We start from the raw sequence: 43,163 nt of genomic DNA, 5'->3' as shown, positions 1-43,163 counted from the left end.
TTGTAGGCCGACTGCTGGGGCAGGTAGCGGAAGAGGTGGCCGAGCCGGGCGTGGGCGAAGCGGATCCAGTGCCGGGCGGAGGGAAAGCCGAGCAGGACCTGGGCGACCGCCAGGCACAGCAGTTCGGCGTCCGTGAGTTTCGGGGGTCGCCCGATCCGGCGACAAGGCGCCACGTGGTCGTCGATGAACACGTACAGTGCCGCCAGGAGGGCGTCCAGGTTTGTCTTCACACACTGACCAACGGGCGCCCTTCGCCATGGTCGCGACCAGCACACACATCGGACTCATTCATCTAGGGCCCTGCCCACCACGTCCTGCTCACGCGTTCGACTGCGGGACGGTGGTGCCCATGGTCCGGTCGATGCCAGGTGTTGTTGCTTATCGCGCTACGGATTTCCCCCTGCACAACATCACCCGGAAGGTCTGCCCGGCGGATTTCTGTCAGGACACACCCTTGACCGGATCTCCTCCCCCTTGGACTATGTTGCGTATTGCTCGCCTTGTTGCTCATTACGCACCGCTGGAGGATGCTGTGCCCCCTCGCCCCCGCCCCGGCCGCGAGTTCGTCCTCACCCTCTCCTGTCCCGACCGGGCCGGACTGGTCCACGCCGTCACTGGCTTCCTCGTCGAGCACTCCGGGAACATCCTGGAGAGCCAGCAGTTCGACGACCGGCTGCAGGACCGCTTCTTCATGCGTGTGCACTTCGACGTCTCCGACCCGGAGACGTCATTGGAACGCATGCGCGCAGGTTTCTCCTCGCTGGCAGAGACCTACCGGATCGACTGGCGGCTGTTCGACGCGGCCGCCCCGACCCGCACGCTGATCATGGTCTCCAAGTACGGCCACTGCCTGAACGACCTGCTGTTCCGCAAGAGCACCGGCGCCCTCAACATCGAGATACCGGCGATCGTCTCCAACCACCGGGACTTCGAGCCGCTCGCACAGAGCCAGGGCATCCCCTTCCACCACATCCCCGTCACACCGCAGACCAAGGCGGAGGCGGAGACCCGACTGCTGGAGCTGGTGGAGCGTTTGGAGATCGACCTCGTGGTCCTCGCCCGCTACATGCAGATCCTGTCGGACGACCTCTGCAAGCAGTTCGAAGGCCGGGCCATCAATATCCACCACTCCTTCCTCCCCAGCTTCAAGGGGGCCCGGCCCTACCTCCAGGCCCACCAGCGAGGGGTCAAGCTGGTGGGGGCCACAGCCCACTACGTCACCCCCGACCTGGACGAAGGGCCCATCATCGAGCAGGACGTCGTCCGCGTGGACCACTCCCACGACCCCGACCAGCTGGTCACCACGGGCCGGGACGTCGAGGCGCGTGTGCTGGCACGGGCCGTGCAATGGCACAGCGAGAGCCGCATCCTGCTCAACGGCCACCACACCGTGGTCTTCCGCTGAGGCCACCCCTACGTCTCCCCGCCGTCGCAGCCGCCGCCCGACAGCTCTCCCGAGGCGTACGGCCCACCCTCCACGCCAACATCCAGCAGTCCAGGAGATGATCGCCTCCGCCGAGGGCTACCCGGGACAGCGCTACTACGGCCGCTGCGAGCATCGACGTGGTCGAGCGGATCGCCGTCGACCGCCTCAAGGAGCTGTTCGGCGCCGAGTACGCCAACGTCCAGCCCCAGTCCGGCGCCTCCGCCGACCAGGCCGCCCTGTTTGCGTCCAGCCCGACACTCTGGTCCGCCGGGGAGTCACTGGAGATCCCTCTCGGCGGCGGACGCCGGCCATCACCATGCGGACACCCGCTGACGACTTCGCACCGGCGGCCGGTTTCCTGGTGAGTGAGGGCGTCCTCGGCCGGGCCGAGTAACTCAGAGCCGCGGCCCGTGTGTTCCGTATAGTCCTGGCACACCGAAGCTGTGCGAGCCGCTCGGCGGCTCACACAGCCGGGTCAGGTCGATCAGACGTATTCCGTCGCCGCGTCGAGCAGCCAGTCCGCCAGGTAACCGGCGAAGGACGAGCGGACCAGTACCCAGAATCCTGCCCTGGGTTCGTCGCGGGAGACCAGGACGACCTGGGTGCGGCCCAGTGTCGTCTGGGCGCAGCGCCCGGCCTCGAAGGCCCGTGGATGCAGGTCCAGCGGGCACCCGTGGGCCAGCAGGTCGCGTGCGCGCGAACCCGTCACGAGGAGTGTGGTGCGCTGGGCGGAGACGTCGGTGACCGAGACCGGCTCGTCCCCCGCGGCCTCCCGGATCCGGCTTTCCAGGCCCCGCTCGTTCCCCGGCGGCCCCACCAGCAGCCACTCGTCGGGACCGAGCCACAGCGCGGTCGATTCCCCCGCGCGCACGACGGTGTCGGGTTCGAGGGGCAGTTGGAGGCCCAGTGCCAGCCCGACGGCGTCCGCCGCCGCTCCCTTGGCGTCCAGGCGCACGTTCACCTGCGTCAGGAAGGGGAGTTCGGCCAGCCGGATCGCGCCCCGGGAGGCGCGAGTGGCGGCGGCCAGGCGGTCGGCGGCGTGCGCCAGGGGGCTGCGGGGCGGGGCGGCAAGGGCGGTGTCAGCCATCGCGACGGGCTCCCTCGGGGTCGTAGAGGACGGGGCTTGCGACAGTCACCGGAACCAGCCGGTCGCCGACGGGGGCGTACAGCCGCTCGCCGATGCGTTCCCGGCCGCCCTTGATCATGGCGAGCGCGAACGTCCGGCCGAGGGCCGCGCTGCGGTAACTGGAGGTGACGTGGCCGAGCATCGGGACGGGCGGCGCCGGCAGCACACTGTCGGCGACAAGCTGAGTGCCCTCCGGCAGGAAGGTGCCCGGGTCCTCGGGGAGCAGGCCGACCAGGTGCTTGCGGTCGGGGCGGGCGGTGTCCGCACGGGCGAAGGACCGCTTGCCGATGAAGTCCGGCTTCTTCTTCGACACCACCCAGTTCATGCCGAGATCGTGTGGGGTGACGGTGCCGTCGGTGTCCTGGCCGATGATCGGGTAGCCCTTCTCGGCCCGCAGGACGTGCATGGTCTCGGTGCCGTACGGGATGATGCCGTACGGGGCACCGGCCTCGTACAGCGCCTGCCACAGGGCGAGAGCCTGCCACGGTGACACGTTGATCTCGTAGGCCAGTTCGCCCGAGAAGCTGATCCGGCACACCCTGGCCTCGATGCCCGCGACGGCCGTCTCGCGCCACGCCATGAACGGGAAGTCCTCGCTTGCGACGGCCAGTCGGGGCGCGAGCGAGCCGAGGACCTCACGGGACTTGGGGCCGACCAGGGCGACGGTGGCCCACTGCTCGGTCACGGACGTGCAGTGGACCTTCAGCTCGGGCCACTCGGTCTGCAGCCACTCCTCCATCCAGTCCAGTACGGCCGCCGCGTTGCCGGTCGTGGTGGTGACCAGGAAGCGGTCGGGGGCGAGGCGGATGACGGTGCCGTCGTCGAAGACCATGCCGTCGGGGCGGCACATGACGCCGTAGCGGATCATGCCGACCTTCAGGGTGCTGATCATGTTGGTGTAGAGCAGATCGAGGAAGACGCCGGCGTCCGGGCCCTGGACATCGATCTTGCCGAGCGTGGAGGCGTCCATGAAGGCGACGCCCTCACGGGCGGCCGCGCACTCGCGCAGCACGGCGGCCTCCATGTCCTCACCGTCGCGCGGGTAGTACCAGGGGCGCTTCCACTGGCCGACGTTCTCGAACAGGGCGCCGTGCTCGACATGCCACTGGTGCAGGGCCGTCACCCGGATCGGGTCGTGCAGGGCGCCTCGGTCGCGGCCCGCGAGAGCGGCGAAGGAGACAGGGGTGTAGGGGGGACGGAACGTGGTCGTGCCGAGCGCCGAGATGTCCACGCCGAGCAGTTCGGCGACGACCCCGCCGGCCAGGACGCCGGAGGTCTTGCCCTGGTCGTTGGCGGTGCCGGCCGTGGTGTAGCGCTTGGTGTGCTCGACCGAGCGCATGCCGGCGCCGGTCGCGCGGGCCAGGTCGTCGACCGTGACGTCGCGTTGGAGGTCGACGAAACGGGGGGCGGCTTCGCGGCCGGGGACGGTGAAGACGTGCATGGCGGGCGTGTACGGCTGTGCGGCCGGCTTCGGCAGGGCGGGCGTCTCGGGGGTGTAGCCCTCGGCCTCGATCGCACGGGCGCCGGCGGCGGCGCCCTGCGCGAGGACGCCGCCCAGGTCGAGGACACCGCTCGCGCTGCCCGCCACCTCGACGGCCTGACGGCAGGTATCGGGGACGAAGGTGCCGAGCTCCTCGTCGTGGCGCAGCTTGCCGCCCGCCTGGCTGAACAGGTGCGCCACCGGATTCCAGCCGCCGGAGACCAGCAGCAGGTCGGCGGCGAACTCCCGCTGCCCGGCGGACTCCCCGTACGGGGCGACCGTCACGGCCGTGATCCGCGCGTCGCCCTCCGTGCCGGTGACGGCATGACCGGTCAGCACCTCGATGCCGGCCGCGCGCGCACGCTCGGCCCATTCCCCCGGCTCGGGGCGCGTGTCGACGACGGCCTGGACGGACACGCCTGCCGCGGCGAGTTCCAAGGCCGTTGGATAGGCGCTGTCGTTGGTGGTGAAGACGACCGCGTGGCGGCCGGGCAGGACGCCGTAACGGTTGACGTAGGTGTGGGCGGAGGCCGCCAGCATCACTCCGGGGCGGTCGTTGTCCGCGAAGGCCAGGGAGCGTTCGTGGGCGCCGGTGGCGAGGATGACGCGACGGGCACGGATGCGCCAGACGCGTTCGCGGGAGACGTTCTCGGGGGCTTGGGCGCCGAGGTGGTTGGTGCGGCGTTCGACGGCGAGCAGGTGGTTGTCGTCGTAGTGACCGAAGACGGTGGTGCGGCGGAGAACGCGTACCGCGGGGGCGGCGTCGAGCCGGGCGGCGGTCTCCTCGACCCAGTCGGGGAGTTCGGCCGTGCCGAGGAGGGTGCCGCCGAGTTCCGGCTGGTCGTCGGCGACGATGACACGGGCGCCGCTTGTCGCTGCCGCGGCCGCTGCGGCGAGGCCGGCCGGGCCGGCGCCGACGATCAGCAGATCGCAGTGGGCGTGTACGGCGTCGTAGCGGGCCGGGTCCGGTTCGGTGGCGAGGCGGCCCTGGCCGGGGAGGCTGGTCGCGACGAGGCCGTCGTAGAGCTCGACCGTGGTGGCCGGGAGCATGGGCTCGGGGAACGGGGCCTCGATCTGGATGACGGCGTTGGGTTCCTCGACGCCGGCCGAGAAGATGCCGCGTGGGCGGCCGAGCTTGATGCTGGTGCCGGCCTGGAGGACGCCGTTGGCGAGGAGGGCGGAGGCGAGGGTGTCGCCCCGGTATCCCTGGTATGCGGTGCCGTCGAAAGTGAAGGTGATCGGGGTGTCGCGGTGGATTCGGCCGCGGGTGGGGTGGCGGAACGGCTGGGTTGTTTCGCCCCCGCCGCCCCTACCCGTCCCATCCTCAAGGGGCTCCGCCCCTTCGACCCCGCTGGGGGCTGTGCCCCCAGACCCCCCTTCGGCCTGGACGGCCTCGTCCTCAAGCGCCGGACGGGCTGGATTCGCCGGACTCGGCTGAGAAGTCGCCGGACGCGACTCAACCGTTTCGGGGCGTTCCTCCCCCGCCCGGTACACCGTCAGGATCTCGTTCGTCGACGTGTCCCGCACCGCGTTGAACCAGCGGCGGCAGCCCGCCGCGTGGCTCCAGCGCTCGGCGAAGGGGCCTTTGGTGTTGTCACGGAAGAAGAGGTAGCGGGCCCACTCTTCGTCGCTGAGGGACGCCGGGTCCTCCGGATACGGCACGTGGGCCTGGCCACCGTAGTGGAACTCGGCCTCGTCGCGGGGCCCGCACCACGGGCATGGGATGAGCAGCATGGTTCGGCTCCCAGAGAGTCCGGTGATCCTAGTGGGCCACCGCGGCCGCGCCGTGCTCGTCGACGAGCGCGCCGGTGGTGAAACGGTCGAGCGAGAAGGGGGCGTTGAGCGGGTGAGGGGTGTCGTGGGCGATGGTGTGGGCGTAGACCCAGCCCACGCCCGGGGTGGCCTTGAAACCGCCCGTGCCCCAGCCGCAGTTGAGGTAGAGGTTGTCCACCGGGCTGAGGCCGACGATCGGTGAGGCGTCGGGGCTGACATCGACGATGCCGCCCCAGGTGCGCAGCACATGGGCGCGGGCGAAGACCGGGAACAGCTCCAGGGCCGCCGACATCTGCTCCTCGATGATGTGGAAGGCGCCCCGCTGGGTGTACGAGTTGTAGGCGTCGATGCCCGCGCCCATCACCAGCTCGCCCTTGTGCGCCTGGCTGACGTACACGTGAACCGCGTTGGACATCACAACCGTCGGGTGCACCGGCTCCAGCAGCTCCGACACCAGCGCCTGCAACGGGTGGCTCTGGAGGGGCAGTTCGATGCCCGCCATCGCGGCGAGGACCGAGGTGTGGCCCGCCGAGCACAGCGCCACCTTGCCCGCCGCGATCGGGCCGAGGTTCGTCCGGACTCCGACCACCCGGTTGCCGACCATCTCCAGGCCGGTGACCTCGCAGTTCTGGATGATGTCGATGCCCGCGGCGTCCGCCGAGCGGGCCAGACCCCAGGCGACGTGGTCGTGCTTGGCGATGCCGGCGCGCGGCTGGTAGGTGGCGCCCAGGACCGGGTAGCGCACGTCCGGAGACGTGTTGACGATCGGACAGACTTCCCTGACACCGTCCGCGTCGAGCCACTCGGCGTCCACGCCGTTGAGGCGGTTCGTCTCCACGCGGCGCACGCTGTCACGGACGTCCTGCAGGCTGTGCGCGAGGTTCAGCACACCACGCTGGGAGAAGAGAATCGGGTAGTCGAGCTCCTCCGCCAGCCCCTCCCACAGCTTGAGCGCGTGCTCGTAGATGCCGGCGCTCTCGTCCCACAGGTAGTTGGAGCGGATGATCGTGGTGTTGCGGGCCATGTTGCCGCCCGCGAGCCAGCCCTTCTCCAGGACGGCGACATTCGTGATGCCGTGGTTCTTCGCCAGGTAGTGGGCGGTGGCCAGACCGTGGCCGCCGCCGCCCACGATGACGACGTCGTAGGACCGCTTCGGCTCCGGGTTGCGCCACAACCAGTCGGGGTGCTCCGGGAGTTCGGCGCCGGGGGTGCGGGGGCTCATCGAACGCCTCCGGCCAGGGGGATGCTCAGCGTGTTCATGGAGTGTTCGCGTTCCTCTCGGCTGCCTCGACGACATTGGCCAGCAACATCGCCCGCGTCATGGGGCCCACTCCCCCGGGCATCGGCGCGAGCCATCCGGCGACCTGGGCGGCGTCCGGGTGGACATCGCCGACCAGCCCCTGACCGGTGCGGGTGATGCCGACATCCAGGACCGCCGCGCCAGGGCGCAGCATGTCCGGGGTGACCAGCCCGGGCGAGCCGGCGGCCGCGACGACGATGTCCGCCTCGCGCACGTGCCAGGCCAGGCCCCTGGTGGCGGTGTGGCACAGGGTGACGGTGGCGTTCTCGGACCTGCGGGTGAGCAGCAGGCCGATGGGACGTCCGACGGTGATGCCGCGGCCGATCACACACACCCGCGCTCCCGCGAGCGGCACCTCGTACCGGCGCAGCAGTTCGACGATGCCGTGCGGAGTGCAGGGCAGCGGCGCCTCGACGCCCAGGACGAGCCGGCCGAGATTGACGGGGTGCAGGCCGTCGGCGTCCTTGGCCGGGTCCATACGTTCCAGCACGGCGTTCGCGTCCAGATGGCGCGGGAGCGGGAGCTGGACGATGTAGCCGGTGCAGGCCGGGTCGGCGTTGAGCTCGTCGATCGTCTCCTCGACCTGCTGCTGGGAGGCGTCAGCGGGCAGGTCCCGGCGGATGGACGCGATGCCCACCTCGGCACAGTCGCGGTGCTTGCCGGCGACGTAGGCACGGCTGCCGGGGTCGTCTCCGACCAGGACGGTACCCAGTCCCGGCGGGCGGCCGACGGCAGCGGCCGACTTGGCCACGCGCTCGGCCAGCTCGCGGCGGATCTCGGCCGCGGTCGCCTTGCCGTCGAGCAGCTGTGCGTTCACCGACGGTGCTCCTTTCCCGTGGAGCCGACGCTGCGTGTCAGCCACGGAGGCGGGACATGGTGGGGTCGAACAGGGGCTCTTCGGCGACGACCGCCTCGACGCGCTGGTCGAAGTAGCCGATGTGCACGCTTCTGCCGGGGGCGGCCAGCTCCGTGGGAAGCCAGGCGTAGGCGATGCCCTTGCCGATCGTGTAGCCGTAGGCGGCGCTGGTGACGTAGCCGACCGCGCGGTCACCGTCGTAGACCGGCTCCTTGCCCAGGACGACCGACCGCGGGTCGTCGATCGTCAGGCAGGTCAGCTTCCGCCGTACGTCGGCCTTGCGGCGCTCCAGCGCGGCCTTGCCGATGAAGTCGTCCTTGTCAGGCTTGACGGCGAAGCCGACACCGGCCTCGTAGGGGTCGTGCTCGTAGGTCATGTCGGTGCCGAAGGAGCGGTAACCCTTCTCCAGACGGAGGCTGTTGAACGCGCCCCGTCCGGCCACGATGCCGCCCAGCGGCTCGGCCGCCCGCCACAGCGTGTCCCACAGCTTCCGGCCCAGGTCGGCGGTGGTGTACAGCTCCCAGCCGAGTTCACCGACGTAGCTCAGGCGCATGGCGGTGACGGGGACGGAGCCGATGTGGGCGCGCTTGGCGCGGAAGTACTTGAGGCCGTCGCCTGAGAAGTCCTCGTCCGTCAGCGGTTGCAGGACCGTGCGGGCCAGCGGCCCCCACAGGCCGATACAGCAGGTGCCGGGAGTGATGTCACGGACCTGGACCGTGCCGTCGGCCGGCAGGTGGCGGGTGAACCAGTCGAGATCCAGGTTGCCGTTGGCACCGACCTGGAAGACGTCGCGTGCCAGGCGGGCGACGGTGATGTCGCTGCGGATGCCGCCGTCGTGGTCGAGAAGCAGGGTGTACGTCACCGAGCCGACGGACTTGGCGACCTTGCCGGTGCACAGCCGCTCCAGGAAGGCCCCGGCACCCGGACCGCTGACCTCGAGCCGCTTGAGGGCCGTCATGTCGTACAGGGCGACGGTCTCGCGGGTCGTCTGCGCCTCGGCGCCGACGATGGGCGACCAGTACCGCGCGGCCCAGTCGTTCGGGGTCGGGATGGAACGGCCTGCCACCAGGCCCGCGTTGGCCTCGTACCACTGCGGGCGCTCCCAGCCGTTCGCCTCCAGGAAGAAGGCATCCAGCTCCTGCTGGCGGGCGTGGAAGGGGCTCGTGCGGATCGGGCGTGGGTCCCCCGACGGCTGGAGGGGGTGCAGGATGTCGTAGACCTCGACGAAGTTCTGGCAGTCGCGGGCCAGGACGTACTCCGGGGAGAGCTGGTGCGGCTCGAAGCGGTTGACGTCGCACTCGTGCAGGTCGAAGGACGAGCAGTAGCCGTCGACCAGCCACTCGGCCATCGCCCGCCCCACGCCGGCGGAGTGGGTGACCCACACGGCCTCGGCCACCCAGAAGCCCTTGACGTCCGGGGACTCGCCGAGCAGCGGGTTGCCGTCGGTGGTGAAGGAGAACAGGCCGTTGATGCCCTCCTCCACCTTCGCTTCCCTGGTCGCGGGGAGCAGGGACTGCGTCTCGGTCCAGGCGGGCTCGAAGTCCGCCTCGGTGAACTTCAGAACCGACGGCATGCCGTCGGCCTCGTCCACGGACAGGATGTCGTCGGCCGAGACCGGCATCGGGCGGTGGCCGTAGTAGCCGATGCCGATGCCGTCGAAGCGGTCGCGGTAGTAGAGGTCGGCGTCCTGGTGCCGCAGGATCGGGCGGACCGCCTCCTCGGTCTGGCCGGCGAGGGCCGGGACGGGGCCGGTCCAGGCGAGTTGGTGGGCGAGCGGGGTGAGCGGGAGGTTCATGCCGGCCATGCGGGCGATCCTGGGGCCCCAGATGCCGGCGCAGCACACGACGATGTCGGCGGGGATCTCGCCCTGGTCGGTCAGGACGCCGGTCACCTCGCCGTCGGCCCGGGTCACGTCGAGGACCTCGTGGCGGGCCAGGAAACGCACGCCACGCTCGGTGGCCCGGCGGATCTGCGCCTCGACGGCGAGGACGGCCTTGGCGAGGCCGTCGGTCGGGACGAGGAGGCCGCCGAGCACCTTGTCGCGGTCGACCAGCGGGTGCAGCTCGACGCACTCGGCGGGGGTGAGGATCCGGGACTCGATGCCCCAGGCGGTGATCCAGCCGTGGCGGCGGTGCAGTTCCGCCAGGCGCTCCGGGCCGGTCGCCACCTCCAGCCCGCCGACCTGCAGGAAGCAGGGCTCGCCGTCGACGTCGAGCGAGCAGAACTTCTCGACGGTGTAGCGGGCCAGCTCGGTCATGGTCTTGGAGGCGTTCGTCTGGAAGACCAGGCCCGGGGCGTGGGACGACGAGCCGCCGGTGGCGGGGAGCGGGCCCTGGTCGACCACGGTCACGTCGGTCCAGCCGCGCACGGAGATCTCGTCCGCGAGTGCCGCGCCGACGACCCCCGCTCCGATGATGACCACTCGGGGTCCCGCCATCGCCGCACCTCCGGTTTGATAACCAGTCGAGCCGATCCAGTTGCTGCCTACGCAACATGCTTCAGGTTGCGCAACTCAATGTGCCTGGCCGACAGGTGGGTGTCAAGAGGGTCCGTGACGTCGGAGAACAGCCCGGAGCACGGGTGGAAACGAAGGCCGGAACACGGCAGTGCCCGGTGGGCGGAGCGCACCTGCGCACTCCGCCCACCGGGCACGTCCGACCAGCTTCCGGGGTCGGCTTCCGGGTTCGGTTTCCGACCGTTTCCGGGTTCGGTTTCCGGTGCTACTTGATCCAGGCCTCCACCTTCGCGCGGTTGGCCTCGACCCACTTCTTCGCCGCCGCCTCGGGGGTCATCTTGTCCACCGCGATGTACTTAGCCACGGTGTTCTGGTCCTCGTTCGTCCAGGTGAAGTTCTTCACCAGGTCATAGGCCGGGCTGCCCGACTTGGCGAACTTCGCGCTGACGATCTTGTCCAGCTTGTACACGGGGTAGTCGCAGGCGACCTTCTCGGTGTCGGCGTCACAACCGGTCTTGTACTCCGGCAGCTTGACCTTCACCAGCGGGACCTCGGACATGAACCACTGCGGCTCGTAGAAGTAGCCGATCACCCATTGCTTGTCCTTCTCCGCCTTGCGGAAGGCCTGGATGAGCGCGGTCTCGCTGCCCGCGTACACCACCTTGAAGTCCAGCTTCAGGTTCTTCACCAGCGCCGCGTCGTTGGTCACGAACGACGGGTCACCGTCGAGGAGCTGGCCCTTGCCGCCCGACTCGGACGTCCTGAACTTGTCGGCGTACTTGTTGAGGTTCTTCCAGTCGGTGATGTCCGGGTGCGCCTTGGCCAGCCACGGCGGCACGTACCAGCCGATGAGGCCTTCGTTGCCGGTCGGGCCCGCGTCGACGGCGGTCTTCTGGTCGGTGATGTACTTCTTCTTCAGGTCGTCATGGCCCCAGTTCTCGACGACGGCGTCGACCTCGCCGGTCCCGAAACCCTGCCAGGCGATCTCCTCCTTCAGATCCTTCTGGCTGACCTTGCAGCCGAGGTCCTGCTCCGCGACGTACGCGAGGACCGCCGCGTTCGCCTCGTAGCCCACCCACGGGTTGACCGCGAGGTTGAAGGTGCCGCACTTCCCGGAACTGCCCGAGCCACCGGCGTCCGAGGAGCTGTCACCGACCTTCGCACCGCCGCAGGCGGTGAGGCCGAGGCCGAGGACCGCTATGCCGGCCGCGGCTGTTCTCCACTGTCTTGCTTGCCCTGCCATCGTCAGTTGCTCCTTTACGCGCTCACGCGCCGTGCCGCTGCCTGAGTGATCCGGTCGAACATGACTCCGAGAAGGACGATGGCCAGCCCTGCGGCGAGCCCCTTCCCGTACAACTGCCCCTGTGAGAATCCGGCCACGACGTCGTAGCCGAGGGCGCCCGCGCCGACCAGGCCGCCCACCACGACCATCGACAGCACGTAGATCAGGCCCTGGTTGGTCGCGAGCGTCAGGGCGCCGCGTGCCATCGGCAGCTGGACCTTGGTGATGAGCTGCCAGGTGTTGCATCCGGCGGACGTGGCCGCCTCCACGGTGGCCGCCGGCACGGCCCGGACACCGTCCGCGATGATCTTCACGGCGACCGGCGACGCGTAGACGATCGCGGCGACGATGGCCGTGAAGCGGGTCGCGCCGAACAGCGCGAGGAACGGAACGAGATAGACGAACGGCGGCATGACCTGCGCCGCGTCCAGGGTGGGCCGCAGGATTCGGTCCACGAGCAGGCTGCGCCCCATCCACACCCCGAAGACGACGCCGAGCGCCATCACCAGCACCGTGGCGACGACGGTCGACGCCAGCGTCGTCATGGCGTCCGACCACACGCCGGTACCGACCAGCAGTCCTACGCACACGGCCGCCGTGACTCCGGCGCGCCGGCCGCCGAGGACCGTGCCGAGGCCGACCAGCGCCGCGCCGACGAGCCACCACGGGGAGTCGGTGAGCAGTGTCTGGAACGGGTTGAGCAGGCCGTTGGTGAGGACGTCGCGGAAGGTGTTGGTCAGGCCCGACAGATTGTCCTGCGCCCAGGTCGTGGCGGTGTCGGCACCCCTCGCGATGGAGCTGCCGACGCCGGCCTCGCCGGGAAACTCCGCCGCCCATACATAGGTGTGCGACATGTACACCAGCACTGCCGTGACCACCGCTCCCGCCCCCAGCAGCGGCCGCCGCCACTTGAGGAAGCGGCTGCCGGAGCGCCGGGCGGTCTCCTCGCGTGCGCTGGCGGCGGTGGTGACCCGGTCCAGCACGATGGCCATGACGACGATGGCCAGCCCCGCGTTGAACGCCGTGCCGACGTCGAGGGACTGGAGGGCCTGGATGACGGTCTTGCCGAGTCCGGGCGCGTCGATCAGGGCGGCGATGGTCACCATGGCCAGGGCGGCCATGATGGTCTGGTTGACGCCCATCACCACGGTCCGCTTGGACATCGGCAGCAGAACCTTGACCAGGGACTGCCGCCGTGTGGCGCCCAGCGAGTCGGCCGCCTCCACCGTCGTCTCCGGTACGGAACGGATGGCGTGTGCGGTGATGCGGATCGCCGGCGGCGCCGCGTAGATCATGGTCGCGATGGTGGCGGAGGCCGGGCCGATGAGGAAGAACAGGGTCAGTGGGGCCAGATAGACGAAGGTCGGCATCGTCTGCATGAAGTCCAGGAACGGCGTCACGATCCGGTTGAACCGGTCGGACAGCCCCGCCCACACGCCCAGCGGGATGGCGAACAGCAGCGCCACGAACACCGCGGAGAGCGTGAGCGCCAGGGTGTCCATGCTCTCCTGCCACAGCCCCTGCAACCCCATGAAGGTGAAGCCCGCGACGGCCAGGAGGGCGACCCGCCAGTTGCCCACCGCCCAGGAGACGAAGCCCGCGATGCCGACGACGCCGAGCCAGCCGATCTGCGGGAGGGGGCGGCCCGCGAAGGGCTGTGAGATCAGTTCCTGGACGAAGGTCACCAGGGTGTCGATGACGAGACGGATCTCGTTGAAAAAGTAGAGGAAGAGCGGGTTGGAGTTGCGGTTGGCGCCGATGGAGTCGTTGGCGTCGTTGAACCACCGGTGCAGATCCGTGAGGTCCGCCGCCGCCAGATCAAGCGTCTGTTTGCCGCGCAGCACGGCGAAGAGCAGCACCCAGACGACCAGGATCGCGGCGACGACCGTACGCCTGCTGACCCTGCGTACGGCCACGGCGGGTCCGTCGGGCCCGGTGGGCTCAGGTTTCTCCGTCTTCTCGGGCTTCTCCATCGCGACGGTCATCACATGTCGCCTTCCTGGCCGGCGACCACCGCGAGGATCTCGTCGTCGCCGACGATGCCGAGCAGCTTGCCGTTCTCGACGACCTTGACCGGCTTGTCGGCCGCCAGCACCGCCCGGGTGGCTTCCCGCACCACGACGTCGGGTCCCATCTCGGGACCGTCCAGGGCGTCGCCGTCCTTGAGCGGCCGCATGATCCACCGCAGGGTGAGCACGTCGCCGCGCGGCACGTCCTTGACGAAGTCGCGTACGTAGTCGTCGGCCGGGGCGCCGACGAGTTCGTCGCCGGTGCCGCACTGGACCATCTTGCCGTCGCGCATGATGAGGATGCGGTCGCCCAGCTTGAGAGCCTCGGAGAGGTCGTGGGTGATGAAGACCATGGTCTTGCCGACCTCGTGGTGCAGGCGGATGACCTCGTTCTGCATGTCACGGCGGATCAGCGGGTCGAGCGCGGAGAACGGCTCGTCGAAGAAGAGCACGTCGGGATTGCCGGCCAGCGCACGGGCGAGGCCGACGCGCTGCTGCATACCACCGGACAGCTGGTCGGGGAAGGAGTTCTCATAGCCCGAGAGGCCGACCAGTTCGACGACCTCCAGGGCTCGCTCGGTGCGCTCCGCCCGGCCCATGCCGCGGATCTCCAGACCGAACGACACGTTGTCGACGACGCGGCGGTGCGGCAGCAGCCCGAAGTGCTGGAACACCATGGAGAACTTGCTGCGCCGCAGCTCGCGCAGCCGCTTGTCGTCCGCTTCACGGATGTCCTCGCCCTCGAAGACGATCTCACCCGCGGTGGGTTCGATGAGCCGGGTCAGACATCGCACCAGCGTGGACTTGCCGGAGCCCGACAGGCCCATGACGACGAACACCTCGCCGGGCGAGACGTCGAAATGGACGTCGCGTACGGCCGCGGTGCATCCTGTGCGGTCCATGAGCTCACGGCGGGAGAGGCCGCGCAGTTCCTCGGAGTCCGGGACCTGGTCGGCCTTCGGTCCGAACACCTTCCACAGCCGGCGCACGGATATGACCGGGGTGGACTCCGAGTCCCGGGGCGTGCCGCGCCGCTGCGACACCTCGGTCTGTGTGGTCACGTTCGGCCTTCTTTCGGCGTTCAGCCGCGGAACCAGCGCTGCGGCCGGGGTTGGATGTTCTGCCAGATGTGTTTGGGCTCTCGGTACTCGTCCAGGCCGGCCCGCCCCAGCTCCCGGCCCACACCCGAATGTCCGAAGCCGCCCCATTCCGCCTGCGGCACATAGGGGTGGTAGTCGTTGATCCACACCGTGCCGTGGCGCAGCCGCCGGGCGACCCGCTGGGCCTTGCCGGCGTCCTGTGTCCACACGGCTCCGGCGAGTCCGTACTCGGTGTCGTTGGCGATGCGCACGGCGTCGTCCTCGTCGGTGAAGCGCTCGACGGTGAGGACGGGGCCGAAGGACTCCTCGTGGACCACGCGCATGTCCTGCCGGCACTCGTCGAGCACGGTCGGCGGGTAGTAGTAGCCGGCCGCGAGGGCCGGGTCCTCGGGCCGCTCGCCGCCGCAGCGCAGCACGGCGCCCTCGGCGAGGCCGGCGGCGACGTAGGCCTCGACCTTCGCCAGGTGCTGCGCGGAGATCAGCGCCCCGGTGTCGGCCTCGGGGGCGAAGGGGCCGCCGAGCCGGATCCGCCGGGCGCGCCGGACGACCTCCTCGACGAAGCGGTCGTGCAGAGAATCCTCGACGATCAGCCGTGCGCCCGCCGAGCAGACCTGACCTGAATGCAGAAAGACGGCCGTGAGGGCGAAGTCCACGGCCGTCTCGAAATCGGCGTCGGCGAATACGACGTTGGGGTTCTTGCCGCCGAGCTCCAGCGCGACCTTCTTCACGGTCGCGGCGGCGGTGGCCATGATCCGTTTCCCGGTCTCCAGACCGCCGGTGAAGGAGACCATGTCCACAGCCGGGTCCTCGGCGAGCGGTGCGCCCACCTCGGGTCCGCTGCCCAGGACGAGATTGGCGGCGCCGGCCGGGAGCCCCGCCTCCTCAAGTGCCCTCATCAGCAGGATCGACGTGGAAGGGGTGAGCTCACTGGGCTTGAGGACGAAGGTGTTACCGGCGAGAAGGGCGGGGGCGACCTTCCAGGACGCCTGGAGCAACGGGTAGTTCCAGGGAGTGATCAGCGCGCAGACGCCGACCGGCTCGTACACGACGCGGCTGACGGCGTCGTCCCGGCCTGTGTCGATCACGTGCCCGGCGTCGGTGCCGCCGAGCCCTCCGTAGTACCGGAAGCAGGAGACGACGTCGGCGATGTCGTACTCGCTCTCCACCAGCCGCTTGCCGGTGTCCAGCGACTCCGCGCGGGCGAACTCCTTGGCATCGCGCTCGATGATGTCGGCCGTCCGCAGCAGCAGCGCCCCGCGCTCCCGCTCGGAAGTGCGCGGCCAGGGTCCCTCGTCGAAGGCGTGGCGGGCCGCGCTGATCGCCGCCTCCGCGTCGGGGCGGGTCCCCTCGGAGACGGTCGCGGTCAGCGCGCCGTCAGCCGGACAGCGGATCTCCCGGCGTCCGCCGGCCACCGGATCCCGCCATTCACCTGCCACGTACAGGTCTGCCACGGGCCAAGCCCTTCAGCCGGAGTACGTTGCGCATCGCGCATTCGATTGCTTGTGATGGAACACCCTGGCGAATGTCCAGACAGACGTCAAGAGGTTGGTTCGTGACGATTGCACATGGGCCACCAGCCTTTTTCCCGATTGGAAAAATCCGCGTTACCTGTTCAGCCGATCTTCCACCGGTACGGCCGGGCGGGACGCGAAGGCACGGACCCCGCCCGTCCGGCGCCCGCTCTCACGCCCCGAGACGATCCAGCAGCGCGCGGCGCCACCGCTCCGTTTCGGCGATCTGGTTGAAGGTGAACAGGTGCAGGCCCGCCACCTTCGCCGCCGGCGAGGTGAGTTCCGCGACCGCGGGCGTGAGCAGCCGCTCGGGTGAGTAGCCGCCGGGCGTGGCGAACCGCAGGAACCACGAGGGGTGCCTCGCCAGGAAGCGCGTCGACTCCCCCACTCCGATCCTGGTCGCCATCGCGAGCAGTTTCGCCCGCTGCACGGGCCCCGCGACGCCCACGTGCACCGGCAGGGACACATCCCGGCGTCGTATACAAACGATCCACCGCCCCAGCACGCGCGGGTCGAAGCAGAGGTTGCTCACGATGTACGTGGCGTGCTCGCGCTTGTCCCACATCGCCTGGACGGTGACGTCGTCGTGGATGAGCGGGTGACTCTCGGGATAGCCGGTGACGCCGACCCGGGTGAAGGGCCGGCCCAGCTCGGTCAGCCGGCGCAGCACCGGCAGCGCCCCGGCGTAGGCCCCGGCCGGAGGGTCGGCGTCGCCGGCCGGGACGAAGACGTCGTCCACACCGGCCGCACGGAGCCGGTCGACGACCTCCTTCAGGTGTGCGTCGTCCCGCAGCAGCCGCGCCGGCACGTGCGGGACGACCCGATAGCCGTGTCCCGCGAGCCGGCCGGTGAGATCGAGGGTCGGCTCCAGGCCCCTGACCGGCGACGCCGTCACGGTGACGACGACATCGCGCGGGACATGGGCGAGGACCTTGTCCTCGGTCGGCTTCGCGGGCAGCACCTCGTAGCGGACGCTGTCCAGCAGCGCCCTCAGCCCTGCGGCGCCCAACGTCTACCCGTCCTGCTTCTGGGCGTCACGGTGGCGGTAGTAGGCGGCCTTCGACGGCGCGAGCGGCTCGTTGCCGAGGATCAGGTCGGCGGCCTTCTCGGCGATCATCATCACCGGCGCGTAGATGTTGCCGTTGGTGACGTACGGCATCACCGACGCGTCCACCACTCGCAGGCCCTCCAGGCCGTGCACCCGCATGTCGGCCGGGTCGACGACCGACATCTCGTCGGTGCCCATCTTGCAGGTGCACGACGGGTGCAGGGCGGTCTCGCCCTCCTCGGCGACCCAGGCGAGGATCTCCTCGTCCGTCTCCACCGCGGGCCCGGGCGACACCTCCCCGCCGTTGTAGGGGGCGAGCGCGGGCTGGCCGAGGAGCGTGCGGGCCACCCGGACGGCCTCGACCCACTCGCGGCGGTCCTGCTCGGTGGACAGGTAGTTGAAGCGCAGCGCCGGGTGCTCGCGCGGGTCCCTGCTCCGGATCTTCACCGAGCCGACGGCGTCGGAGTACATGGGCCCGACGTGCACCTGGTAGCCGTGGTCCCCGGCGGGCGAGGAGCCGTCGTAGCGCACCGCGACCGGCAGGAAGTGGAACATGAGGTTGGGATACTCGACGTCCTCGTTGCTCCGGGCGAAACCACCTGCCTCGAAGTGGTTGGTCGCCGCCGGGCCCTTGCGGAAGAGCCACTGCAGCCCGATGAAGGGAGCGCGCCACTTCGCCATGTACGGCTGCATGGAGACCGGCTGCTTGCAGGCGTACTGGACGTAGACCTCCAGATGGTCCTGCATGTTCTCGCCCACGCCCGGCAGATCCTGGACGACGTCGATGCCGTGGGTCCTCAGCTCCTCGGCGTTGCCCACGCCGGACAGCTGCAGCAGTTGCGGGGAGTTGATGGCGCCGCCGCAGAGGATGACTTCCTTGGCGCGGACCTGCTCTAGGGCGCCCCGGCCACGCCGGAACTCGACGCCGACGGCGCGCTTACCCTCGAAGAGGACGCGCGTGACGAGGGCGCGGGTCGTGACGGTGAGGTTCGGCCGTTTCATCGCGGGCCTGAGGTACGCCTTCGAGGCCGACAGCCGCCGTCCGCGGTGGACGTTGCGGTCGAACTTGGCGAAGCCTTCCTGCCGGTAGCCGTTGACGTCGTCGGTGGGGGCGTAGCCCGCCTCCTGGGTGGCCTGGAGGAAGGCGGTGAACAACGGGTTGGTGGCCGGGCCGCGCTCCAGGACGAGAGGGCCGTCGTGGCCGCGGAACTCGTCGTCGGGGTCGGCCGCGAGACAGTTCTCCATCCGCCGGAAGTACGGCAGACAGTGCGCGTAGTCCCAGTTCTCCATCCCGGGGTCGGCCGCCCAGCGCTCGTAGTCCATGGGGTTGCCGCGCTGGAAGATCATGCCGTTGATGCTGCTGGAGCCGCCCAGCACCTTGCCCCGCGCGTGGTAGATGCGCCGGCCACCCATGTGGGGTTCGGGCTCGGACTCGTACTTCCAGTCATAGAACCGGCTGCCGATCGGGTAGGTCAGCGCCGCGGGCATGTGGATGAAGACATCCCACGGATAGTCCGACCGGCCGGCTTCCAGGACCAGCACCCGGTTCGCCGGGTCCGCGGAGAGTCTGTTCGCCAGTGCGCTGCCGGCCGAACCGCCACCGACGATGACGAAGTCGTACAAGGGAGCCATGGTGCCTCGTCTCGCTCGCGCCGTAGGTACGCGAGGCATGCTAACGACAGTAGCGCTATATGCACCAGGTTGCGGCTCGCGCAACTTCCGGTGAGCTTGACGTGATCACGGTTACTTGGCGTGGCGTTGTTTACTGAGGGTATAGTTGCGTCATGAGCAACTACAGTCTTGAAGCCCAGAGCTCGAGTTCAGGCGCCGGAGGAGTGCAGTCGGTCGACCGCGCCATCAGCGTCCTCGAGATCCTCGCGCAGCGCGGCGAGGCGGGCGTCAGCGAGGTGGCCGCCGAGATCGACGTTCACAAGTCGACCGCGTTCCGTCTGCTCGGAGCCCTGGAGGCGCGCGGCCTGGTGGAGCAGGCGGGCGAGCGCGGCAAGTACCGGCTCGGCTTCGGCATCGTACGCCTGGCCGGAGCGGTCACAGGGCGCATCGACATCACGCAGCAGGGCCGACCGGTCTGCGAGGACCTGGCCGAGGAGATCGGCGAGACGGTGAACATCGCCGTTCTGCAGGAGCACTACGCGGTCAACCTGTACCAGGTGCGCGGTCCGGGGGCTGTCACCGCGCAGAACTGGGTGGGCCAGCTCACCCCTCTGCACGCCACGTCGAGCGGCAAGATCCTCCTGGCCCACCTGCCCGCCAAGGACCGCGCCGCGCTGCTGGCCGAGGCCGGGTTGAAGAAGGTCACGCCGCACACCATCACCGCGAAGTCGAAGCTCGAGAAGAACCTCGCCGAGGCCCGTGAACGCGGCTACGCCGTGGCTGTGGAGGAACTGGAGGTCGGTCTCCACGGCATGGCCGCTCCGATCCGCAACCGGGACGGAAAGGTCGTCGCGGCACTGAGCGCCTCCGGACCCTCCTACCGGCTCACCGAGGAGCGCCTGCACGAGTTCGCGCCGAGGCTGATCAAGAGCGCGGAGGAGATCAGCCACCGGATGGGCTACCTGGGCTGAGCGGCCCGCCCACCGCCATACCGCCACCGCCGAGTGCTGCCGGGTCGGGCCGCGCACGCGGGATCCGCTACTGCGACTGGTGCGTGCCCAGGCGCTCGTGCACCCAGTCGTGGAAGGCACCGATGTGGTGCTCACTGGGCACGAGGACGCCCCCCTTGGCGTACATCCTCGAACTCATCCCTGGCTGTGTGCGCTCGCAGGCGTCGAAGTCCTGCCTGTTGACCCGGTCGAAGAGTTCCACGGACCGGCTGACGTCCCTGCCGCTGTCGACTACGTGCGGCATGTACAGCCAGTCGCACTCCACGATCGTGCGGTCGACGGCCACGGGGTACATGCGGTGGAAGATGACGTGGTCGGGGACGAGGTTGATGAACACCTGCGGCTTGACGGTGATCGCGTAGTAGCGGCGGTCCTGGTCCTCGGCGACGCCCGGAATGCGGTCGAGGCCCGCGCTGCCGTCCACGGTGAAACCCTGGACCTCCTCGCCGAACTCGGCACCGTGGCCGACGTAGTACTGGGCGGCGAAGCCGTCCGCGAACTCGGGGAGCACTTCGGTGAGTTCGGGGTGGATCGTGGCGCAGTGGTAGCACTCCATGAAGTTCTCGATGATGAGCTTCCAGTTCGCCTTCACGTCGTAGGTGATCCGGCTGCCGACCGAGAGGCTCTCCATGCCGTAGCGCTCGATCGCCTCGGCGTCGCCGAGGCGGGTGACGACCTCCCCGATGACGTCCTCCTCGAAGGAGGGCGGGTTCTCGGCCAGGCAGACCCAGACATAGCCGAGCCATTCACGGGTGGCCACCGGCGTCAGGCCGTACTCGGTGCGGCCGACGTCGGGCATCTTGGTGAGGTTGGGCGCGGCGACGAGCTTGCCGTCCAGGCCGTACGTCCAGGCGTGGTACGGGCACTGGAAGGCCCGCTTGACCTCGCCGGCCGCCTCCGTGCAGAGCCGCGCTCCGCGGTGCCGGCACACGTTGAAGTACGCACGGATGCTGTTGTCCCTCGCGCGGGTGACCAGGATGCTTTCGCGGCCCACGTCAACGGTCCGGAAGGCACCGGGCTTCGTCAGCTCCGACGAGCGCGCGACGCAGAACCACATGGTCTCGAAGATGCACTCCTGCTCCTGTGCGAAGATCGCGGGATCGGTGTAGGAAGTGCCGGGGAGGGTGGCGATCAGACTGTCCGGCAGGCTGGTCGAGGTCACGGTGCACTCCTCGGGAAACGTCGTGGATCGGTTCACTCACGCGCCGGGAAGAGCGACTCCGGACGGCGTTGTGTATGAAGCAACGCTGCGTGCCATGTGCAACCGCAGCATGGGATGCCTCAGCGGCGGTGTCAAGATGTCGTGCGGCCGAGCTCTTTGCGCCAGCGGGTGAACAGCCGTGGCTGGTTCATACCGAGGACCGCGACCGGCTGACCTGCGCGCCGGTAGACGGCGAGGACGTTGCGGTCGTCCGGGGAGCCTTCCTCGACCGCCACGCTGTCGGCGCCTGCCGCGTGCCCCGCGAACTGGATCTTCACGCCGTACTGGTCGGACCAGAAGTACGGCGGCCGGGGCACTCCCGGCTCCGTCGCGCCGCCCGCCAGCAGCGTGGCGACCGCGGCGTCGGGGCGCTCCCGTGCGCCGGTCCAGTGCTCGACCCGCCGATGTGCCCCCGCACGGGGGTCGTACCAGTTGGCGCAGTCGCCCACGGCGACCACGCCGGCCAGACCGGTACGGCCGTCCGCACCGCACTTGACCCCGTTGTCGAGTTCGACGCCGGATCCTGCCAGCCACTCGACGCACGGCCGTGCGCCCACACCGACCACGACGATGTCGGCCGGGATGCCGCGGCCGTCCTCCAGCAGGACGGCGTCCACCCGGCGCTCACCGCTCAGCCCTTTCACCCCCACGCCGCACAACAGCCGCACCCCGTGATCCGCGTGGAGCGCGGAGACCATGGCGCCCATGCTCTCGCCGAGTGGTCCGGCGAGCGGCGTCCGGGCCGCCTCGACCACCGCCACGTCGAGCCCGAGGACACGCGCGGTGGAGGCGACCTCGGCGCCGATGAACCCACCGCCGATCACCACCAGCCGTCCGCCCTGGGCAAGTTCGGCCCGCAGGGCACGGGCGTCGTCCAGTGTGCGCACGACGTGCACCCCGGACAGCCCTTCGGAGCCGGGCAGAGTGCGCGCGGCGGCGCCGGTCGCGATGACGAGGCCGTCGACGCGGACCTCCCGGCCGTCGGCGAGCCGGACGGCACGGTCCGTACGGTCGAGTCCGGTGGCCCGGACGCCGAGCAGCCACTCCGCCTGGAGATCCTCGCCGTCCACCTCCAGCGCGAGCTCCGCCTCGTCGACGGTGCCGGCCAGGAACTCCTTGGACAGCGGCGGCCTGTCGTAGGGACGGTGGAGCTCGTCTCCGATGACGACCAGCCGCCCGTCGTAGCCCTGCTTGCGCAGTGAGCGCGCCGCTGAAAGACCGGCCAGCGACGCGCCCACCACAGCGACCGTCCTCACGCGAGAACCCCGGCGAGCTTGGTTGCGACGCAGGGTGGCAGGTTGGGAGTGGCCGCGGACAGCCGCACGTAGATCATGCCGTCCTCGACGAGGACCTCATGGGTCCGGACCGGGCGCTTGGCCGGCGGGGCGTCGACGGCACCGGTCTTCAGGTTGAACTTCGAGGCATGCAGCGGGCATTCGACCCAGCAGCCCTCCACCCAGCCGTCGGCGAGCGAGGCGTCCTGGTGGGTGCACGTGTCGTCGATGGCGAAGAGCTCACCGTCTTCGGTGTGGAACACCGAGACCGGCGGGTCGATCTCGAGCCGGAAGGCCTCTCCTCGCGGGAGATCCGCCAGAGGGCACGCGGGAATCATCATGACCACCTCGGTGCGTATAGCGAAACGGATTGCGGTAAGCGCAACATCAGTCTGAGGTTGCCCCGAAACCCTTGTCAAGGCGTTCAGACGGCCGATTGAGCGCCCCCTCTAGGTTGCACATCACACAACTCAAAGCGCATGAGGGAACGAGGCGGGACAGGATGCGACGCACGCACGCCCGCCTCATCGGCCAGTGTGGCCGAGAGCGGGCGTGCGCTGTACGACGGACGGCGGTCAGAACCCCCGGTCGAGCCACTCCTGGACGTGCGGCGCCTCGGCCGCGATCGTGGTCGTCTCCCCGTGTCCGGTATGCACGACGGTGTCGCCCGGCAGCGTCAGCAGCCGGTCCCGGATCGAGTCGATGATCGTCGGGAAGTGGCTGTACGACCTTCCCGTCGCCCCCGGTCCGCCCGCGAAGAGCGTGTCGCCGCTGAAGAGGGCGGTGAGGGCGGGCGCGTACAGACAGACGGCACCCGGGGCGTGCCCCGGGGTGTGGAGCACGGTCAGCTCGATGCCTGCCAGAGCGAGCACCCGACCGTCGGCCAGTTCCCCGTCCGGCAGCCGGTCCGGGTGGGTCTGCTTCCACAGCGGCAGGTCGTCCGGGTGGAGGAGGATCGGGGCACCCGTGCGCGCCGCCAGTTCGGGCGCGGCGTCGATGTGGTCGTTGTGGGCGTGCGTGCACACGATGGCCCGCAGGGTGCGCCCGCCGACCGCCCGGGCGATGGCCTCGGCGTCATGTGCGGCGTCGACGACGACGGCCTCGCTGTCGTCGCCGACGATCCAGACGTTGTTGTCGACGTCCCAGGTGCCGCCGTCCAGGGAGAACGTCCCCGAGGTGACGAGGTGTTCGATGCGGGCGCCCGCCATCAGAGGACCACCACCGAGCGCAGGACATCGCCGCCGTGCATCCGCTCGAAGGCCTTCTCGACCTCGTCCAGCGCGATGGTCTCCGTGACGAAGGTGTCCAGATCCAGTCGGCCCTGGAGGTAGAGGTCGATGAGCATCGGGAAGTCGCGGGAGGGCAGGCAGTCGCCGTACCAGGAGGACTTCAGCGCGCCGCCGCGCCCGAACACGTCCAGCAGCGGCAGTTCGAGCTTCATCTCGGGGGTGGGCACGCCGACCAGGACGACCGTGCCGGCGAGGTCGCGGGCGTAGAAGGCCTGCTTGTACGTCTCCGGACGGCCGACGGCCTCGATGACGACGTCCGCACCGAAGCCGCCGGTCAGCTCGCGGATCGCCTCGACCGCGTCCGTCTCCTTGGAATTGACGGCGTGGGTGGCCCCCAGCTTCCTCGCGGTGGCCAGCTTGGCGTCGTCGATGTCCACCGCGATGATCTTCGCTGCGCCCGCCAGGTCGGCCCCGACGACCGCCGCGGCCCCGACGCCGCCGCAGCCGATGACGGCGACCGTGTCGCCCCGGCCGACGTTTCCGGTGTTGATGGCGGCGCCGATGCCCGCCATCACTCCGCAGCCGAGCAGTCCGGCGGCGGCCGCCGACGCGGCCCGGTCGACCTTGGTGCACTGGCCTGCCGCCACCAGCGTCTTCTCCGCGAACGCGCCGATACCCAGGGCCGGCGACAGTTCGGTGCCGTCGGTCAGGGTCATCTTCTGCTTGGCGTTGTGGGTGCTGAAGCAGTACCAGGGCCGTCCGCGCAGGCAGGCCCGGCACTGGCCGCACACCGCGCGCCAGTTGAGGATGACGAAGTCGCCAGGGGTGACGTCGGTGACACCCTCCCCCACCGCCTCCACGACGCCCGCGGCCTCGTGCCCCAGGAGGAAGGGGAAGTCGTCGTTGATGCCGCCCTCGCGGTAGTGCAGATCGGTGTGGCAGACCCCGCAGGCCTCGACCTTCACCAGCGCCTCACCCGGGCCGGGGTCGGGAACGACGATTGTCTCCAGATTCACGGGTGCGCCCTTGCCCCGCGCGACGACAGCACGGACCTGGTGAGCCATGGCCACTCCTCGACTGGTACGAGTCCGAATCAGACGTTGCTCATTACGGCACACATCTCATGCTTCGCAACACAGCATCCTGGAGTGCGGACCAGGGGTCAAGGCTCATCGACGTGCGCAGTCGGCGCTGGTGCTTGTCGTTCGTCCTCCGGTGACGCTGCCACCGGGCGCGCGAAGACCTCGCGGGCCACCTCGATGAACGCCTGGGCGGCGGGCGAGAGCGGCCCACGCCGGCACATCAGCCAGACCGGCCGGACCAGGCGCGGACGGGTCACCAGCGCAACCGCGCCGCGCCGAGCCGCCTCCTCGGCGAGAGAGCGCGGGAGGAGCGTCGCCCCCGCTCCGGCCAGCACCAAGGGGACGACCGCCGCCTGGTGAACCGTCTCCACCGCGATGCGTGGACTGCGTCCCTCCCCGCCCAGCGCCTGATCCATCAGCGCCCGGGGCGCGGTACCTCGCGCGGTCGCCACCAGGTCCATCCGGGCCACCTCACCGAGCGCCACCGGTCCGACCTGGGGATAGCGGTCGGACCGTGGCACCACCGCCAGAACCTCCTGCCGACACAGCTCCAGGGTCTCGACGGCCTTGCCGTGCGTCCTCACATCGGCCAGCCCCAACTCGCACTCGCCGGTCCGCACCACGTCCGCGACCGCGGCTGCGTTCGGTGGCTCGACGATGACGATGTCGATCGCGGGATGGCGCCGGCGGAACGCCCCGGCGAGGTCCGCCAGCGGATCGACCGCCAGCGTCGTCGGCGCGACGATGTCCAGCGTGCCGCCTGCCAGTCCGGCGATGGTGCGCACCACCGACCGGGCGGTCTCCAGATCGCGCACGATCTGCCGGGCAGGCTCCACCAACGCCTCCCCCGCCGAAGTCAGCATGACTCCACGGCCAAGCCGGTGGAAGAGAGGGGTGCCCAGTTCCCGCTCGAGCAGCCGGATCGCGTGCGACAGCGACGGCTGCGCCACGCGCAGGGTGTGGGCGGCGCCGGTGAAGCTCCGGTGCGCGGCTACGGCGAGGAAGTACTCGACTTGGCGACGTTCCATAGAAGCGTTCTATCGGACCCAGCGCCCTGCGGTATAGAAGCTTTCTATTGCTCTCATTCAAAACCGGTTCACCAAAATCGGGAAGCCTTGTTGACCGACCTCGGCGGCGGCTGACACTTTTACTGCATCGCAGACCGGGGGCATTTCGGGGCCGCTGAAGTACAGCCGCATTACGCCTGCAATTCGGCCGCGACAAGACGGTGTGACATTTCCTCGCCGGGCACCGAATCGGAGAAACACATGACTGAGTTCGCCGCCGGGCGGCACATACTTCCGCGGCCCGACGTCCGTCGCCCCCTGACGACCGCGATGGATGTCCACGACCAAGAGACCGCCTTCACCCCCGTCGGCCCGGTCCCTCCGCCCGCGGGCGCACCGAACGTGGTGCTCGTGCTCATCGACGACCTCGGGTTCGGCACCTCCAGCGCGTTCGGCGGACCGTGCGAGATGCCGGCCGCGGAACAACTCGCGGACCACGGGCTGCGCTACACCCGGTTTCACGTCACGGCCCTGTGCTCGCCCACCCGGCAGGCCCTGCTGACGGGGCGCAACCACCACTCCGTCGGCATGGGCGGCACCACCGAGATGACCACCGCGGCCCCCGGGTACAACGGGTTCCGGCCGCGCAGCGCGGCGACACTGGCCCAGACCCTGCAGGGCAACGGCTACAGCACGGCCGCTTTCGGCAAATGGCACCAGACCCCGCCCCGAGAGATCAGCCCGGTCGGGCCGTTCGACCGCTGGCCCACCGGGGAGGGATTCGACACCTTCTACGGGTTCATGGGCGCCGAGATGAACCACTGGTACCCGCTGCTGTACCAAGGCACCACTCCGGTCGAGCCGGATCGCCGGCCGGAGGACGGCTACCACCTGTCCGAGGACCTCGTCGACCACGCCATCGACTGGGTGCGCACCCAGCGCACACTGACGCCCGACCGGCCGTTCTTCACCTACCTCGCGCTCGGCGCCGCGCACGCGCCGCTGCATGTAAGCCCCGAATGGCAGGAGAAGTACCGCGGAAGGTTCGACCACGGTTGGGACCGGCAGCGCGAGGTGACCCTCGAACGGCAGAAGGAACTCGGCGTCGTGCGCCCGGAGACGGAACTCGCCCCGTGGGCCGCGGACGTTCCCCACTGGGACGAACTCACCGACAACCAGCGTCGGCTGTCGGCCAGGTTCATGGAGACGTTCGCGGGGTTCACCGAGCACGCCGACGTACAGGTCGGCAGGTTCGTCGACGCGCTGGAGGAACTCGGTGAGCTGGACGACACCCTGTTCCTCTACATCCTGGGTGACAACGGCGCCTCGGGCGAGGGGGGCCTCGAAGGGACGATCGTCGAGCACCGGCTGGGGCACGGCGTGGTGGACGACCCGGACGAGATGATCGACCACATCGACGAGATCGGCGGCCCGCTCAGCTACCCGATCGCCCCGGCGGGATGGGCGCTGGCGCTGAACACGCCCTACCAGTGGACCAAGCAGGTGGCCTCGCACTTCGGTGGCACCCGCGACGGCATGATCCTGCACTGGCCGCGGGGGGTCTCCGAGCGGGGCGGGCTGCGGCACCAGTTCTCGCATGTGATCGACGTCCTGCCGACGATCCTGGACTGCGTGGGAATTCCGGCGCCCTTCAGCGTGGACGGCGTCCCGCAGCAGCCCATCGAGGGCACGAGCATGCGACAGACGCTCGCTGATCCCGACGCGCCCGAGCATCGCCGTACCCAGTACTTCGAGATGTGCGGCAACCGGGGCATCTACCACGACGGCTGGATGGCGGTCACCCGGCACGGCATCCCCTGGGAGATGGTGCCGGACAACGACCGCAGGTTCACCGACGACGTGTGGGAGCTCTACGACCTGAGCAAGGACTGGAGTCAGGCGCACGACCTGGCCGCCGAACACCCCGAGAAGTTGCGCCGGTTGCAGGACCTGTTTCTGATCGAGGCGGCGAAGTACCAGGTCTTCCCCCTGGACGACCGGGTCACAGAGCGCGAGAACCCCGCCATGGCCGGCCGTATCGATCTGCTCGGCGACCGCGCCTCCGTCACCTACCGCGCGGGAATGCGGCGGTTCACCGAGGAGACCACACTCAACGTCAAGAACCGCTCGCACAGCATCACGGCCGACGTCGACCTGCCGGAGACGACGGCCGAGGGCGTGATCATCGCGCAGGGCGGCCGGTTCGGCGGCTGGACCCTGTACTTCACCGAGGGCAGGCCGGCCTACGCCTACAACTACTTCGGCATGAACCTGTACACCGTGCGCGGCGGCGAGCCCTTGGTGCCGGGACGACACGAGGTACGACTCGTGTTCGACTACGACGGCGGAGGACTCGGCAGGGGCGGCACCGCCGTGCTCCTGGTCGACGGTGAGAAGCACGCCACCGGGCGGGTCGCGCAGACCATCCCGTACTACTTCTCCTTCGACGAGACACTCGACGTCGGAGTGGATCTGAGCACACCGGTGAGCGACGACTATCCCGTCCTCGACAACGAGTTCACCGGGACCATTCACACGGTGCGCATCGACCTGGACGCCCCGAGTGCCGAGCCGTCCGAGTTCGACGGCGGACTGCACCGGCGCGTCATGGGGGCACAGTGAACTGCTGCGCACCGTCCGCCGGCCGGGGAGCGGAAGGGCCACCGGCACCCCGGCACACCACAGTCCGCCGCCCGACGGCCACCGAGGGCATGGTGGCCGTCCCCACCGGCCGGTTCCTCATGGGCAGCCAGGACGCGCTCTCCTACCCGGCCGACGGGGAAAGCCCGGTGCGCACGGTGCACGTCGACGCCTTCTGGATCGACGCCTGCACGGTGTCCAACGCCCAGTTCGCGCGCTTCGCCACTGACACCGGCCACCGCACCTCGGCCGAGCGCATCGGCTGGTCGTTCGTCTTCGCCGGGCTGCTCCCGGACGACTTCCCGCCCACCCGGGCAGTGGCGGCGGCACCCTGGTGGCGGCAGGTCGAGGGCGCCGACTGGCGCCATCCCGACGGACCGCATTCCACCTGGGAGGACCGGCCGGATCATCCCCTCGTCCACATCGACTGGGACGACGCCCGCGGGTACGCCGCCTGGGCCGGCAAGCGCCTGCCCACCGAGGCGGAATGGGAGCGCGCCGCCCGAGGAGGGCTGCACGCGAAAGTGTTCCCCTGGGGCGACGAGTTCGAGCCGGGCGGCCGTCCCCGGATGAACGTGTGGCAGGGCGACTTCCCCGACCGCCACCCGACGGCCGACGGCTGGTACGGCACCTGCCCCGTCGACGCCTATGAGCCCAACGGCTTCGGCCTGCACAACACCACCGGCAACGTCTGGGAATGGTGCGAGGACTCGTTCTCCCCCTCCCCCGGCCGACAGGAACGCGTCGCCAAGGGCGGCTCCTATCTCTGCCACGCCTCCTACTGCCGCCGGTACCGGGTCGCCGCACGACAGGGCCTCTACCCGGACTCGGCAACCGGCAACGTCGGGTTCCGGTGCGCTCTGGACATGACGTGACCTCTTTCGACTCCCTCACTCGCACAACGGCGCGAGACGCCCAGTGCACAAGGAGCACGACCATGGCACAGCAAGCAGGACAATGCCGTTCCGGTGCGGCCGGGATGGCCGTACTCGCTCTCACTCTGACCGCCTGCGGCGGGGCGAAGATCGGCGAGGACTCCGCCGGGGCCGACGCAGGCCCGGGCAAGTGCGGCACCTTCAACCTCGCGGTCAACCCGTGGGTGGGCTACGAGGCCGACGCGGCGGTCGTCAAGTACGTCGCGGAGAACGAACTCGGCTGCAAGGTCGTCACGAAGGACCTGAAGGCGGAGATCGGCTGGCAGGGCTTCGAGACGGGCGAGGTCGACGCCATCCTGGAGAACTGGGGCCACGAGGACCTGAAAAAGAAGTACGTCGACCAGCGGAAGACCGCCGTGAGCCTCGGCTCGACCGGCAACAAGGGCATCATCGGCTGGCATCCCACCGTGGATCGCGAAGAAGCACCCGGACATCACCAACTGGAGGAACCTCAACCAGTACGCCACGCACTTCAAGACCTCCGAGTCGGGCAGCAAGGGCCAGCTCCTCGACGGCGACCCGTCGTACCAGACCAACGACGAGGCTCTGGTGAAGAACCTCAAGCTGGACTTCAAGGTGGTGTACGCGGGCAGCGAGACCGCGCTGATCCAGGCGTTCCGGGACGCCGAGAAGAACAAGAAGTGGGTGATCGGCTACTTCTACGAGCCGCAGTGGTTCCTGTCCGAGGTGCCTCTGGTCAAGATCGACCTGCCCGAGCACACGGAAGGCTGCGACGCGGACAGGGCGAAGGTCGCCTGCGACTATCCCGTGTTCGACCTCGACAAGATCGTCAGCACGAAGTTCGCCAAGTCGGGCAGCCCGGCCTACGAGCTGGTGAAGAAGTTCACGTGGACCAACGACGACCAGAACACCGTCGCCAGGTACATCGCGCTCGACAAGATGACACCGGAGGCAGCGGCGAAGAAGTGGATCGAGGCGAACCCCGACAAGGTCAAGGCCTGGCTCGGCTAGAACCGACGGGCGCGCGGCAGAGCGCGGGTTCTTGGCCGGCGCCGCAGGAGGCCTCCCCTGCCGGGTGCCCGGCAGGGGAGGGCGGTCAGGCGTGATCGGCGCAGCAGGGTGTGGGGTTGGGCACCTCGAACGGGGCGAGTGCGCCACCGGGGCGGGGACCAGGGCGAGGGTGAGCTGACCGTCCCGCCACTCCGGTCGTACATGGTCCCGGGTGAGCACGGGGGTGGCGGGATCGGGTCCTTGGCCGTCCGTCGACGGCTGCCCGACCACGGTGATCCGGTCGATGGCGGTCAGGGCGAGCACGTCGGTCACGGTGACGATGCCGGTGAGGCGGTCGGCGCCGGGATAGACCACGGCCCGCCCGCCTTGCCGGTGGGCGTGTTCCTCGGCGGCCAGTGCTGCCGTGTGGGCGGCTTGGTCGGGGCCGTATCCGCGCTCTTTCAGGACAGCGCCCTCCGTCGGCCCCGCCCGTTCGGCGAGGCGTGCCCACGTCACCTCGGCCACGTCGGCGTCGGGCAGGGCGAGGGAAACGGCCGTGCCCCGGTGTGCGTCGGTGCGGATCAGGTGGGTGCAGGCGATGGTGCCCGCCGGGAGGCCGAGACTGCCCATCAGATGGTGGATCAGGTGGTCGGCGTCGCGCAGGTTCGCGATCCCGGCGTCCAGCCCGATGACGGTGTGGACGCCGGGCACATCGTGCGGTGCGGTCATGCGGGCAGGACCCACATGGGGTTGGAGTAGAACCACAGGTCCTTCCACGGGTCGGCGTCGCCGACGACGTCGAGGGCAGGCCCGGCCGGATCGACCGCGGCGCCCATCGGGCCGACGGCGGTGCGGTTGCCGTCGGTGCCGCGCAGCCGCACGTACACCGGCTTTTCCACGCGGCCCAGGGAGTAGGTCAGGCGGACGGTTCCGGTGGACTTGTTCACCTCGAATGACTTGACGACCTTCGTGTCCGGCGTGGTGAACGCGTCCTTGTCGGACACGGGCCCGGTCACATCGCCCTGGATGACGTCCACGCGGGCCAAGGTGGGCACGAACTGCGCCCAGTTGGGCCCGTTGGCGAGGCTGATCTCGACGACGAGGTCGACGTTGCTGCCGCGGCGCACGTGCAGCGCACCGCCCAGGGTCACCGCGCGGCTGCCGGAGCGCAACTGGGCGCCCAGACCGCTGATGAGGCCGCCGTGGTCCACCCAGACTCGGCCGGCGCGGATGCCTTCCATGACCGCCTTGTACGAGAAGGAGGTCGCACCGACGTGGGTACGGCTGTAGTAGCCCGGCCAGTAATCCCCCTGGGTGAGGTCGATCTTGCCGCTGTAGACCGGGTCGGTGTGCTTGCCGTTGGCGGTGTAGTCGCTGTCCGGGCCGCCGCGCACCGCGGTGTCGGCGTAGACCTGGTGGGAGTCGGAGTTGGCGGTGATCCACCACGGTTTGCCCTCGGCGAGGAGGCTGTCCCAGAGGCCGCCGACGGTGGAGGTCATCCAGTCGAAGCCGCCCCACGTGCGGTAACTCTCCAGCGGGTAGCCGGCGAAGGAGTTGGCGCTGGGGTTGTTGTCGTAGATGCCGCGGGCCCGGCCCATCCCGAGCGGCGCGGGGATGCCCGCGGCCTGGTGCCCGGGCGCGCCCTCCATGCCGACGGCGATCCGGTGCTTCGGGTCGGTGGCGTCGCGCCAGGCCCGTATCTCGTGCGGGGAGTCGACACCGCGCCGTGCCGGGTGGTTGGCGAGCATCAGCGCGTCCTTGACCTTGCGGCGCTGGATCTGCTCGGCGAGGAAGTTCAGGCCCGCGATGGCGAGCGCCTCGTTGGCGGGCGTCGAGGCGCCGGCGTCCTTGACGCTGCCGTCGTAGTCGGTCTCGAACTGCTTGAGGACGGAGACCTCGTTCTTGCCGGGGTGCACGAAGACCGTGCCGTGCTCGGCGCCGGGGATGTTCCACTCCAGGCCCTGGAAGACGAGGGTGTCCTCGTACGCGGCCCGCGCCTCGATGATGTCCGGGTTGACCTTCTCCACGCCGATCCTGGAGTGGGTGGCGTTGCCGTGGTCGGTGATCACCAGCCAGTCCATGCCGTACCGGGCACCATGGCGGACCTGGTCGACGACGCGGTACTTGCCGTCGTTGCTGTACTGGGTGTGGATGTGGTGGTCGCCGGCCAGCCACAGGTACCCGCCGGAACGTGAGCCGTGCGCTGCGGGTGTCTGGCCGGTCGACGCGGCTGCCTCCCCCGCGCCACCGAGCACGCTGCCCGCCGCAAGCCCCGCTCCGAGAAGGCCGGTGCGCCGCAGCATGGACCGCCGCGACAGCTGGCTCGGCGTCAACTCCTCGTCGGGAATGGACGTATCAAGAGCCAGAGGCAGAGACGAGGCGTCCTCGCTCCCGTGGTGATGGTGGTGGCCGTGGTCGTGTCTATGGCCGTGGCTCATGTTCAACTCCCGTGAGGGGCAGACGCATACGTGGCTTGGGACGTGCAGAGTGTGAAAAGCCCCGGTGAACAGCGGGAGTCCAGGTGATGCTGAGGCGAAGAACGCCGAATGTGCAGCCAGAGCAAGGCCTTTCCCCCAACCAGGACCCGGCCCGGTCATCAATGGCGCCGGCATGATCCAACGCATCCCGCCGACACGCTGGACACATCGGCCCCGGAGCCGTCGCCGCCCTCCTCGCCGCTGTGCTGACCGGGGGCGCTGTCCTGCACCGGCGGCGTCGCGGCACGCCCGGCCAGGCGCCTGCCGAGCCCAGCAACGCGCCTGCTCCGCAAGAGGGGACGGCGCGGTGGGAAGAGTCTTGGTGCCGCCGTTGACCACGGCGTTCGTCGTAGCCTGGGGCCACGGTCGGCGCCCCGGCGCCGCTGATCATCTCCCGGAAGGGTGAACGGATGGGTCTGCGTTTCGAGGAGATCGACTGGCAACCGACACCGATGGGCGAGATCAGTCTGCGTCGGCGCCGCCACCCTGTCTCGGGCGACGAGGTGTACGAGGTGAAGCTCGGTGACGAGTTCCTGATGTCCAGCCTCTTCACCACCGGCGAGATCGCGCTCGCGGAACTCGCGCTCGCCAGGCTGCCGGACGCTGACCTGGACGTCGCCGTCGGCGGACTCGGGCTGGGCTACACCGCCCAGGCAGCCCTGGACGATCCCCGGGTGCGCTCACTGACCGTGATCGACGCGCTCGCCGAAGTCATCGACTGGCACCAGCGGGGCCTGGTACCGCTCGGGGCCCGGCTGACGTCGGACGCCCGCTGCCGCCTGGTGCACGGCGACTTCTTCGCGCTGGTCGCCGACCCCAGCGGTCTGGACCCGCAGCAACCGGGCCGCCGCTTCCACGCCGTCCTGCTGGACGTCGACCACTCACCACGCCATGTGCTCCACCCTCGGCACGCGGCGCTCTACCAGCCCGCCGGGCTCCGCGCTCTCGCCGACCACCTCCACCCGGGCGGTGTCTTCGCCCTGTGGTCGAACGACCCGCCCGACGAGCAGTTCGCCTCCGCACTCAGCGAGGTCTTCGCACAGGCAGCGGCCCATGTCGTCGACTTCGACAACCCTCTGCAAGGCGGTACCTCGGCCAACACCGTCTATGTCGCCGTCACAGAACCGAACTAGTCCGAGAAGCCCTTTCGGCACGAACAAACCACTCCCGCTGTCCGCCGGCCGGCATTCGTCCAGCCGCCACCGAACGTCCAATGAGCCGCCAGGTGCCAAGAAGCTGCCGCACAAGCGGCTCCCCAGGGGCCGCAGGGGCCGAAGGACGCCCCGCAGCCGCCTCCGCGCGCGATCGACGGGCGGGCGACAGTGTCCCAAGGCAAGTCCCCGCCCGCCATCACCAATCAGCTATATCCGCAGGTCAGCGGACCGTTCCGTCCGGGCGATCAAGAGCGAAGCCAGGCAGCACGCGCGCCCATTCTCGCAGGGGCCGGCCCCACGCCGGCAGCCTGCCGCTGGGGTCGCTGCCGGGCACGGCGTGGCCGGCGGTCTGCACCGCCTCAGCGAGCGATGCGTAGTCTCCGGCGTGACAGAAGTACACGCCGTGTCCAAAGGAAACGGGGACGCCCATGCCCGCTTACGTCATCGTCAACGTCGATCTGCTCGACGAGGAGGCCGGCCTGGCCTACGCACACGTGGCCCAGAAGTCCATCCTCAGCCACGGCGGCCGTTACCTGATCGCGGGCCCCACTCCCGAGCCCGTCGAAGGCACCTGGGATTCCTCCCGGCTCGTGGTCATCGAGTTTCCCGATATGGACCGGATCCGGCAGTGGTACGACTCCCCCGAGTACCAGCGGGCCCGGGAGATACGAGAGGGCAAGGTCCGGGTGGGGATGCTGTTCGTCGAGGGCGCGCCGCCCGAGGGCTTCTCCCTCCCGGCTTAGGAATTGTCGGGCGATCATGTGCGGAGCCAGATGATCAGGGCTGCTGCGGTGGCGGTGCCGAGGAAAACGTAGCCGCGGCCGGCGGACACGGCGCATGTCGCGGCGTAGGCGTACGGGTGGGACGCCGCCGGCCGCACTACCACCTTCATGCCCGGCGCCGACGGAGCAGGCGGCCCACCTTGTCGGTGGGTGGACGCGCCAGGGGCCGGGCGATCGCAGGACGCGACCGTCCGGCCGGGCCCTGCCACGGGCTACCAGGAGGCCAGTGAGCCGTCCGTGTTGCGCCAGACCGGGTTGCGCCAGCGGTGGCCGCGTTCGGCGGCGGCCCGCACCGCGTCCTCGTCGATGGTGATGCCGAGGCCGGGCGCGGTCGGGCGGTCGATGTAGCCGTCGCGGAACGTGAAGGGCGTGGTGTCGGCGAGGTAGTCCAGCAGTCCGCTGCTGTCGCCGTAGCCGATGCCGAGTGCCTGTTCCTGGATGAGGAAGTTGGGGATGGCGAAGTCGAGTTGCAGGCTGGCCGCGAGGGCGATCGGGCCGAGCGGGCAGTGCGGGGCCACCAGGACGTCGTAGGTCTCGGCCATCGCGGCGATCCGGCGGGTCTCGGAGATTCCGCCGGCGTGGCTGATGTCGGGCTGTGCCACGGCGATGCCGTCGGAGAGCACCGAGCGGAAGTCCCAGCGGGAGTAGAGCCGTTCGCCGGTGGCGATGGGGATGGAGGTGGAGCGCACCACGGCGCCGAGGTCCTGGGAGAACTCCGGCAGTACGGGCTCTTCGACGAAGAGCGGCAGGAGCGGCTCCAGGAGGGGGAGGACGCGGCGGGACATCGCCCGGCTGAACCGGCCGTGGAAGTCCAGCGCCAGGTCGCGCTCCGGCCCGATGGCCTCGCGAACCGCGGTCACCCCGTCCACGATGGCGTTGATCGCGGCGGGCGTGGCGAGCGGCTCCAGTTGGCCGCAGGGGTTCAGCTTGACGGCCGTCATGCCCTTGGCGACCTGCCCGGCCGCCGACTCGGCCAGTTCCTCGGGGGTTTCACCGCCGACCCAGCCGTAGACGCGCACCCGGTCGCGCACGTGGCCGCCGAGGAGCTGGTGGACCGGGACGCCATGGGTCTTGCCCGCGATGTCCCACAGGGCCTGGTCGATTGCGGCGAGGGCGCTGTTCAGGACCACGCCGCCGTGGAGTTCGGCCTCGCCCACGCTCGCGGTGAGGAGCCGCCCCACCGCGCGCCGGTCCGGCTGTACGTGATGGGCGAGGACACCTGGCGCGACTTCGAGTCCTGGCCGCCGAGCGGCTACTCGGCACGGCGGTTCCATCTCGGTGCCCACGGCGCGCTCTCCGCAGATCAGCCCGAGGAGTCGGCACCCGACCATTACCGTTACGACCCGGCCGACCCCACCCCGGCAGTCGGTGGAGTGCGCCTGGTCAAGGACTGCGGCGTGTCGACAACAGCGCCCTGGAGGCCCGCCCCGATGTCCTGGAAGAGCCGGGCGAACCCGTTGGTCGTCGCGGCGCCGCCCATCGCCTTCTGCACGGCCTTGTAGTACGCCATGGTGCCGACCGCCGTGATGTGCTGATCACCGAGGCCGTGTCAGAGGATCAGCTTGCCGCCGGCCTTCTTGAACGCCTTCAGGTCGAGGTCGGTGGCGTCGTACAGGGCCGTCTTGCGGACCGTCTCCACCAGCGAGCAGTCCGGCCGCCGACGGCCAGGTGACCGTGGACATCGACGGCGTGCTCGTCCTTGCTCACTTCGTGAAGCAGGACGCCCACGCGACCTGCAAGAAAACCGTCGAGAGCAAACACGAAAGCCGATGGTGTAACGGCCGGGAACCGGCGAAGACCACCGACGCGCGGCACTTTCGAACGCGGCCCGACGCCCTGCGCGAAGCCGATGTCCACACCGAGCACCCTGGGCGGCGGCCTGCAGGGCGAACATGCCGTACATCCCGGTGTGGGTGTAGGACACGCCGCCCCCGGTCGGTGTCCATCGGCAGGCGGCCACCAGGGGCGGTCTTCCCTTCGGTGTGACGGCCCCGGACTCTCCCTGGCCGACCAAGCCGAGATCCTCGGGGCACAGGGGTTCTCTGGCCGGGTTGCCCGGGGGAATCGAACGCACCCCGGGCAACCCGACTACGTTCAGGTGTACGCCGACACCACCCCCACCAACCGTTTACAACTTGCCCGTCCTGAAATCCGCGCTGCTTTTGAGGACCGCGGAGTCGATGCTCCAGTTCTCCGGCTGGACCCTCTCCCAGAGACTTCCCTTGCCGGAGTCCCTTCCCGCCTGGTCTTCTCGACGGAACCACTCCTCAGCGCTCTTGATCCTGTTGGGATGAATTTCGTCGAGCAGAGCGTAATCCCTGGTGATGATTCCGTACTTCCACACGTTCCAGAAGCCCGTGAAGTTGTCGCGGAAACTCATGGTGCTTTTGTCGTTGGGATCGGCATTATATCCGGCAGGGGCATCGACAAGCCCCACCAGGTCCGGACTGCTCCAATACGCGTCCAGGTCAGTGTCGATGTACTGCGCCGGATGCCCGGTGACCTTCTCGAACGCCGCAGCCATGTCGGCGTAGGTCATGTGCTCGATAGCGACTTCAAGGTCCATTCCATTAGAGCGCTCCGGGTGGTCGAAGAGCCAGCGAACGTAGTATCCGCAGTCTTCGAGAGCCACGTGGGGAACGGCTCCGTCGCCGAGAGGGACTCGCCACGTGACGACGCCGTCCTCGACGCTGGGCTGCATGGGTGTGAGCGGTGAGAGCACCATCTCGATGTAGGGGCCCGAAGTGAAGACCGCTGCCCCCATCCTGTCGCTGTTCTTTTCATTCTGGAACAGTACCCATTCGGCCATGCGGCCCTTGCCGTCATAGTGGCCGGTGCGGAACCTGGAGTCGTAGCCTGACTTTTTGAGGGCGTAGTCGAGGTTTCCGTAGACGAAGAACTTGATTCCTGCCTCAATCGCCATCTCGTAGGTGCGGATGGCCCAGTAGGTCTCGGTTTTCTCGCCGGTATTGAACCCGTCGATGTTGACGAAAGCCCCGTCACAGCCGCGAAACCCTTCCCGCAGCACATCTTCGTCGGCGAACGACCCTTCGAGGAGGGAGACGTTGCCGAGCGCGAGGAGGGCCTGGGCTCGGGGGGAGTTGGAGTCGCGGGTAAGGACTCGGACGGAGTACTTCTTGTCGGCGACAAGAGCGCGGACGATGGGCATTCCTTGAGCCCCTGTGCCACCGATGACGAAGATGGTGGAGGTGGCGTGAGAAGACATGGCTTTTGACTCCAGAGGTTGAGTACGCACGCGATCGGTAAGCGATGGGCGCGGCTCGTTCGGGACTGATGTCTGCACCAGCTTGGCGATCAACGGCGCCTGCTGACGCTGCACTGGCGGCCCGCGAGGATGAGCTTTTTTGGAAACCGATCAGTTTCACTCACGGTACACCGATCGGTTTCCAAGTGGCAAGCGCCCCAGTGTCCGTGTCTTCAAAGTGTGGGAGCCGGAGGCGGACGTGGCCGACTTGATAACGGTCGGCGCCTGCACCCCGGTTGGGCTCGTGGTGGCCAGCGGTCTGATCAACGCGGCTCGTCACCGTCAACAGGAGGGAAAGCTCGTGGTTGCGCCTGTCCGTGCTGCAGCCCACCCGTCACATGAACAGGCGCACGACCGGCGACACTGCTCCCGCTTCCTTCTAGTAACTGAGGTCGCACCGTCAAGGCCGGCAAGAACGCGGGCAGGTTCTCCTCGGCCGCCTCCCTCCACCGCGCCCTCACCGAAGCCGGGCCCACGCCGGACGACAATCTGCCGCTACGGCACAAGCCCGCCCGCATCCCGAGAACCCGCTCGCCCCCGAGGAGATCGACCTCCGCAAGCGGCTCCAGGTCCACCCCAACCAATGCGGAGACCTCCGGCTAGTGTGATGCGCCGGAAACAGCGGATTTAGGTTTCCTGCTGATTTTCGGTGACGGGCGGTTCAGTTCGGGCTGCGGCGGGACCTTCGGAGGGGCCGTCAGAGCTGCGGCCAAGCCGTGCCATGTTCACCAGAGGCCCCCGCCACGCGGGAGTTCTCAGGACGAGGTCTCCCGCGTGGCGTTCCGGTTCTGTTGCGAACCGCTCAGTGGCTCAGGCGGCCGCCAGCTTCCGGATGCGCGGGTGGTTCTCCAGCGCCCAGCGCACGGTCTTCGGGGGGGGCGTCCGAGCAGGGCTTCCAGCTGGTCGGTGGTGCCTCGGCATCCGCCGCCGCCCATCAGCCGGGTCAGGGTCTTGAGGTGTTCCGCTGTGTGCGGGATCGCGGCCAGGGCGGGGTCGATGTAGGTCTCGTTCCAGGTTTCGACGTCTTCGGGGACGTAGGTGACCGGGCGTCCCAGTACGGCCGCGTAGTCCTCCGCGAACCCGTGCATGTCCTTCAGTTCCGGACCGTTGAGGTCGTAGGACTTCGAGATGTGCGGCTCCGGGTCGGTCAGGATCTTCACACACAGCTTCGCCACGTCGTAACCGGCGATGGGCGCGAGCCGGTGGTCGGCGAAGGGCAGGCGCAGCTCGCCCCTGCTCAGTGGCTCCAGCGCCAGCCAGGTCATCAGGGGGTTCTCGACGAACATGGCCCCCCGGAGGTTGACGGTCGGCAGGCCGGACCACTCCAGCACCTGCTCGGCGACCCAGTGGGCCCGCTGCTGCGGCGAACAGTCGGCGATGAGCCCGCCGAGCCACGCACGCCGTTCCTCCTCCGGCGCGGTCATCTTCTCGAACGTCATGAACGACTGCTCGTACTCGGAGATGTTGACGAACACCTCGATGTCGCCCTGGGCCCGCGCCGCCGCGGCCATCAGGCTGACGGCGTCGGTGTAGTACGGCGACAGGCTCATGCTGAAGTAGATGCGACGGACACCCTTCAACGCGGCGGTCACGTCGGCGATGGTGAGCAGGTCACCGACGAAGACCTCGGCCCCGGCCTGGCGCAGCGAGTGCGCGCGTTCGTCGTCCTGCCGTACGAACGCGCGCACCTGGTGCCCTTGGTCAAGCAGCATGTCGACCATCGTTCGGCTCACACCGCCGATCTCGCCGGCGGCGCCGGTGACCAGGATGGGACTGCGCTCTGGCCGCCAGTTCCAGGCCGTAACTGCCGCCGCCTGCCTGGATGATGACGGGGTGGACCTGCTCGGACGGGGGGACGGGCAACGGGCCGCGGGCGGCGACGTGGCGCCCCTGGAGGTTGACCGGCTGGATCTTGTCCATGTCGGCAAACCGCTTCCCGGGGATGTCCCGAACCCAGGCGTCCTTCTCCCAGCCCGGGGCCCATCGGCTACTGGCGCCAGGAGTCGGCCAGTGCTCCCGCGTCATAGGGGTCGAATCCGGTGTCGTCCACCAGACGCATGGCGACACGCTTCGCCTCCTCGGAATCGCCCGCGACCGGGATGGCGAGGCGGCCCGGCGTGCCCGCCGGGACACCCTTCGTTCGCTGGGTTTCGGCCAGGGCGGCGTTCCATGCCTTGATCACGGGGCCCCCGAGGAGCTCGGAGGTGTACACGCTCTCCACCACACCGTCCTCCACTGCCTCGATCCGGCCGCTGAGGTGCGGGTAGTAGGTCGCCGATCGTGCGCCGGAACCAGTCGAATTGCATGTCCGCCAAGCGCCCGCGCATGCCCATGAAGTCGGAGTGCGCGCCGAAACCGAAGTTGACGTCCCCGACCACGTGCCGCCAGTTGGTGTGGGTCCACGGGCCCATGACCAGCGTGGCGGACCGGCCGGCGCGGCGCATGGCGGTGAAGTTGTCGAGCGTGCCCTGGCTGAAGATGTCGTACCAGCCGCCGACCTGGAAGGTGGGCAGATCGACCTCGTCGTGCCGGCCCGCGACGCGGCCGGACGCCGCCCACTCGGGCTCCCGCCGGGAGCGTTCGTAGCCGAGTTCGGGCAGGTCGTGCCGGGCGAACGCGGGAAACCGCCCGGCGGGCAGCTCCCCGTAACCACCGTTCGCCAGGCCGTCGAAATCCTGCACGAGCCCGGTGATGCCACTCACGAGCCCGTCGAGGTCGGTGCTGTGACGGCGCATCAGGGTGTCGGCACCCTGTAGGAGGGACCAGGGCACGGTGAGGCCGAGTTCGATCGCGCCGCCGCGCGTCCACAGCCCGTCTTCCGGATCGGACCACGTGATCATCGGCGCGATGGCCTTCAGCTCCGGCGGCTTCGACAGCGCCGCCATCCACTGGGTGTTACCGAAGTAGCTGTCCCCGATCATGCCGACCGAACCGTTGGAGCCGGGGAGGGCGGCGGCCCACCGTACGGTGTCGTAGCCGTCGCTCTCCACGTACGTGAACGGCTCCCACTCCCCCTCGGAGGCGAACCGGCCGCGGGTGTCCTGGATGACCACCATGAACCCGCGCCGGGCAGCCGCCAGCGGATCGAGCATGACGGTCATCATGGGGATCTGCTTGCCGTACGGCAGCCGGCTCAGCAACACCGGCCACGGCCCCGGACCACCGGGCCGGTAGACATCTGCGCGCAACACCGTGCATCACGCATCCGCGCCGGAACGTCGGCCTCGATCTGGATCTCCGCCATGCACTACTCCTTGGGTCAGTGGTCCCGGGGGTCAGGCCACCGCGTTCAACAAGTCGGACAGCACGTCGGGGCGCTCAAGGGCGATGAAGTGGCCTGCCTTGGGGACCTGTGTGAACTCGGCGGCCGGAAGCAGTTGCTTGTTGGCTTCCCGGTCCGAGGGGCGCGACCAGTCCTTTTCGCCGTAGACGAGGTGGATGGGCGCCTTGATCTCGGGGTAGCGGGGGCGGGCTGCGATGAGGCTGGGCAGGGCCTGGTACACGGCCCGGGCGACGATCGGGTAGCCGGGGCGGCTGCCCACCTTGAGGAGCTCGTCCACGTAGTCCTCCCGCAGCGCGCTCTTGTCGCCGAGGCCGCCTTGAAGGATCGTGCGGAGGGCGGGCTTGGGCTCCACCCCGGCGATCACGGGGCCCACGCCGGGCGCGAGCACGCCGCTGACCACCACACGGGCGAGAAGGCTCGACCTGGCGATGCCGCCGGGGAAGTCGTATGTGTTCACCGCGACCACGCGTCGTACCCGCTCCGGGAGATCGGCCGCGGCGGTCAGGGCGAGCACCGCACCCATGGACTCACCGACCAACGTCACGTCATTCAGGTCGAGTTCGGTCAGCAGCCGCTGGACGCCCGCACGCATCGCGGGCTCGTCGTACGACGCCCCGGGCACGATCTCGGAGTAGCCCATCCCCGGCAGGTCGAGGGCGTACACGGTGTACCGGTCCGCGATCAGCGGGACGAGGTGACGGAAGTGCTCGGCCTGGGTGCGCACGGTGTGCAGCAGAACCAGGGGGGCGCCGGTCCCCGCCTTGAGGTAGCGCAGCGTTCCCTCGCGGCCACCAGATACCGCGCGCGGGGCGATGGTGTGGCTGGTGGTCCCCGGAATGTGAATCGTGGGACGTGACTCTTGGCTGGGCATCTCGTCGGCTCCTTGTGTGTGAGGGGGATCACCAAAACGGTCATGACTCTCACCGGAGAATGAGAAACCGATCGGTTTCCACTAATGTAAACCGATCGGTTTGCGGGCGCAAGCCCGGCAGGTTCCCGGCTTCACCGGGGCGTTCCATATCCGTGGACGCCCGGTATGACGAGCTCTCCACCTGTCTGTCCGGCCTGGTCGATGTCGGCGTCGTCCAAGCCGAGTTGGAGCTTGAGGTCGAGTTTCCCGACCGTGTCGTAGAGCCACTCCGGGACGGTGTCGGGCGTGAGACGGAGGCGAAGGACTGGAGGCAGGGGGAGGCCTTCGACGCCGGAGAGGGTGCCCGTCAGGCTCTCGACGTACATGGTGATGCGGTCGCCTCGCAGCGTGGACATCGAGCCGGGCGCTCCGTCGATGTGCTGGATCTGCGGGCCGACGGGTACGGCCATCTTCAGGTCGAGGATCGTGACGGCCGCCGCGGAGAACTTGAGCACCCGCTTGGGCCCGGCGGCCGTGTCCACGGTCACCACGCCACCGAAGACGAGGTCACGCAGTTCGAGGCGGCTTCCCTTCATGTTCCAGGACTCGGCGGTGAATCGGCCGGCGCTCGTGTCCTCGAGAGCCTTGAGATCGCTGATGTCGCAGGTGCGGGAGGCCCCTGGGGTGGGCGCCGGTCGGGACGACGGCTCGGCGGTCCGATGGCCGGGGGTGGGTGACGCGTGGGGTGCGGCCGGCGGCGCGTCGGACGGTTCCGCGGTCGTCGGCGTCGGAGCGGCGGGAATCGATGAGGGACTCGTGTCGGGTAGCGGACTCTGCTCCTCAGTGTCGCCGTGGAGGAGGGAACCGAGGGGGTCTGCAAGACCGGTGGTGGCGGCGGTCGCGCTCGGTGAGGCGGTCGGAGCCGGGGCCGGGCCCGCTTTCTCGTCAGCCACGTGCTCCGGCGGTTCGACGGGCTCATCGCTCGTGGGGGCCCGGGCGCGCCGGGAGCAGCAGAGGGAGGAGGAGTGGGGGCCGTGGCTGGGGCT

33 protein-coding genes and 4 pseudogenes are annotated in these 43,163 nt (G+C 69.4%); 10 read left to right on the top strand and 27 right to left on the bottom strand.

The features are described from left to right. Positions 1-230 (bottom strand): annotated as a pseudogene (locus CA983_RS07495) (IS982 family transposase); the annotation flags it as partial. A gap of 302 nt (positions 231-532) precedes the next feature. On the opposite strand from CA983_RS07495, the gene purU reads away from it, so the two are divergent. Further along, positions 533-1,405 (top strand): formyltetrahydrofolate deformylase, encoded by an 873-nt coding sequence (purU, locus tag CA983_RS07490; protein WP_086600084.1) that lies wholly within the window; start codon positions 533-535, stop codon positions 1,403-1,405. Positions 1,406-1,514: 109 nt separating this feature from the next. Beyond that, positions 1,515-1,671 (top strand): annotated as a pseudogene (locus CA983_RS47710) (serine hydroxymethyltransferase); the annotation flags it as partial. Positions 1,672-1,910: 239 nt separating this feature from the next. Here CA983_RS47710 and CA983_RS07485 read toward each other — a convergent pair. The 11 genes from CA983_RS07485 to betA all read right to left on the bottom strand — a co-directional run bounded on the left by CA983_RS07485 (position 1,911) and on the right by betA (position 18,998). Continuing rightward, on the bottom strand, positions 1,911-2,513 hold the full coding sequence (locus CA983_RS07485; protein ID WP_086600083.1) for a sarcosine oxidase subunit gamma: 603 nt from the start codon (positions 2,511-2,513) through the stop codon (positions 1,911-1,913). Beyond that, positions 2,506-5,766 carry a sarcosine oxidase subunit delta family protein gene (locus CA983_RS07480; RefSeq protein ID WP_086600082.1) on the bottom strand — a complete coding sequence of 1,087 codons (3,261 nt, stop codon included), beginning with the start codon at positions 5,764-5,766 and terminating at the stop codon, positions 2,506-2,508. The genes CA983_RS07485 and CA983_RS07480 overlap by 8 nt, the downstream gene beginning before the upstream one ends. Positions 5,767-5,794: 28 nt before the next feature. Then, positions 5,795-7,027: a sarcosine oxidase subunit beta family protein gene (locus tag CA983_RS07475; RefSeq protein ID WP_086600081.1), complete on the bottom strand. Its 1,233-nt coding sequence runs from the start codon at positions 7,025-7,027 to the stop codon at positions 5,795-5,797. Between the two features lie 34 nt (positions 7,028-7,061). Further along, on the bottom strand, positions 7,062-7,922 hold the full coding sequence (locus CA983_RS07470) for a bifunctional methylenetetrahydrofolate dehydrogenase/methenyltetrahydrofolate cyclohydrolase (protein WP_086600080.1): 861 nt from the start codon (positions 7,920-7,922) through the stop codon (positions 7,062-7,064). Between the two features lie 37 nt (positions 7,923-7,959). Further along, complete coding sequence (locus CA983_RS07465; RefSeq protein ID WP_086600079.1) at positions 7,960-10,398, bottom strand: GcvT family protein; 2,439 nt, start codon at positions 10,396-10,398, stop codon at positions 7,960-7,962. 283 nt (positions 10,399-10,681) lie between these two features. Next, a complete protein-coding gene (locus tag CA983_RS07460) occupies positions 10,682-11,659 on the bottom strand; it encodes an ABC transporter substrate-binding protein (RefSeq protein ID WP_086600078.1) in 978 nt (325 codons plus the stop codon). A 14-nt stretch (positions 11,660-11,673) separates the two neighbouring features. Next, positions 11,674-13,683, bottom strand: a complete 2,010-nt coding sequence (locus CA983_RS07455) for an ABC transporter permease (protein ID WP_086600077.1) — start codon at positions 13,681-13,683, stop codon at positions 11,674-11,676. After that, entirely contained in the window at positions 13,683-14,768 is a 1,086-nt protein-coding gene (locus CA983_RS07450) for a quaternary amine ABC transporter ATP-binding protein (RefSeq protein WP_086600076.1), read from the bottom strand. Before CA983_RS07450 ends, CA983_RS07455 begins: the two co-directional genes overlap by 1 nt. A gap of 20 nt (positions 14,769-14,788) precedes the next feature. Further along, complete coding sequence (locus CA983_RS07445; protein WP_086600075.1) at positions 14,789-16,258, bottom strand: aldehyde dehydrogenase family protein; 1,470 nt, start codon at positions 16,256-16,258, stop codon at positions 14,789-14,791. 232 nt (positions 16,259-16,490) lie between these two features. Continuing rightward, positions 16,491-17,327 (bottom strand): methylenetetrahydrofolate reductase, encoded by an 837-nt coding sequence (locus CA983_RS07440; RefSeq protein WP_086600074.1) that lies wholly within the window; start codon positions 17,325-17,327, stop codon positions 16,491-16,493. Between the two features lie 3 nt (positions 17,328-17,330). Then, the gene (betA, locus tag CA983_RS07435) at positions 17,331-18,998 is read right to left on the bottom strand and encodes a choline dehydrogenase (protein ID WP_086600073.1); all 1,668 of its coding nucleotides are present in this window, start codon (positions 18,996-18,998) and stop codon (positions 17,331-17,333) included. 152 nt (positions 18,999-19,150) lie between these two features. Here betA and CA983_RS07430 point away from each other — a divergent pair, with 152 nt between their 5' ends. Continuing rightward, positions 19,151-19,948 (top strand): IclR family transcriptional regulator, encoded by a 798-nt coding sequence (locus CA983_RS07430; RefSeq protein ID WP_086600072.1) that lies wholly within the window; start codon positions 19,151-19,153, stop codon positions 19,946-19,948. A 67-nt stretch (positions 19,949-20,015) separates the two neighbouring features. On the opposite strand, the gene CA983_RS07425 is transcribed toward CA983_RS07430, so the two are convergent. The 6 genes from CA983_RS07425 to CA983_RS07400 all read right to left on the bottom strand — a co-directional run bounded on the left by CA983_RS07425 (position 20,016) and on the right by CA983_RS07400 (position 25,801). Next, positions 20,016-21,149, bottom strand: a complete 1,134-nt coding sequence (locus CA983_RS07425) for an aromatic ring-hydroxylating oxygenase subunit alpha (protein ID WP_086600071.1) — start codon at positions 21,147-21,149, stop codon at positions 20,016-20,018. A 131-nt stretch (positions 21,150-21,280) separates the two neighbouring features. Continuing rightward, on the bottom strand, positions 21,281-22,444 hold the full coding sequence (locus CA983_RS07420) for an NAD(P)/FAD-dependent oxidoreductase (RefSeq protein ID WP_086600070.1): 1,164 nt from the start codon (positions 22,442-22,444) through the stop codon (positions 21,281-21,283). Further along, the gene (locus CA983_RS07415) at positions 22,441-22,803 is read right to left on the bottom strand and encodes a bifunctional 3-phenylpropionate/cinnamic acid dioxygenase ferredoxin subunit (RefSeq protein ID WP_086600069.1); all 363 of its coding nucleotides are present in this window, start codon (positions 22,801-22,803) and stop codon (positions 22,441-22,443) included. The genes CA983_RS07420 and CA983_RS07415 overlap by 4 nt, the downstream gene beginning before the upstream one ends. Positions 22,804-23,037: 234 nt before the next feature. Next, positions 23,038-23,670 carry an MBL fold metallo-hydrolase gene (locus CA983_RS07410; protein ID WP_086600068.1) on the bottom strand — a complete coding sequence of 211 codons (633 nt, stop codon included), beginning with the start codon at positions 23,668-23,670 and terminating at the stop codon, positions 23,038-23,040. Further along, positions 23,670-24,755: an S-(hydroxymethyl)mycothiol dehydrogenase gene (locus tag CA983_RS07405; RefSeq protein ID WP_086600067.1), complete on the bottom strand. Its 1,086-nt coding sequence runs from the start codon at positions 24,753-24,755 to the stop codon at positions 23,670-23,672. The genes CA983_RS07410 and CA983_RS07405 overlap by 1 nt, the downstream gene beginning before the upstream one ends. 98 nt (positions 24,756-24,853) lie before the next feature. Further along, positions 24,854-25,801: a LysR family transcriptional regulator gene (locus CA983_RS07400; RefSeq protein WP_086600066.1), complete on the bottom strand. Its 948-nt coding sequence runs from the start codon at positions 25,799-25,801 to the stop codon at positions 24,854-24,856. 240 nt (positions 25,802-26,041) lie between these two features. Here CA983_RS07400 and CA983_RS07395 point away from each other — a divergent pair, with 240 nt between their 5' ends. From CA983_RS07395 to CA983_RS49140, 4 genes and pseudogenes are all read left to right on the top strand, one after another. Continuing rightward, positions 26,042-28,402, top strand: a complete 2,361-nt coding sequence (locus CA983_RS07395) for an arylsulfatase (protein ID WP_086600065.1) — start codon at positions 26,042-26,044, stop codon at positions 28,400-28,402. A gap of 89 nt (positions 28,403-28,491) precedes the next feature. After that, the gene (locus tag CA983_RS07390) at positions 28,492-29,295 is read left to right on the top strand and encodes a formylglycine-generating enzyme family protein (protein ID WP_086600064.1); all 804 of its coding nucleotides are present in this window, start codon (positions 28,492-28,494) and stop codon (positions 29,293-29,295) included. Positions 29,296-29,357: 62 nt separating this feature from the next. Next, a pseudogene (locus tag CA983_RS07385) lies at positions 29,358-30,327 on the top strand (ABC transporter substrate-binding protein). A 240-nt stretch (positions 30,328-30,567) separates the two neighbouring features. After that, entirely contained in the window at positions 30,568-31,065 is a 498-nt protein-coding gene (locus tag CA983_RS49140; protein WP_158101845.1) for a hypothetical protein, read from the top strand. On the opposite strand, the gene CA983_RS07375 is transcribed toward CA983_RS49140, so the two are convergent. Next, positions 31,032-32,744 carry a PHP domain-containing protein gene (locus CA983_RS07375; RefSeq protein WP_086600063.1) on the bottom strand — a complete coding sequence of 571 codons (1,713 nt, stop codon included), beginning with the start codon at positions 32,742-32,744 and terminating at the stop codon, positions 31,032-31,034. The two genes, CA983_RS49140 and CA983_RS07375, sit on opposite strands and share 34 nt — an antisense overlap. 449 nt (positions 32,745-33,193) lie before the next feature. On the opposite strand from CA983_RS07375, the gene CA983_RS07370 reads away from it, so the two are divergent. After that, positions 33,194-33,916, top strand: a complete 723-nt coding sequence (locus CA983_RS07370; RefSeq protein WP_086600062.1) for a polyamine aminopropyltransferase — start codon at positions 33,194-33,196, stop codon at positions 33,914-33,916. A gap of 449 nt (positions 33,917-34,365) precedes the next feature. Continuing rightward, positions 34,366-34,680, top strand: coding sequence for a DUF1330 domain-containing protein (locus CA983_RS07360; RefSeq protein ID WP_086600060.1), 315 nt, complete (start codon positions 34,366-34,368; stop codon positions 34,678-34,680). Between the two features lie 251 nt (positions 34,681-34,931). Here CA983_RS07360 and dgoD read toward each other — a convergent pair whose 3' ends face one another. Continuing rightward, on the bottom strand, positions 34,932-35,876 hold the full coding sequence (gene dgoD / locus CA983_RS07355; RefSeq protein ID WP_244206721.1) for a galactonate dehydratase: 945 nt from the start codon (positions 35,874-35,876) through the stop codon (positions 34,932-34,934). Here dgoD and CA983_RS07350 point away from each other — a divergent pair. Continuing rightward, the gene (locus CA983_RS07350; protein WP_208636912.1) at positions 35,856-36,221 is read left to right on the top strand and encodes a CocE/NonD family hydrolase C-terminal non-catalytic domain-containing protein; all 366 of its coding nucleotides are present in this window, start codon (positions 35,856-35,858) and stop codon (positions 36,219-36,221) included. The two genes, dgoD and CA983_RS07350, sit on opposite strands and share 21 nt — an antisense overlap. A gap of 47 nt (positions 36,222-36,268) precedes the next feature. Here CA983_RS07350 and CA983_RS47695 read toward each other — a convergent pair whose 3' ends face one another. From CA983_RS47695 to CA983_RS07315, 7 genes and pseudogenes are all read right to left on the bottom strand, one after another. Further along, positions 36,269-36,358 carry a tannase/feruloyl esterase family alpha/beta hydrolase gene (locus CA983_RS47695; RefSeq protein WP_244206719.1) on the bottom strand — a complete coding sequence of 30 codons (90 nt, stop codon included), beginning with the start codon at positions 36,356-36,358 and terminating at the stop codon, positions 36,269-36,271. A gap of 288 nt (positions 36,359-36,646) precedes the next feature. After that, positions 36,647-36,793, bottom strand: a pseudogene (locus tag CA983_RS49410) (hypothetical protein); the annotation flags it as partial. 54 nt (positions 36,794-36,847) lie between these two features. Continuing rightward, positions 36,848-37,945: an NmrA family NAD(P)-binding protein gene (locus CA983_RS07345; protein WP_086600059.1), complete on the bottom strand. Its 1,098-nt coding sequence runs from the start codon at positions 37,943-37,945 to the stop codon at positions 36,848-36,850. Between the two features lie 794 nt (positions 37,946-38,739). Beyond that, a complete protein-coding gene (locus CA983_RS07340) occupies positions 38,740-39,705 on the bottom strand; it encodes an NAD(P)H-binding protein (protein ID WP_483027212.1) in 966 nt (321 codons plus the stop codon). Positions 39,706-40,005: 300 nt separating this feature from the next. Then, complete coding sequence (locus tag CA983_RS07325; protein ID WP_244206715.1) at positions 40,006-41,175, bottom strand: CocE/NonD family hydrolase; 1,170 nt, start codon at positions 41,173-41,175, stop codon at positions 40,006-40,008. 84 nt (positions 41,176-41,259) lie between these two features. Continuing rightward, the gene (locus tag CA983_RS07320; RefSeq protein ID WP_086600058.1) at positions 41,260-42,138 is read right to left on the bottom strand and encodes an alpha/beta fold hydrolase; all 879 of its coding nucleotides are present in this window, start codon (positions 42,136-42,138) and stop codon (positions 41,260-41,262) included. Positions 42,139-42,269: 131 nt separating this feature from the next. Then, entirely contained in the window at positions 42,270-42,713 is a 444-nt protein-coding gene (locus tag CA983_RS07315; protein WP_086600057.1) for a hypothetical protein, read from the bottom strand. Positions 42,714-43,163: the final 450 nt, after the last annotated feature.

It is taken from the genome of Streptomyces swartbergensis (assembly GCF_002148965.1).
GTDB classification, from domain to species: Bacteria; Actinomycetota; Actinomycetes; order Streptomycetales; family Streptomycetaceae; genus Streptomyces; species Streptomyces swartbergensis.
The sequence above is the reverse complement of the archived record's forward strand: the minus strand, read 5'-3'. Positions and strand labels throughout refer to the sequence as shown.

Coding starts and splice junctions, on each gene's coding strand:
- CA983_RS07320 (WP_086600058.1), bottom strand. CDS start 42,138: ATGCCCAGCCAAGAGTCACGTCCCACGATTCACATTCCGGGGACCACC.
- CA983_RS07375 (WP_086600063.1), bottom strand. CDS start 32,744: ATGAGCCACGGCCATAGACACGACCACGGCCACCACCATCACCACGGG.
- CA983_RS07415 (WP_086600069.1), bottom strand. CDS start 22,803: ATGATGATTCCCGCGTGCCCTCTGGCGGATCTCCCGCGAGGAGAGGCC.
- CA983_RS07480 (WP_086600082.1), bottom strand. CDS start 5,766: ATGCTGCTCATCCCATGCCCGTGGTGCGGGCCCCGCGACGAGGCCGAG.
- CA983_RS07400 (WP_086600066.1), bottom strand. CDS start 25,801: ATGGAACGTCGCCAAGTCGAGTACTTCCTCGCCGTAGCCGCGCACCGG.
- CA983_RS07340 (WP_483027212.1), bottom strand. CDS start 39,705: ATGGTCGACATGCTGCTTGACCAAGGGCACCAGGTGCGCGCGTTCGTA.
- CA983_RS07430 (WP_086600072.1), top strand. CDS start 19,151: ATGAGCAACTACAGTCTTGAAGCCCAGAGCTCGAGTTCAGGCGCCGGA.
- CA983_RS07395 (WP_086600065.1), top strand. CDS start 26,042: ATGACTGAGTTCGCCGCCGGGCGGCACATACTTCCGCGGCCCGACGTC.
- CA983_RS07405 (WP_086600067.1), bottom strand. CDS start 24,755: ATGGCTCACCAGGTCCGTGCTGTCGTCGCGCGGGGCAAGGGCGCACCC.
- CA983_RS07360 (WP_086600060.1), top strand. CDS start 34,366: ATGCCCGCTTACGTCATCGTCAACGTCGATCTGCTCGACGAGGAGGCC.
- CA983_RS07465 (WP_086600079.1), bottom strand. CDS start 10,398: ATGGCGGGACCCCGAGTGGTCATCATCGGAGCGGGGGTCGTCGGCGCG.
- CA983_RS07410 (WP_086600068.1), bottom strand. CDS start 23,670: ATGGCGGGCGCCCGCATCGAACACCTCGTCACCTCGGGGACGTTCTCC.
- betA (WP_086600073.1), bottom strand. CDS start 18,998: ATGGCTCCCTTGTACGACTTCGTCATCGTCGGTGGCGGTTCGGCCGGC.
- CA983_RS07475 (WP_086600081.1), bottom strand. CDS start 7,027: ATGAGCCCCCGCACCCCCGGCGCCGAACTCCCGGAGCACCCCGACTGG.
- CA983_RS07390 (WP_086600064.1), top strand. CDS start 28,492: ATGGTGGCCGTCCCCACCGGCCGGTTCCTCATGGGCAGCCAGGACGCG.
- CA983_RS07315 (WP_086600057.1), bottom strand. CDS start 42,713: ATGAAGGGAAGCCGCCTCGAACTGCGTGACCTCGTCTTCGGTGGCGTG.
- CA983_RS07370 (WP_086600062.1), top strand. CDS start 33,194: ATGGGTCTGCGTTTCGAGGAGATCGACTGGCAACCGACACCGATGGGC.
- CA983_RS07345 (WP_086600059.1), bottom strand. CDS start 37,945: ATGTCTTCTCACGCCACCTCCACCATCTTCGTCATCGGTGGCACAGGG.
- CA983_RS07485 (WP_086600083.1), bottom strand. CDS start 2,513: ATGGCTGACACCGCCCTTGCCGCCCCGCCCCGCAGCCCCCTGGCGCAC.
- CA983_RS07460 (WP_086600078.1), bottom strand. CDS start 11,659: ATGGCAGGGCAAGCAAGACAGTGGAGAACAGCCGCGGCCGGCATAGCG.
- CA983_RS07455 (WP_086600077.1), bottom strand. CDS start 13,683: ATGACCGTCGCGATGGAGAAGCCCGAGAAGACGGAGAAACCTGAGCCC.